We start from the raw sequence: 57,671 nt of genomic DNA on the forward strand, positions 1-57,671 counted from the left end.
GTACTCTTGATGATGAATATATCAAAGAAATAATCGAAGACCAAGGGAAAACTTAAATTTTAGAACTCCGAAAGACCGATTTTATCAATGCGTCGCATTGGTTGGTTGAATGTATCCACTAATAGAAAAAATGCCGCAGTAGGCAGAAGTATAGACCTATGCTTGTACTCTTTTGTAAAAATAGATTTTCTTATAAAATAAAGTTTAATTACATTTTAAGTTGCTAATATATATAAAAATAATAGGTTGAGTTTTTTTGTTATACTATTTTTTATTTTAGCTAAAACATTAAAATTTTATTTTTATGATAAAAAAGTTCTAATCAAAAATATCTAAACGAATTTTATAGTTTATCTCTTGTTTTTTCATCAAATATCCCTAACTTTGCAATATAGCTTTTGAAATGAATCTGAAAAAGATATTTTTGTTATTGTGTAGCATTGTTCTGGTATTTCCCTCTTTGCAGCTGTCGACTTCCACTAAGCAGAATTGCTATGCTATGCTTTCTCATAGAGGAAGTTGCAAGATGATGCAACATTTATATGGAAATATGAAATGTTGTAACTCATCTTCTAAAAAACCTCAAAAAGATCATTGTAAAGATAAAGGCGGCTGTACTTATTGCCAATGTTCCATTGCTAAAATTATTCCTTTTGAACATAAAATAGAATCTTCTACAATCCTGTTTTTCAAACCTAAAGAAAAAAATAGCATAGAAATTGCCACTAGTTTTACAGATATTTTGCTTTCTATTTGGCGACCACCCAAGATAGCTTAATTATTTCCATTTTTACACAAGATTATTGCAATTTACTAGTTTACTTTTTTCCGATGAAAAAAATTGGGAGAGTTTGTGTTACATTATTAAATTAAACAAAATGAAAATATTTAAGCTTGTATTCTGTTTGCTTTGGAGTGTTGTCGCATTTGCACAATCAAGTCCGAGTAAACCCGTTAAAGAATATACATTAACCATAACAAAAGGACAAATAAACAAGGCCGGTGTCCATACGAACGGGATGATGGTAAACGGCTCTGTTCCTGGACCTACTTTAGTCTTCAATGAAGGAGACTCAGCGGTGATACATGTGGAAAATAAAATGTCAGTGCCTACTTCCGTCCATTGGCACGGGTTGCTTTTACCTAACTATGAAGACGGCGTACCTATTCTTACAACGCCACCTATAGCCCCGCACAGTACATACACCTACCACATTCCGCTAAGGCAGTCGGGTACTTATTGGTATCATTCGCATACGATGTTGCAAGAGCAGAAAGGCGTTTACGGCTCTATCGTTATTTTGCCGAAACAAAAAAGTATGGATTACGACAAAGACCTGGTAATCGTGCTTTCCGATTGGACTAATGAGCGTCCGGAGGCTATTCTTAAAAACCTAAAACGCGGTAATGAGTGGTATCAAATAAAGAAAGGAACCGCAGTACCATTGAGCCAAGTCATCTCTCGCGGAGCATTGGGGGCGCAGCTGAAGATGTGGCGTGATAGGATGGAAGCCCCCGATATTGCAGATGTCTATTATCCCGCATTCCTTACCAATGGCAAGAAAACAGCAGAGTATCCGGATTTGAAGCCCGGAGAAAAAGTGAGACTTCGGTTCATTAACGCCTCTGCATCTACTTATTTTTGGTTGGATTTTGGTAAAGCCAATCCTTTGCTCATATCTGCCGACGGCATAGATGTGCAACCTGTCCGCAAAAATCGTTTGCTGATGGCAATCGCAGAAACTTATGACTTTATCGTACAAATACCCGACGGAAAGCTCGAAATTTCAGCTACGGCTCAAGACGGCTCGGGGCATACCTTGCTGCATTTGGGTAGCGGTAAGCTGATACCGGCAAGCATTATCGATAAACCAGACAAAATAGAAATGATGAAGGCAATATCTGAAATGGATATGAAAATGGGTGCTCCGGCATTAGCTTGGAATCCTAAGAAAGCAGAGCCTAAAAAGCAGATGGAACACTATGGTATGAAAATGTCTCATGACAATCATAGCAGAATGGATATGCACCACGATATGATGATGCCGACGGATGAACACAAAGAACATAAAGAACACGGGCATTCGCACGATATGCACCAAATGTCTATGCACAGCCATACCAATATGTCGGCTTCGGAAGTTTTCACACCGCAGGAGCGGGAGAAATATTTTAACTATGATTTTCTAAAAGCCCAAGTCCCATCTGTATTTGATAAAAATTTGCCAGTAAACCATATATTACTGAATTTGACAGGAAATATGGAACGCTATGTTTGGAGTATGAACGGTGTCCCCATATCCGAAGCGGATGAAATTACAATAAAAAAAGGCGTTATCACCCGCATCACGCTCAACAACCTTACGATGATGCACCACCCAATGCATTTGCACGGGCATTATTTCCGTGTGATTAGTAAAAACGGAGATTATTCTCCGTGGAAGCATACTGTAAATATACCGCCAATGCATAAATTGACCATAGAATTGGTAGGAGATGAAAGCGGAGACTGGTTTTTCCACTGTCATGTTCTGTATCATATGATGTCGGGAATGACTCGTATTTTCACCTACAATACCCCTCGCGATGTGCGGCTACCTTATGATAAGACTAAAATAAAGACAGAAATGGATCCCTATTTCAGCTGGGGAACATTGGCTACTGGCTCTAACTATTCAAGTATAAACTGGACTTACAGCAGTATTCGCAACGAATGGGATATCTCTGCAGAGGCGGACTATCGGGGTAGGTTTGAGGCAGAACTGAGCTACAACCGCTACCTTAATGATTGGGTACGTACTTATCTGGGAGTGAAGTCAGAGAAATATAATATAGGTAAAGATTACCAAGAGTCTTCACCTGTACTGAAAGCAGGACTAAAATATTTTACGCCGTATCGGTTTTATACGGATATTAGTATTGACAGCCGTTGGCGTCCCTCTTTTAAAGTAGGGCGGGAGCTGTTGCTTTTTCCGCGATTGTTTTTTAATGCCTCTTATGAATACACCGCTGACTTTGGTTGGACAAAATCTTCAGGCAAAAAATATACAGGAGAAACCAAATGGGAGCTTGGTATGGAGTATATGCTCTCACGGGATTTTTCTTTAGCGGCAAGCTATCACAACCTTTATAAATGGGGTGGAGGATTAGTGCTAAGGCTTTAGAGATAGTTTAAGTTAAGTTGTTACAGCCCCAGACTCCGACTTTATAAAGTCGGAGTTTTTTCCTTCTAAAATAAATTTTTAACCTGTATAAACTTTATTTTTGCAATAATAAATATAAAAAATGAAAGCCTTAATAGGAGCTACTGGTGCAACGGGAAAAGAATTATTGTCGTTATTATTGGAAGACAAGAATTTTTAACAAGTGGATATTTTCATCCGCCGAAAAGTAAGCTTAGAACACCCTAAATTGAGAATGCACATTGTAGATTTTGAAAAACCCAAACAATGGAAATCCCTCGTGAAAAACAATATGCTGTTTTCCTATCTGGGAACGATACTAAAAGCGGTAGAGAGCAAAGAGGCACAGTGAAACGCGAACTTACCTATTTGTAGAATATGCTAAGGAAAACAGCGAAGAAAGTTATGTACTAGTGTACTCGGAAGGAGTCTCTCCTAAATCCGTATTTTATTATGCTAAAATAAAAGGGCTATTGGAAGAAACTGTTATAAAACGGGAGTTCGGTAAAACCATTATCCTCAATCTTCCGCCATTGATAAGGGAAAATACCGACAAAAAATTGAAGTGTAGGGTATCATAATGATTAAGTTTTTCAACACACTCAGATTTTACTGAAATCGTTCAAATCTCTGTCCAAACCCGCTTTGAAAAAAAAGATAAAAGTCTTAAAAACATCGGGATGCAGTCTTCATTTCGTTAAAAAATTCAATAAATACAAAAAAAATAAACGTTAATATTATTAGAAAAATATGTTAAAAACATTAAAAATACAGTGCAAGAAGAATTGCGGATGCTCGAAGAAAGCTCGAAAGCATTGCGTATAATTATATTTTATGCTAAATCAATTTCTTATAAAAAAAAATTAATTTTATCTCCCAAAAAACGACAGCAATCTACATTTTAAAATTAACAACAGCTCTTTTTATTATCATTAACAGCTCAACTGGCTTTCTGACAAAACAATAAAACAGATTGAAAAAAAGACGAACTAAAAGGCAAAGTAAAAATAGTAGAAGAATCCGTTTATATCGCCAAAGAGAAATCAGGTAAAACCCCAAAGAGGGATTTGCAGCGAAGAATTGTTTACAAATACAATAAAACAGAACAAGCTGAGTATAATTTGAATTGAAAAAAAAATTGCTAAATACGATGAAAAAGGCAACAAAACAGAAACAGCATTTTATAACGCCGACGATAGTTTGAAATAGAAAGAAATTTATAAGCACGACGAGAAAGGAAACAATACAGAATCAGAATCCTATTACACCAAAGAAACACCATTTAATAAAAGTATTTATAAATACAATGAAAAAGGGCAGCAAGTAGAAAGGGCAATGTACGACAATAGAGGAAATTTTTGAATGGAAAATCGATTATAATAAGTATGACGAAAGGGAAAATCTCGAAGAATTAGCTTGCTATTAATTATGCTAACAATAAGTTAGTTTGGAAACATATTTACGCATACAATAAAGAAGAAAATTAGACAAAGGACGCAAATTATGATACCGATGGTAGATTGAATAGAATGTTTATTTACAAATATGATAAGCATGATGAAAAAATAATTGGGTTCTACAAATAAAATACTCCCAAAGTGACAAAAATACAACTATCCACCCCACCCACATCACCGAACGAAAAATAGAATATTAGTCTTAAAATAATTTACAAAAAAGCTAAGTTCTAATAAGCATATTGAATAGATCTTGTTTAAAAGCAAATCAACCCGTATTTGAGGTAAAAAAATAGTAGAGAACATAGCCATTCTCTGGGTACTATGCTTCATCTTTTTCAAAAATCAGTTCAAATGGTTCTTGAATATACTTTGTTGCCATTCCATTGAAGGATTGCATAAAATTCCTAAACCTCTTGTCTATATTATTCATATTCCGAAATAGTCGTTATATCATTGATTATCATATCTTTTTTTCAAAATATACAATACTTAACTATAGTAATTACTCTGCTTATTATCTGTGAAATTAGTAATTTCTCCTTTAATGGGAGGTTATCAATAAGTGATTAAACGTATTTCTTTACACAAGTTGTACATATTGTCCGAATACTTTGGAAAAATGTAAAATGTTTTATATATTTAGGAAATTTTATTTTACATTTGCAATGCAATAATTTTTAAATACACTTATGGAAACAAAATTTTTATTACCACACCGCATAAAATACTTTGGTTGGGTATTAATGGCTTTAGCAACAATTTTTTGGATTTGATCAGGATTCTTACCAGACAATCAATTTCCTTATTAGTGGAATTGTTTTTTCTATTATCGGAGATTATAATTCATTCGGTGAGAACGTTTATTTTAAGTTTATCTACACCAATCTCACCTACACCGTAGCAGCCTTTGCATTTATTATAGGTCGCTTATTGATAGCATTCTCTCGGGAAGTAGTAGAAGACGAGTTTATTGCCAATCTGTGCTTACAATCGTTCCAGTCGGCATTTTTAATTAATTATGTGGTGCTTTTCTTACTGTTCGTTTTTGTTTACAGAATATCCTTTTTATGAATGATGGCTTATCAGATGTTTTTAATACTTATTTTGTTTATTATACTGTTTCATTATTTACTATCAAAAAATAAAAATTAGCATGAAAAATACGATAAAAGTACAGCGTGCCATCAAAAACATTACACAGAAGGAATTGGCTAAAATCATCTCCGTAAGCCGTCAGACTATTAATGCAATAGAAAAAAACAAGTGTATGTACCTTCTACGATTTTGGCATTGAAAATAGTCCATTATTTCGAAAAATCCATAGAGGAAATTTTTATACTAGAAGAGGAAGATTAGTTTTTCTCTAAATTCTAAAATATTAAAAGTAAAAAAACAAGGAAACATACAAAGCAAAAAAATAATATATATAGGCTAAACGGATAAAAAAATGTTTAGAAGAGAAGTATAAGCCTTCTGTTAAAAATTAAAATCTAAGAATTTTATAATATAATATTTTATTATAAAAGCTTATTTTTTCAGTTATTTACACTATAAATATTCGTAACTTTATAGAAATCTACAAATTAAGTTACTATGAAAATTATCCAACCAACATTACTGACAATCAGTGGCAATTTATAAAAAATACTTTGGATTTCAACAATAGAAAGTGAAAATATCATTTGAAAATCGTCTAAAATGCCATTGTGTACATAGTGAAAACGGGCTACTAATGACGGAAGCGTCCTAATGATTTTCCAAAGTGGGAACTGGTTAATTACTACTACAGCAAATGGGCAAAAACGGATTTCTGTCAGTAATAAAAAAAAACAAATTCGACTATTTAATCAATGTAGCGATACAAAGTTCAGAAAAGAAAAACAGATTTTCAGACTGTTTTCAAAAGACTGATTATAGAACGCATCTTTTCATGGTTTGACAAAGACAAAAGACTAAAACTATGCAGAAATTAAGAACTTCTGACAGAAAAACTCAGAAAATAGAGATTAATTATCCGACATAAAACTTCTACTCAATAAAATTTAACTATAATCTTAACAAATATAGAGAAAAAATAAGAGTTAAAATTCCTCTAAAACTCTATTATAATTTTCCTAAATTTGTAGAGAATTAAATTTTATTAAAAATGATAAAAATAGCTATCGCCTGCGACCATGCAGGATTTGAATACAAAGAATACCTTAAAAAACAACTTTCTGAGAAATACGAAATACAAGACTTCGGAACACATTCCTCCGATTCTGTGGATTATCCCGATTTTGTGCATCCTGCCGCTAATTCTGTAGAAAGCGGAGAAAACACTTTTGGGATTCTCATTTGCGGAAGCGGACAAGGAGTGCAGCTCTCGGCGAACAAACATAAAAATATCCGCTGTGCTCTATGCTGGATGCCCGAGCTTGCTGCACTCTCACGCCAGCACAATAACGCCAATATGCTCGCAATGCCGGCACGATTTATCGCAAAAGAATTGGCTTTAGAAATAGCAGAAACATTCATCAATACCAATTTCGAAGGAGGAAGGCACGAACGCAGAGTAGAAAAAATTTCGGCGTGCTAAAACACTTAATACATAAAAATACACCTACACAAAATGGCTAAAAAAAGAAAATTTATCTCTAAAAAAAATGATAAAAAACTTAGAGAGATAGGACGCTTGATCCTTAATTTTATGAATAAAAATTCCGCTAAAATCTACAATTACAAACAGATTTCAGACGGAATAGATTACAAAAATCCCCGCCAGAGAGAACAAGTAATACAAGCCCTGCACAAGCTCATCGCAGACGAAAAAATAAAAGAGGCGGAAAAAGGCAAGTATATCATTAACCTAAAAATAAAAGGCACTCTTACGGGCATCATAGATTTTAACCTATCCGGAAATGCCTATGTGAGAGTAGAGGGCTTAGACGATGATATTTTCATACATTCCAGAAATGTAAAAGATGCTCTACAAGGGGACAAAGTCCTTATCGTAACTTATCACTTCAAAGAAAAAAAGCTCGAAGGCTCTGTCTTAGAAGTTTTGGAGAGAAATAGAGAGGAGTTCGTGGGAATATTTGAGTTTATCAAACATAAAGATTTTGGCTTCGTCGTCTGCGACAAAAAACAAATCAACACAGACATCTTCATTCCTAAAGGAAAAATAAACAATGCAAAAAATGGAGATAAGGTTTTAGTGAAGATGACCGATTGGAAACCTGACTCTAAAAATCCGGAAGGCGAAATCATAAAAATTCTCGGCATACCTGGCGAACACGAAACGGAAATCCACTCCATACTATCGGAATACGGACTACCGTACAGCTTTCCCGAAAATGTGGAAACAGAGGCTCGGAACATAAACCGCAACATTTCCCCCGAAGAGCTGAAAAAACGCCGTGATATGAGAGACATCTGCACCTTTACCATAGACCCAAAAGATGCCAAAGATTTTGATGATGCATTATCCATAAAGAAACTGAAAAACGGGCATTGGGAGATTGGTGTCCACATTGCAGATGTTTCCCACTATGTTACCCCGGGAAGCTGTATAGACGAGGAAGCGTACCAAAGGGCGACCTCTGTTTATCTGGTAGATAGAGTAGTGCCTATGCTTCCGGAAGTACTGTGTAACGACGTTTGCTCTCTTCGTCCAAATGAGGACAAATATGTTTTTTCTGCAGTTTTTGAAATCAATGATAAAGCCGAAATCGTAAAAGAGTGGTTCGGGAGAGCAGTCATACATTCAGACAGACGGTTTACCTACGAAGAAGCCCAAGAGCGTATAGAAACAGGCATTGGCGATTTTTCAGAAGAAATACTACAGCTGGATAGACTTGCTAAAATTCTTAGAGAAAAACGAATAAAGAACGGTGCCATCACTTTCGACAGAAGCGAAGTCAAATTTAATCTCAATGAGCAAAATGAACCTATTGGGGTTTATTTCAAAATCTCTAAAGATGCCAACCATCTGATAGAAGAGTTTATGCTTTTAGCCAATAGAAAAGTATCCGAATTCATATCCCAAAGCAGCAAAGGCGTTCCTACGGGAAAAACATTTATATACAGAGTCCACGATGATCCGGATCCTACCAAATTGGAAGCACTTCGGGATTTTGTAACAACATTCGGATACAAAATGGACTTGGCCAACAGCAAGAAAATTGCCAATAGTATGAACAACCTTCTCAGCGCCGTAAAAGGAAAAGGCGAAGAGAATATGATAGAAACCCTCGCAATGCGATCTATGAGCAAAGCATTCTACTCTACCGAGCCTATCGGGCATTACGGGCTTGGTTTCAGTTTTTATACCCATTTTACTTCACCTATCAGGCGGTATCCGGACCTTATTGCCCACAGATTGTTGCAGCATTATTTAGACAAAGGCAAATCACCTGATAAAGCCAGCTACGAAGAGAAATGCAAACATTGCAGTCAAATGGAGCGATTGGCGGCAGATGCAGAGAGAGATTCCATCAAATTTATGCAAGTTAAGTTTATGGACAAGCATATAGGAGAGGAGTTTACGGGCGTGATATCCGGCGTTGCAGAGTTCGGATTTTGGGTACAGATTCCCGAGAATGGAGCAGAGGGACTCATCAAGCTAAGAGATTTAATGGACGATTCTTATCAATACGATGCCAAATCTCACGCTGTGTACGGCATAAGAACCCAAAACCAATACCGTCTGGGAGATGAAGTGAAAATAAAAGTAATGAAGGCAAACCTGATACAAAAACAATTAGATTTCAAAATTGTGAAGTGATAAAATAAGTTTTTCTTACTTTTGTATATGTTTTTGGGCAAAATTTTGTCTTGATTTAATGAAATAGAAAATGTTTGAATTGATTATTTCCGCCGTTGGACTTGGGCTGATGCTGAGTTTGGTTTTTATAGGACCAATTTTCTTTCTACTAATAGAAACAAGTTTCTCGCGAGGTCCGAAACACGCATTCTCACTGGATATGGGTGTAATATCGGCGGACATAATGTGTATTTTGGTAGCGTATTTTGCAAGTGATGATTTAGTGGAAATCATAGACAAGCACCCTGGTTTTTACAGAATTACAGCATTTATCATCTTTATCTACGGCATCTATATGATTGTTTCTAAAACCAAAATGCACATAGAAGGAGAAACCAAAATCATTAATCAAAATTATTTCAAAACCTTTATTAATGGTTTTCTTCTCAATATTTTGAATATTGGCGTAGTGCTGTTTTGGCTGGTAACCGTTATTTCCGTAAGAAACCAATATCCTAATCCTCTTAAATTCATGCTCTATGTAGGGATTATGATTGCCACCTATGTAGGGATAGACATTATCAAAATTGCTTTGGCGAAAAGGCTTCACTACAAACTCACCCAAAATGTCGCCAATAGAATTCGAGATATTGTAGGCGGCATTCTCATTGTTTTCAGTGTATTTATCTTCCTTCAAAGTTTTAAGAAATTTAACCGTTTCGACAGAGAATTAGAAAGAAGCGGCTATATGAAAGATTCTACAAAACATAAAAATGAAATACCCCATCAGTCCAAAGAAATTAACGAAAGGAGATAAAATCGCCGTAATCTCACCGGCAGGAGCTACGGAACTCTCTCAGATAGAAAATACCCTTCGGCTCATAAAAAATAGGGGATACGAGCCTGTTTTATCGGAACATTGTTTAGGTCTATTTGATGAGCAAGGCTATGCCTATTCCGGCACCGAAGCCGAAAGGCTGTCCGACCTTCAGTGGGCAATGAACAGTCCTGAATTTTCCGCCATTTGGGCAACCCGCGGGGGATATGGCTGCCAGCATCTCATAAAGCATCTGGATTTGTCTCAATTTAAAAATAATCCTAAATGGTATATAGGCTATTCGGATAATACCGCTATGCAAAGTTTTTTACTTAAAAGTGGCTATCAAAGTATTAGTGGACAGACGCTTAAAACTTCATCTTTCGGAGTTTGTGATAAGGCATATCCTATGATATTTGACATCCTCGAAGGCTTTAAACCTAAGTTTTTAGTTGAAGAAAATCAATACAATGAAATTGGGCATACAAAGGGACAAATAGTCGGGGGAAACTTAGCACTTATTTACGCTCTATTGGGAACACCTTTTTCATTTGATTTCAAAGACAAAATCCTTTTTATAGAGGAGATTGGAGAACACTTTTATGCTTTGGATAGAATGCTTATGGCGCTTGATTTAGCCGGTGTTTTTGAAAGTATAAAAGGTATCATTGTCGGAGGAATGACCAATATGGGGGAGGAGAGCAATAACGATTCTTATTCCTCTTCTTTCGATGAAAAAGCCTATCAAATCATTGCGCACCGCCTTAAAAATTATCGAATACCTAAACTTTTCGGATTTCTTAACGGGCATATCTACGAAAATCAACCTATCATCATCGGTGCAGAGGTAGAATTGACAATAGATAAGATATCATCGGTGATTTTCTAATGCGATTCACTAACTTTGCAATCAATCTTTAATTTACTAAATCCCTTTAGATGAAACAATATACCTCTAAGCGCAGTGTTCAGATTTTAGCCCATTTACTTACGCAGTACGGCATTAGCAATATCGTGATTTCGCCGGGCTCTCGGAATGCCCCTTTGGCAATACATTTCACAGAGTTTGATGAGTTTAATTGTTACAGCATTGTAGATGAAAGAAGTGCCGGATTTGTGGCTTTGGGGATGGCGAAAAGTCAGAAAAAGCCGGTAGCCGTATCGTGTACCAGCGGCTCTGCGGCAGTTAATTATTATCCTGCGGTGGTAGAAGCTTTTTATCAAAATATCCCTTTATTAATCCTTACGGCAGACCGCCCTTCGGATTACACCGATATTTTTGATGGTCAGACAATTAGGCAAGAGGAATTGTTTCACCAACACTCTTATGGGGATTTTCAGTTGTTGGAAGATAGTAAAGAAAATGCTGATGAAATCAACTTCAACAGCATCAAAAGAGCGATAGAACTTTGCATAGAAAAGCAAGGTCCGGTACACATCAATATTCCTCTGGAAGAGCCTCTGTACGAACTGGTGCCGGAACTTCCGGTGATGCCTTCCGTAGAAAAAACAATCCCTAAAAAGAAGTATGAAATACCCGGACGGCTGGTCGCCACTTGGAATACAGCCAAAAAAATAATGATTCTGGTAGGGACGATGGATAAAAACCCCAAACTGGAAATATGCCTTTTTCAGTTAGCAAAAAACAATAATGCCGTAATTCTTACAGAATCTAATTCTAATCTATATAATGAAAAATTTTTCAATCATATAGACCGGTATATCTTCAATTTTTCCGAGAAAGAATTTCAGAACTATGCCCCGGATTTACTCATTACCATCGGGCAAAATGTTGTGTCAAAAAAGATTAAACAACTATTGAGGAAAACCTTAATCCCTAATCATTGGCACATAGACCCCTATTGGCATCCGGATACATATTTCGCTTTATCAGAAAAAATCCCTGCCAAGGCAGACGAATTTCTACCCCAGTTTATTCAAAAAATTAAAATTAAGCCACAACCTTATTTTACACTTTGGGAAAGCCTAAAAGACAAGATAGACCGCAAACACCGTGATTATTGCATACAAGCGCCTTTCTCGGATTTTAAGGCTTTTGAGATTATTTCAAACTATATCCCGGAACAATATGACATTCATTTTTCTAATAGCTCTTCCATAAGGTACGCACAACTTTTCAACTTTTCCGAAAAGAATAAAGTCTATTGCAATAGAGGAACCAGCGGGATAGACGGCTGCACTTCCACAGCGATGGGATATGCAATAGCAAACGAAAATCCAACCCTATTGATTACCGGCGACATTAGTTTTTTCTATGATATAAACGGGCTTTGGAACCAGTATATTCCGCCATACACGAGAATTATTTTGCTAAATAACGGCGAAGGTAATATATTCCGTATCATTCCCGGACCGAATACGACCAATGCCGTAGATGAATTCATTGCTACAGAACACGCTAAGAATGCGGAAACTTTGGCTAAACATTTTGGTTTTAATTATTTCCGTGCAGAGGACTTACCGAGCCTCGAACGAAGTATAGAGAATTTCTTTAAGCCGGAACATAAGCCAAAAATATTGGAAGTCTATACCAAAAATTGCCCAAATGCCGATACCCTGAAAAATTACTTCCAAGCGATGAAACTCAATTCGGAAAATTAATAATTTTATCGATAGGGTAGGGGACTGCCTCTTCTAAATCGTTCATCGCATTGATGAGTTTGAAGTGGGAAAAATCAAGAATATGCCTGAGGCTGATGTCGGCCTCCGTAATTTTATTTTGAGCAATTAAACGCTGTCTTTGCACCCCATTAAGCAAATATGTTTTTGGGGTAAACCATTGGCTTCCATCAAAAAAGATAATATTAGAATAAGACGAATCCGTAATCTTGTTTCCTTTCAATATTATGATTTCCTGTGCTTTAGACGCCTGTTTCATTTCGCTGAATATTGTTCTATTTTCGTATTTGAGGTGATAGTCTATTCCCGAATTTTCCATTAGCTCAAAATTCTCTGCAATAGCCGGCTGATAAGGGATAAGCTCTACCTTAATACTACTACGAAGGTCATATACAACTCTCATTTTATATTTTCCAAAATCCGGTATTTCTATATTAGATAAAATATTTTCTAAAGAGAAAGAGCGTTTTCCTGTCTTTTCAAAAAATGTTCTATCAATACGCTCTTGATGCAAATCCAATAAATAAATCTGACGGTCTTGTGCCTTAATGCTTTCAATAAATCGGGACATAGATTTTGTTTTTCATCTCTTCGTATTCACTATCCAAATCGCTCATATGCGTAATGCCGCCGCCGCTTTTGAAATACAGCTTTCCGTCGTGGTTTTCTATAAACCTTATCATCACACAGGTGTCTAAATCTTTCCCATCAAAATAGCCACAAATTCCCGTATAGTAGCCCCTTTCATAATCTTCTGCCTCTAATATAATTTCTAAAGTTTTGGGCTTCGGCGCCCCAAGTATGGAGCCTGCCGGCAAAAGTTTTTCTAAGAGAGAACCAATATTTTTCCGATATTTAGGCTTAATAATACCTTCAATATCAGAGCTCATCGCATAGAGATTTTTATTCGTTGTTTTCAGATAATCTATCCTCTGGAAATGCTTTAGCCGTACTTCATCTGCCACCATACTAAGGTCATTCCTCAATAAATCCACTACTGTATAGTGTTCTGCTTTTTCTTTAGTATCGTTCTTTAGTTTTTGTTCTGCATCAGGGATATCTGCATCTATGGTTCCTTTCATCGGACAAGTAGAAATGACATTGTCCTTAATCTCCACAAAGGTTTCCGGTGAGAAAAACACGAACTTATTCGGATACAGCATTTTATACTTCGCCTCCGCCTTATCAAAAATATTTTTAAGCGAAAGATTGGTTTCCACAAGGGTCTTAGCCGTATAGTTTACGAGATAGGAATCTCCTCTTCTTAGGTGTTTTTGAACCATATTAAAGCCTTTTTCATAAGCCTCTTTAGTACACGGATAGGCTTTCCATTCTATATTCTCTATGCCGCTCTCTGCTGGATTTTTATTGGTTTTATAGTTTGGGAAATCTACTTCTATACCGCTATTTGTTAATTCTTTTTCCGAAAAAACCTCTGCCTCATCAGCTAAAAAATTGATGATGAAAAAGAAAGGCATAGCACTCTCCGAGTATTGATCCATTATTCTAAAAATGGAAGAAGACGAATGTTTCATTATACAAAAATATAAAAATAAAGAGAAGCGAGAAACCGAGCTGTATCCTTTGTGGGGTATCACTGTTTGTAATTCGTTGGGTATTTCTTTATTTGAATATTTATTCTTTATTTTTGCATAAATATTTTATCTATGGAACCTTTGAAAAATTATCGTAAAGAGAGTATGGAAGCTGTAATAGGAAATGCCTTTAGATATTGGTACAAAACTATTTTTTTTCAGCTGATATTCTCTCTTATTTATTCCATAATGCTTTTTATTTTTATTTCTACAGCTATAAAAATGTTAGGCTTAGAAGAGACTTTTCATAAATTCACTTTAGCCGTTACAAAAAACAGTAATCCTGAAGCTATTGCAAAAAAATTAGAGCGTCTTTTAGAAAGCCAAGAGGTACAGTATCTGATGTTTTTCATCATTTTCATCAAAGCCTTGCTGTATCCTCTGAATATCGGATTTTTCCGAATATATAACAATATGGATTTGGGTATCCGCCCAAGAGTTTCGGACTTGTTTGAGGGATTTAGGGGTAATAATTTCCCTATTTTCTTTGGGTACTATCTATTTTGGATAGTTGTATCCAGCCTAATTTCTTATGTTAATTTAGGCTTTGTTTGGGTGTTCTTTACTTTCTTAATTTCACCTATTCTATTCTTCCAGAAATGCGGAATTATTAAGGCTTTTAAGGTCAATATTCAATTTCTCAAAATCGATTTTCCAATGGTATTAGTAGGGGTCTTGATATCCCTTCTGTTCAGCTATTGCGGACTTTTATTCTTTGGAATTGGGCTTTTACTGACATTCCCTTTTTGGAATGCGATGATTTATGCCGTCTATAAAAATATGAACTAACTTTTAATTTTATTATAAACAAACTTATGTCAAGAATACTTACAGGAATTCAGTCCACAGGTACGCCTCATCTCGGCAATCTTTTAGGTGCGATTATTCCCGCCATCGAATTAGCAAAAAAACCGGAAAATGAGTCGTTTCTATTCATTGCAAATATGCACTCTCTTACGCAAATAAAAGATGCGGAAATGCTCAAAAAAAATACTTACGAGATAGCAGCGGCGTGGCTGGCGTGTGGCTTGGATACGGATAAAACTTATTTCTACCGCCAGAGCGATATTCCTGAAGTTTGTGAGCTATCTTGGTATCTGTCTTGTTTTTTCCCTTACCAGAGACTTACATTAGCTCATTCCTTTAAGGATAAAGCAGATCGCCTCGCAGATATCAATGCAGGGTTGTTTACCTATCCTGTCCTTATGGCAGCGGATATTTTGCTCTACGATGCAGAGATTGTCCCTGTAGGCAAAGACCAACTCCAACACTTGGAAATGGCAAGGGATATGGGTGCGAGATTTAACCATCAGATGGGAGAAGTATTCGTATTACCACAAGAAGATTTGCAAGAGAATACTAAGTATGTGCCGGGTACCGATGGCAACAAAATGTCTAAATCCAGAGGAAATATCATCAATATATTCCTGCCTGAGAAGCAACTAAAAAAACAAATTATGTCCATAGAAACGGACTCTAAAACCTTAGAAGAGCCTAAGGATCCTGATACCGATAAGGTTTTTGCTATTTATCAGCTTATCGCCAGTGATGATGAAACTGCAAGTCTTAGAGAAAAATACTTAGCTGGAAACTTTGGCTATGGACACGCTAAAACAGAACTCTTAAATCTTATCTTAACCAAATTTGAGAAAGAGCGAGGATTGTACGACTATTATATGACTAACCTCGACGAGCTGGAAGAAAAATTACAAGAGGGTGCCAAAAAAGTTCGCCCGATAGCTTTAGAAACTTTATCTCGGGTGAGGAAGAGCTTGGGCATCATTTAAAATCTAAAAAACGAAAAGTGAGCAAAAATATAATTGCTCACTTTTTTATTTTCTGTAAAAATTTCTTTCAGAAACAAAAACCGGCTTTCATAAACAAGCCAAAAATCCAAAAACTATCTTTTTTCGACTATATATATCAAACTTGAAAATTCACCCGATTTTAATGCCTTAAAATTAGAAATCGCTCCGAAAACGAATCCTTTCAACCAAAACAACATCGATTTTTTGTATTTTTCACTTAACATAGAAATATAAAACGAGTCGAGTAGAAGAGGCTTTATATCTATCACTTTCCAAAAAGAATTGTTCATTAGATTTTGCATCCCTTTTCTTGAGAAATGAAAAATATGCCTTGGTACATCATAAGCAGCCCAAAATTCTTTATACCTTCGTCCATCGTAAGAGGTATAATTGGGAACCGCTATAATAAGTTTTCCTTTCGGTTTCAGTTTAGAATAAAACAATTCCAATATGTCTTTTTGCTCCTCTATATGCTCAAAGACATGCCAAAGTGTAATCACATCTAAAGAGTCTCGTACTATTTCTCCCACACTATCCAAAAACTCGGCTCTCTGGAATTTACTTTTTGCAATAGCTCTCGCCTTTTCGTTGGGTTCGTAGCCATAAGTTTTGTATTCTTTTTCTATAAACTTCACAAATTCTCCGGCACCACATCCGTAATCTAAAACCACAGAATCGGAATTCAGCCCCACGGAATCCAATATATTCTTTTTGTATTTTAGGTTGTAATGCTGAAAAAACTTATAAACCCGCTCTTTTATTCCCTTCCCATCTTGATTATGCGAAATGTATTTTTTGCTATTATAATAGTTTGCTATATTGTGGGGAATAGGATTTGTTTTCATCACACCTTCCACATCCGTTTCTATTATTTCAAAAACTTCCTGCGATAGAAAATGATCTTTTACTTTCATTTTTTTGTCAATCTATATTCTAATGTTCCACGTGAAACATTTCTTTTTATCTTCCTAAAAATATCAATAAAACATTAATATCTGCCGGTGAAACTCCACTGATTCTACCAGCCTGAGCTATTGTCTTTGGCTTCACTTTATTCAGCTTTTGTTTTGCTTCTGCGGATAAACTACTAATCTTTCCAAAGTCAAAATCATCAGGAATTTTGATATTTTCCAGCCTTTGTAGTTTCGCTACATTTTCCTTTTCTTTTTCTATATATCCTCTGTATTTTATATTGATTTCTGCCTGCTCCCGAACCTCATCCGAATAGACAGAAGATTTTTCTTTAATTTTGTCAAGTTTTTCTAATTTTTCCAAAGACATATTGGGTCTCGTGAGGATTTGTGATGCTCTGTAAGCTTGATCCACAGGGGAAGAGTTGATAGTCTCTAATAACGGATTGATTTCTTTGGGTTTTAGAGAAGTTTCTTTTAGAAAGTCTTCCAGTTCCTGGCTTTGCTTTATTTTTTCTTCCACTTTTCTCATTCTATCCTCCTTAGCTAAACCCATTTTATAGGACATTTCCGTAAGCCTAATATCGGCATTATCTTGTCTTAAAAGTAATCTGTATTCGGCACGAGAAGTAAACATTCTATAAGGTTCTTCCGTTCCTTTTGTGATAAGGTCATCTATAAGCACACCTATATAAGCCTCGTCTCTGCTAAGGATAAATTCATCTTTCCCTCTAACTTTATTATGGGCATTAATCCCCGCAATGAGTCCTTGTCCTGCCGCTTCTTCATATCCGGTAGTTCCGTTAATTTGACCTGCGAAATAGAGATTTTCTATTAATTTTGTTTCTAGGGTATGTTTCAGTTGGGTAGGAGGGAAGTAGTCGTATTCTATGGCATAACCTGGGCGGAAGACTTTTACATTTTCAAAGCCTGGAATGTGCCTCATTGCTTGTATCTGAATCTCTTCTGGTAGGGAAGAACTAAAGCCATTAACATAAATTTCTATGGTTTTCCAACCTTCGGGTTCTATAAAAAGTTGATGTCTGTTGCGTTCAGCAAAACGATTGATTTTATCTTCTATACTTGGGCAATATCTAGGTCCTATACTTTGAATTGTACCATTAAACATTGGGCTTCTATCAAATCCAGATCTTAAAATATCGTGTACAGTTTCATTGGTGTAAACAATGTGGCAAGAGCGTTGTTTTTTAAGAATAGGCGTATCTAAATAAGAGAATTTTTTAGGATTAGGATCACCAGGTTGCTCTTCCATTTTAGAATAATCTAAACTTCTGCCGTCTACTCTTGGTGGTGTTCCTGTTTTCATTCTTCCAGCTTCAAAGCCTAAATTTACCAATTGTTCTGTAATACCATAAGCTTTTGGCTCACCCATTCTACCGCCGCCCAATTGCTTATCACCTACATGGATTAACCCATTGAGAAAAGTTCCATTGGTTAAGATAACAGATTTTCCTTTTATTTCTATCCCTAAAGAAGTGATGACACCAGTGACTTTATTTCCTTCGATAATTAATTGCTTTACCATATCTTGAAAGAAATCCAAATTCGGTGTGTTTTCTAGGGCTAAGCGCCATTCTTCTGCAAATAGCATTCTGTCATTTTGTGTTCTTGGCGACCACATGGCAGGACCTTTGGAAAGATTAAGCATTTTAAATTGTATTGCAGATTTATCCGCAATGATCCCGCTATATCCACCCATGGCATCTATTTCTCTCACGATTTGTCCTTTGGCAATTCCACCCATGGCAGGGTTGCAACTCATTTTTCCGATAGTTTCCATATTCATAGTGATGAGTAGGGTAGAAGAGCCTAAATTAGCTGCTGCTGCTGCTGCCTCACAACCTGCATGACCAGCACCTACAACGATGACATCGTATATTTGATTAATCATATTTTAAGTATCGTATTGATTGTATTTAGTAAAAATTTAATTAATGTTTCACGTGAAACATTGGAAGTTTTTATATGAAGAATATTATGAGTTATTCAATGTGTTCCATAAATTCAAATATTCATCTTCTTTATTTCGCATTTCTGACGCTTCTTGTTCAGTTTTGTCTTTATATCCACAAAGATGTAATATACCATGCACTAAAACTCTGCGAAATTCCTCATCGTAAGATTTGGATAGAGTAGAGGCGTTGTCCGAAATGCGCGACAAAGATACAAAAATATCACCGTTTATCGTAGACCCCTTTACATAGTCGAAAGTAATGATGTCCGTATAATAATCGTGCTGAAGATAGTCTTGGTTTATTTTCAATAAGTAGTCATCATCACAAAGTATATAGTTGATATCACCTACTTTTTTGTGTTCGTTTACTATGACTTGCTTTAGCCAATGTTCTATGGCTTGGTCTATGGGTGTGGGTTCGATAGATTCAAAGAAAAATTGTATCATTTTTTTATTATAAAATTCTAAAACCAGTGTCCTAAGACTACATTGAACATTCCTTTATTAGGGTTTAATGCCTTACTATAATTGAGTCTAATCTGTCCAAATGGTGACTTATAACCCACAGTAATCCCTAAGGAACTATGGTTGATTTGAAGTATTTGGTTCATATTAATTTCTTCAAAAATGTTGGCTAAATCAGCATTAGCAATGATAAAATAGTTTTTATCAAATTTAAATTGTAAATTTTGTCTAGCGATTAGTACATTAGAACTACTTAAACTTCCGAAGTAATATCCATTTAGTCCTATAAAATTATTAACTTTTTGTTCGAATATTCCACCAGGTCTGTAAAGGTAATAGGCAGGCAATTGCTGGTCATTAAGGGTAAAGCCCCCAAATAGATTCAGTTGGTAGGTTAAGAATTTAGCAATTGGGAAATTAAACCTTAAGTCCCCTTTTACTTGGATTGGTTTTTTATCAATATCTTCGTTGAATAAGTCTATTATTTTACCTTCGGCGTCCATATAGATACCTCGTGTAGGGAAATTTTTATCGTCTTGAGTATCACTTTTTATAAAGACATAAGAGTTAAAGTATTTTTTTGTTGGTACTCCATTATTCTGTATTTTGTATAAATCTAAACTTAAACCACCACCAATGGCATAGCGGTCTTTCCATACAGATTGTACGAAAATATCGCTTCGGAACCAGTTCCATTTCTCGAATATATCTCCCTTCGAATCTTTGAGAGAAAGCTGCATTCCTGAAGCCGAAATACCTCCACCCGGAATATATCCATTATCTATTACATAATTAAAGTAATAACGAGGGTTGTCTCCCAATACCACATCAAAGGAAGTGATGGAGTTTCTGAATAAAAATCTTTTCGCAGTAGCATTTACCAAAAATCCACTCTTAAAAACCTCATCATAGTGAAGTCCTAATTTTATGAAAAATCTGCTCTTGTCCTCTGTTACTGTTAATTTAAGTATATTATGATTATCACTTTGGATTATATCGTAATTGATTAAATTGTAATTATTAGTAGCATAGAGTTTATCAATCATTTTATTTATAGTTCCGTAAGTCTGTATAGAAGGGAGTTTTAGATTCATTTTACCTTGTATATAGGCTTTATTAAATACTTTGCTTTGTAAAACTTCCAAGCTGTCTATTCTATAGACATTCTGAAAAATATCATTAGTTTTTGGTCTAAGATATTTTACTTTTCTTTTAGGTAACTTGTTGAGTATATCCACATATTTCAGCGTTTCTGCATAGCCGGAATCTAATATTCTCTTTTTGTCTCCATAGCTCGTTGCATCGAGCCCGTCTAAATTAGGGTGGATGTTAATGTCTGTATATAAATATTGGTTTTTAGTTTCCTCCTGTATTCCAAAATCTATGACCTGATTAAGAATACTCACCGCACTCTGCAAATCTTCCCTTTTTGCAAGCTCTTGACTGAGATCTACCCCAACTACGATATCCATTCCTTTTTTCTTTTTAAGTGGTTCCGAGGGATAATTCATAGTCATCGCACCGTCTATATAGAGACTGTCTCCTATTTTTACAGGATCCATTAGAGAAGGATAGGCGGCACTTGCCATTATCGCATTTACCAGATTTCCTTTTTGAAAAATTTTCTTCTCCCCGGTTTCCAAGTTTGTGGCGACACACATAAAGGGAATAGGCATTTTGGAAAAATCCTCAACATTAGAAGTGTTCTTTAGCAGTTCATTCAGCATATAGACATTTTTCTGCCCTGTAGATATAGCCTTAGGCAAAAATATAACCTTGCCGTCTTTGATAGGAAAGGTAAACATATACCTATCATTGGTTTTATTGAAAAAAGGAGTCTCCTTACGGTTTTTTTCATTGGCAATAATTTTGTAAAAATCGGTGTTCAAAATTATTTTCTCTATTTCTTTCCCCGTGTACCCCGATGCGTATAACCCACCAACGATAGCTCCCATACTCGTTCCAGAGATATAATCTATCTTTACTCCGAGAGAGTCCAAAACTTTAAGAGCCCCTACATGAGCAAAACCCTTTGCACCGCCACCTGCCAAGGAAAGCCCTACTTTGGCATCGGGTGTTATAGCAATCTGGTTTCTCACCTGTGCACCGAGAAACCCTGTAATTATCAAAAGAATAAAGGAAAATATTTTCATCATACCGAAATAACATTATATAGGCTAAATCTCTGCAAATGATTAGGCAAAGATAAAGTATAAAAATGAATTACACCTGACTATGGGAATTTTTGTTTCGCTAAATATATAGAAAAAGAATGAATTAAAAACTAATTAGATAGCTTTTTGAAAGAAATTCAAGGGTATTAATGTATTAGAAAAATACTCTTTTATTATTAAAATTTTTATATTATTTTTGCGATAAATCAAATTTGTTTAATTATGAAGTATTATTTAGAGTGTTTAAGAAACTATGCTACCTTTAGTGGTAGAGCGAGAAGAAGTGAATATTGGTACTTCTACTTGTTTAATTTCATTTTTGCGTTAGTAGCAATGGGTATAGATAACTTGTTGGGACTAACTATAGAAAATCTACCATACGGGGTTGTTTATACTCTTTATGGTTTGATAACTCTTATTCCGGGATTAGCTGTTACAGTACGAAGACTTCATGATGTTGGTAAAAGTGGTTGGTTTATTCTTATAGGTTTAATTCCTATAATTGGAAGTATTTGGCTAATTGTTCTAATGTTTACCGACGGAAATAAAGGACCAAATATGTATGGAGAAGATCCTAAAAATTAGGTTAACTGAAAATAAAATTTTAACTAAAGCTGAGAATAAATATTTCAGCTTTTTTTAGCTCCATATCCTATATCTGTATTTTCTTATCTCAATATTACTCCATCAAAAAATTAAAAATCATTATCTTTGCCGATTACTGAATATCTTATATGAAAAATATTAGAAATTTTTGCATTATAGCGCATATAGACCATGGTAAATCAACTCTGGCAGACCGTCTTTTGGAGTACACCAATACCGTTACGCAGAGAGAATTACAAGCACAAACTTTGGACGATATGGAGCTGGAAAAAGAGCGTGGTATTACCATAAAATCCCACGCCATACAAATGGACTACGAGTATAAAGGTGAAAAGTATATTTTCAATCTCATTGATACACCTGGGCATGTGGACTTCTCTTACGAGGTATCCCGTTCCATAGCCGCTTGCGAAGGAGCATTGTTGATAGTGGATGCTGCACAGAGCATACAGGCTCAGACGATTAGCAATCTTTATCTGGCATTAGAAAATGATTTGGAAATTATTCCGGTACTCAATAAAATAGACCTTCCTTCTGCAAATCCTGAAGAAGTAACCGATGAAATAATGAATCTCATCGGCTGCAAATACGAAGATGTCCTAAGAGTTTCAGGAAAAACAGGAGAAGGCGTACACGAGCTTCTGGAGCAAATAGTAGAAAGAATACCTGCGCCAAAGGGTAACCCCGATGCACCGCTACAAGCTCTAATATTTGACTCTGTATATAACCCATTCCGTGGAATAGAAGCCTATTTCAAGGTGGTAAACGGAAAAATAAAAAAGGGAGAGAAGGTGAAGTTTATAGCAACAAACAAAACCTATGAAGCCGATGAAGTAGGAACCCTCAAACTAAAACAACAGCCGAAAAAAGAAATAAAATGCGGCGATGTGGGCTACATTATTTCCGGAATAAAAGATGCCCGAGAGGTAAAAGTAGGTGATACCATTACAAGCGTGGAAAACCCTGCCGATAGCCCAATAGAAGGTTTCGAAGAAGTAAAGCCAATGGTATTTGCCGGTATTTACCCTGTAGAAAGTGAAGATTTCGAAGAACTAAGGTCTTCATTAGAAAAACTTCGTTTGAATGATGCTTCTCTTGTATTCGAGCCAGAGAGTTCTGCCGCATTAGGCTTTGGGTTTAGATGTGGTTTTTTGGGAATGCTTCATATGGAAATAGTGCAAGAAAGACTGGACAGGGAATTTAATATGAATGTCATCACTACCGTGCCCAATGTTTCTTACCACGGCTATACCAAAAAAGAACCCGAAAAAACAATCCTTATCAACAATCCTTCGGAAATGATGGATCCAAGCGTGATGGATAGGGTAGAAGAACCTTATATCAAAGCTTCCATCATTACCAAATCTGATTTTGTAGGAGCGGTAATGACACTGTGTATAGAAAAGAGAGGGGAAATAGTGAACCAAAGCTACCTCACGGCGGACAGAGTGGAATTGGTATTTAATATGCCTCTCGCCGAAGTCGTTTTTGATTTCTACGACAGACTTAAATCCATATCCAAAGGCTATGCTTCTTTTGATTATCATCCAATTGGATTTAGAGCTTCCAAGCTTGTGAAAATGGATATCCTCATCAATGGCGATATGGTAGATGCTTTATCATCACTAATACACCAAGACAATGCCTATGGCATTGGTAAAAAGATGTGTGAAAAACTACGAGAGCTTATCCCAAGACAACAGTTTGATATTGCAGTACAAGCCGCTTTGGGAACTAAAGTAATCGCAAGGGAAACTATAAAAGCTTTGAGAAAAGATGTTACAGCCAAGTGCTATGGTGGTGATATTTCCAGAAAACGAAAACTTCTCGAAAAACAAAAAGAAGGTAAGAAGAAAATGAAACAAATAGGTCGAGTAGAAGTTCCTCAGTCTGCCTTTATGGCGGTACTTAAGCTTAATGATTAGGCTTAAAAATTTTTGATAAAGAAAAAGATTAAATCATCAAGAGAAATTATCCTTGATGATTTTTTTGTATAGGGCTAAAATTTTTGGTTCTTCGTTTTCCCAACAGAAAACTTTGGAGGCTCTGTCAAGCTCAGGAAGATAATGTTCTCTCCCGTTATCAAGTACTTTATCTATATGCTCTGCAATTATTTTTGGGGAATGATTATCAATCATTTCACCGATCTTAAAATCCTTATGAATTCTCTGCATTTCGGGGAAGTTAATCATCACGATAGGAACTCTGGCTTGTATATAATCACAGACTTTGTTCGGTAATGAATAAAGGTAGCTTACACCTCCGTTTTCTTCAAGGCTCAAACCCACATTAGCCGTTTGAGTCAATTTCCTAAGTTCCTGCGGAAGAAGCCGCCCTGCAAAATGAACACAATGCTCTAAACCTAAATCCTTAGCAAGTTTTTCATATTCGGATTTCTTAGGACCATCTCCCGCAATCTTGAGAATGGCATTTTGATTTCGAAGATGCTTCATTGCCATAATAGCTTTGTCCAAACCTCTTGAGGGATTGATAGCCCCTTGGTAGAGAATTATTTTTTTATCCGTTTTGGAAAATTCGGGAATGGTATCAATCCTGAAAGGAATATTCCTTACCACAATAGAATGTACACCGTATTTTTCTTTGAACCAATTTGCATAGCTTTGGCTTTCGGTCATCATATATTGTAAATTTGGCAGTGTTCTTTTTTCCAAAAACCGCCATACCTTCTGTGTCCATCTCCCTTGTATGGCAGGCATTTCGGTAAATATCTCGTGGCTATCAAAGAGCAGAGGTATTTTATTTTTCTTTGACAATAAATAGTTTGGCAGCAGAGCATCTAAATCATTGGCATGAAGCACCGTATCACAGGATATTCGTGCACTAAGTTTAGAATAAAGTTTATAATTAAACTCTACATAAGCCCCTCTCAGAGTCTTGGATTTCAAATGTATTCTTTCTACCGGATAAGGACGCTCCAGCGGCGTACAATCTCCCCAGTCATTACCTATGAGGGTGAGTTTATACCCTGTATTGTGTAGTGTTCTACAAACTTTTTCTATTCTTTGGTCTGTGGAAAGATTGCTAAATGCCGAGACAAGAATTTCCATCTACCCGTTTTTTGAAAGCTTTATCAAATAATAGACTTGTATAAAAGAAAGAAGAGCATTTGGGATAATGATAGGCCATAGCACCGTATCGTTCATCGCACCATAGATGACGAAACAAATACACCCGATAAGGTTCACGATACGAATATGTTTAATATTTTTAAGTACAAAACTAAGTACTATAAAAACCGATGCAGCATAGCCTATATATTGAATAATAGTAGGACTCATTTAATAAGATTTATGCAAAAATAAGAAAATAAGCGTTATATCCTCAAAAAATAAAAAATATATAATTCTGCCATAAAGGCACTATTTCACTTTGGTAAATTATTTGTAGATTTGAATGGTATTACCAAAATTATTTTTAAAGCTGATAATTTTTTGATTATGATGAATAATTTTTCAGAAGAACTCGCAGAAGTTCTCAAAACCGCTAAAGACGAAGCCATAAGGCTGAATAATGAATTTATAAACACCGAACATATCTTATTAGGCATTATTAAAAATAACTGTATAGCAAAGAAATTATTGATAAACCTTGATCTTGATCTTGTCCAGATAAGAAGAAAAATAGAATCTCTTAACTCTAATGAAAAGATTCTCAACAGAGATTTCAACACAGATAAAATGGCTTTCACCAAAATGACCGACAAAGCTCTGAGAATAGCCGATTTGGAATGTAGCGATATGAAAGCCAAAGAAATCAATACCATCCATATGCTGCTCGGGATCACTTTCCGAGAGGAAGACCCTGTCGCTATTATGCTGGAAACCTACTCTATCAATTACAAAATATTGAAAAACGAGTATCTGAACATCACTAACGAAAATACTCCTAATCCAAAAATGGAAAACGATAATGATGAGGATAATGAAAACAGAGAATCTACCCAAAGATATAAATCTAATATTTCCACCGCTAAAAGTAAAACACCTACGCTGGACAATTTTGGGAGAGACCTCACAGCATTAGCAAAAGAGAATAAGTTAGATCCCGTTATAGGAAGAGAAAAAGAAATAGAACGCGTGTCTCAAATCTTATCCCGAAGAAAAAAGAACAATCCGCTCCTCATAGGAGAGCCCGGTGTGGGAAAATCTGCCATAGCAGAGGGATTAGCATTAAGGATACAACAGAAAAAAGTTTCCCGAATACTCTATAACAAAAGGGTTATCACCTTAGACCTCGGCAGCTTGGTAGCCGGTACCAAGTATCGTGGGCAGTTCGAAGAGAGAATGAAAGCCATTATGACAGAATTAGAAAAAAATAAAGATATCATACTCTTCATAGACGAGCTGCATACCATAGTAGGTGCAGGAGGCTCTACAGGAAGTTTAGATGCTTCTAATATGTTCAAACCCGCACTGGCAAGAGGTGAAATACAATGCATAGGGGCAACTACCTTAGATGAATACAGGCAGCATATAGAAAAAGATGGTGCACTGGAAAGGCGTTTCCAAAAAGTAATGGTAGAACCTACTTCCATAGAAGAAACCATACTGATACTTAACCAAATAAAAAATAAATACGAAGAACACCATAATGTCATCTATACCGATGATGCCATCAATGCCTGTGTAAATTTAACGGCAAGATACCTCACAGACCGTTTTCTACCTGATAAAGCCATAGATGCTATGGATGAAGCCGGCTCGAGGGTTTATATTAAAAATATGAAAGTCCCGTCCGAGATTATCGAATGCGAAGACTTATTGGAAAAAACCAAGGAGGCCAAACAAAAAGCCGTTAAACAACAAGATTATTTAAAAGCCGGACAGCTGAAAGAAGAAGAAGAACGCCTGCAAATGGAACTAAACGCCATACAAGAAAAATGGGAAGAAGACATAAAATCAAAAAAAGAAACCGTTACCGAAGAAAATGTAGCAGAAGTAGTTTCTATGATGAGCGGCATCCCTGTAACCAAAGTAGGAAAAAATGAATTGGAAAAACTTTCCAAAATGAATGAAAATCTTAACGGCAAAGTAATAGGGCAAGAAGAAGCCGTAAAGAAAGTCGTAAAAGCCATACAAAGAAACCGTGCAGGACTGAAAGACCCAAACAGACCCATAGGTACCTTTATATTCCTCGGTACCACAGGTGTGGGAAAAACCGAACTTGCCAAAGTAATGGCGAGAGAACTCTTTGACTCCGATGATGCACTTATCCGTATAGATATGAGCGAATATATGGAGAAATATGCCGTTTCCAGACTTGTAGGAGCGCCACCGGGATATGTAGGCTACGAAGAAGGCGGGCAGCTTACCGAAGCCGTAAGGAGAAAACCCTATGCCGTAGTTCTCTTGGACGAAATAGAAAAAGCACATCCGGATGTCTTCAATATTCTATTACAAATCCTTGATGAAGGGCATATAACGGACAGCTTGGGAAGAAAGGTAGATTTCAAAAATACAATTATTATCCTTACTTCTAATATTGGTACAAGAGACTTAAAAGACTTTGGAGACGGCGTAGGTTTTGGTACCTCTGCAAAAAAATCAAGTAGCGATGCCAGAGCTAAAAGTATGATAGAGAATGCTCTCAAAAAAGCCTTCTCACCTGAGTTTCTCAATAGAATAGACGATATCATCATTTTCAATGCCTTAGAAAAAGAAGATATTAAAAAGATAATAGACTTAGAACTTCAGAAGCTGTACGGAAGAATTGGAAAATTAGGCTACCAATTTACACTCACAGATGAAGCTAAAGATTTTATCATAGAGAAAGGATGGGATAAAAACTTCGGTGCAAGACCGCTGAAAAGAGCTATCCAAAAGTATATAGAAGATCTTTTAGCAGAAATGCTCGTTAATAAAAAACTTAACGAAAACGAAAATATTATCCTTGACATCAATGAGGATAAAACAGAGCTCGTAAGCAAGTAATATTCTTTCATAATAGCCATAGAACCCGCTAAATTAGGCGGGTTTTATAATTTACTTTAGTTTTATATGAACTAAATGTGAAATTAATGTTAAGTAATGTGGAAAACTATGAATAAATTTTTCTTTCATATTTAGATTTTTTTTCAATGTAATTTTAGAATTAAAAAACCAAACAGAAAATCTTCTTTTTCCCGAAGACTTTTACCGAGACTTATGCATACTACTCTTATTCATATTCAGAAAAATACTTCTTATCCACATTTGTGAATAAAGTCTATAAAACTATGATAAACAATATTTTAATATGTTAATTACTTATGAATATATTGATATCTGTGCGTAGATAAAAATCTGAAATTAGTTATCCACAAAAATAACAATACTTAACACTATACATTCATAACTTCTCTTTTTATAAAATTAAATAATAAAAATGATGATGAAATTGTTGTTGCAGGTTGTGGATTTTTTTTCAAAATAAAATTCCGATAAAAGTTTTAGAAACCTTAAATTTGTAACACGATAAAATGAAACGATTTAATTAAAAATAAAAATGAAAACAATCAACGATTTTAATTTTTCCGGCAAGAAAGCTTTAGTAAGAGTAGATTTCAATGTTCCTCAGAATGAACAGTTGGAGGTTACTGACAATACGAGAATAGTAGCAGCGAAGCCTACCATTGATAAGATTATTAACGATGGTGGCTCTGTTGTTCTGCTTACCCACCTCGGGCGTCCTAAGGGGCAAGCGGTAGATAAATTTTCTCTAAAACATATTTTAGCGGAGGTAGCCAAAGTATTGGGAAGAGAAGTTAAATTTTGTCCCGTTACCATAGGAGATGAGGCTCAAAAGATGGCTTCCGAACTTCAGCCGGGCGAGATTTTATTATTAGAGAATTTGAGGTTTAATGTGGGAGAAGAAAAAGGCGATAAAGAGTTTGCAGAGAGTATTGCAAAATTGGGAGATGTGTATGTAAATGATGCTTTTGGTACAGCGCACAGAGCCCACGCTTGTACTTCTACCATCGCAGAATTTTTCCCTGAAACTAAGTTTTTCGGTTTATTAATGGAAAAAGAGCTGAAAGCGATTGACAAAGTTTTAAATTCAGGTGAAAGACCTGTTACAGCCATCTTAGGAGGTTCTAAGGTTTCTACTAAGATTACAATCATTGAGAATATTCTTCCGGTTGTGGATAATTTGATTATCGGAGGAGGTATGGCATTTACTTTCATTAAAGCCCAAGGAGGACATATAGGTAATTCTTTGGTAGAGGAAGATAAAATGGATTTGGCTACCGAAATTTTGGCAAAAGCAAAGGCTCAAAATGTGAAAATCTATCTTCCTGTAGATGTCATTGCGGCTGATAATTTCAGTAATGATGCCAATATAAAAGAAGTAAAATCCGATGAGATACCTGAAGGCTGGATGGGACTGGATGTAGGCGAAAAAACAAGAAAAATAAATAACGATGTAATAATGAATTCCAAAACTATTCTCTGGAACGGTCCATTAGGTGTTTTCGAGATGTCTAAATTCGCAGAGGGAACGAAAGCCTTAGGGGATAGCATAGATGAAGCTACAAAATTGGGTGCTTTCTCTCTTGTAGGCGGCGGCGATAGTGTGGCATTTGTAAAACAATTCGGCTATGCGGATAAAGTTTCTTATGTTTCCACAGGCGGCGGTGCTATGCTGGAAAGTCTCGAAGGAAAAGAACTACCCGGGGTAGCTGCTATTAACAAATAAACTATTGATTTCAAATCAATTATAAGGAAGGTTAATGTTTAGCCTTCCTTTGTTTTTCACAGAGCAGAATAAGTTTGTAGATATCCAAAAATCCAAGGTGGGCTTCGGTATAGAGTAAGCGTTTTTCTATCTTCTTTTTCCAAGGTTTTGCCAAATATAGGAGCACTTGGTTCAAATGATATTTTTTTAGAAACAGATAAGCTTTGGCAAGTTTTATTTCTTTGACATTATATTGATTATCAATTAAAAAACTTAGATTATCCATCGCTTGATTTACTTTTTTCAGATAGCTTTCGTTAGTTTCCAAATCATCATTTAAAATAGGATTATCAATCTGGTCTATGCTGATGTTGTTTTTTTTCAAGTCTAATGCAAAAAGAGCGTCTTCGTATCCGTATCCACTGAGATTTTCATTGAATTTTATTTTAGAAAAAAGTAATTTATAGATACAAAAATTATTTGTTTGAAAAGAAGCATAAGGATTATTAAGTCTTGATTTAAAAGGTATATTTTCCCTATTTTTAGAAAAATACCAATGAAGAAAATATTTTGTATCCGGTTTTACTCCTTGGTCTTTTTTACCTCCTCCGAAGATGATTTTTGTGGTCTTATTATGGTTAATGAAATCAATATAATTTTTAATGAAATTTTTCTGAATAATCCGTCCATCGCAGTCTAAAAATAGCAAGTAGTCTCTGTCTGCATACTGCAAGAATAAATTTCTGATTTTAGAGCGTCCTATATTCTCTTTCAGGTAGATGAATTTAGAAACTTTATTTTCTAACTCTTTATTTAAGGCTAAGAATTTACCCTTCGAAGCATCATCTATCAATATAATTTCTGCGGATAGTTTAGAATCGGTTATTTCTCTATCCAAGTCGTAAACCAAATTTCGGACATCAAAATTATATACAGGAATACAAATCGAAATCATAGCTTATCAATGATTTTCTGGATATCAATATAATCTCTGCAAGACCAATCTCCTCTGTAGCATTCTTTGTTTCCAAACACAGAGCAGGGTCTGCAGGTGAAATCGTTTATTTGTATGGTATCATTTTCGTTTTGTCCGTATCCTAAAAATCCGGCATAGGGGTGTGTCTGCATCCATATAGAAAGACATCTGGTTCCTACGATGCTGGCTAAGTGCATGTTTGCAGAATCCATAGATATCATTGCTTTCAGGGTGGCTATTTTTTCCAATTCTTCGTTTAAACTTAGCGTTCCTGCGAGGCATTGGGTATTGGGCAGCTGTTCTTCCCATTTTTTTAGAATAGAAGTTTCCTCTTTTCCACCGCCGAAGAAGTATATCTTATATTTTTTGGATAAAATTCGGGCGAGTTCGTAGGATTTTTCTAATGGCAACATTTTCCCTTTATGTTGGGCAAAAGGCGCAAATCCTATACCTTTTTTCTCTTGAACATTAGATTTCAGCCGATGCGATAGTGTTACCTTAAATCCTAAATTCCTAAACACATCGGCATATCTTTCAGTATTTTTTTTTAGTGCTTTTTTATTGAGATTTTTGGTATCTGTAAGAATTTTTTTCTCGGCTCTTTCTTTATTAATCCTAGAAACCTTTATGCCTGAAGCCTTAAAAAAAAAGTTGAGTATTTTGGTTCTAATGATATCGTGAAGATCCGCTACGAAATCTATTTTGTATTGGCTAATAATTTCTTTATGAAGTTTTCTCAGCCCGGTAAGTCCTTTGTATTCATTGAAATCCACACCGAGGAATATAAGCCGTGGAATATCATTGAACAAATCTTTGAACATTTTTCGGGAAGCCATAACGATTTCTACTTCTGGATTTTGTTCCAAAAATTCTTTGATAACGGGAACTGTCATAGCCACATCACCAAAAGCGGAAAATCGGTATGCTAATATCAGTGTCATTTTACTTCATCTGAAAGGCTAAAGCGTAGAATTTAATCTGTTTAGTCATCTCCATAAGTCCATTGGCTCTAGTAGGAGATAGAAACTCCTGCAATCCTATTTCTTTGATGAATTCAAAATCAGAATCTATAATCTCTTTGGGTGTATGTCCACTGTAAATACCCACCAATAGAGCGATAATGCCTTTGGGCAAAATACCATCGGAATCTGCATAGAAAAATACTTTACCCTCTCTGTACTCGACATCTATCCATACTTTGGATTGGCAACCTTTGATGAGGTTTTCTTCCGTTTTTTTTGTTTCTTCTAATGGTTTCAGTTCTTTGCCTAAATCTATGATATACTCGTATTTTTGTTCCCAATCGTCTAAGAATGCGAATTCTTCTACAAGCTCTTGTTGTTTTTCTTTTATCGTCATTATTGAAATTTTTCTTAAAAAGCTATCTTGTGAGAGATAGCTTTTTATTTTTAAGAATACATTTGTTCTCTTAGGCTTTTCACTTTTTTGTCTTGCAGATACTCGTCGTAAGTCATTTGTTGGTCTATAATGCCTTTAGGAGTAAGTTCTATTATGCGGTTACAGACTGTTTCCAGCATCTCGTGGTCGTGGGAAGCGATGAGCACTGTTCCTTTGAAAGCCACTAAGGAATTGTTAAGCGTAGTGATACTCTCCAAGTCGAGGTGGTTGGTAGGTTCGTCTAATAAAAGGATATTGGCACGCTGCAACATCATTCTACTAAACATACATCTCATTTTTTCTCCTCCGGAAAGTACTTTGCAAGATTTCAGTGCTTCATCTCCCGAGAATAGCATTTTTCCTAAAAATCCTCTGATATACTCCTCGTGTCGTTCTTCATCATTTTTAGTAAATTGTCTCAGCCAATCCACGAGGTTGATATCTTCTTGGAAAAAATCAGTATTATCAAGAGGCATATAAGATTGTGTAGTTGTAATGCCCCATTGATAAGAGCCTTTATCCGCTTCTGCATTACCGGAAATAATTTGAAAAAACTCGGTAATGGCTAATGAATTACGAGAAAGTACAGCTACTTTGTCGCCTTTCTTTAGGTTGAGGTCTATATTTGAAAACAGAAGTTCTCCGTCTTTGTTTTTTTCAAGATTTTTAATGTCAAGGATTTGGTCTCCGGCTTCTCTCTCTTGTTCGAAGATGATGGCAGGATACCTTCTGGAAGACGGCTTAATGTCCTCTATATTGAGCTTATCAAGCATTTTCTTTCTTGCGGTAGCTTGTTTGGCTTTAGCTACATTAGAAGAAAACCTTGCGATGAATTCTTGCAATTCTTTTTTCTTTTCTTCGGCTTTCTTATTGGCTTGCTGTCTTTGTCTGGTTGCCAACTGAGAAGCTTGATACCAGAAAGAATAGTTCCCTGTGTAGAGGTTCAGTTTAGAATAATCCAAATCTCCGATATGCGTACAAACAGCATCCAAGAAGTGACGGTCGTGAGATACCACGATAACGGTATTTTCATAATCTGCCAAGAAATCTTCCAGCCAAGAAATGGTGTCAATGTCCAAATCGTTGGTAGGTTCATCTAAGATTAAAACATCGGGATTTCCGAAAAGAGCTTGTGCTAATAAAACTCTTACTTTGTCCTTGTTTTCCAGCTCGGACATCATTTGGTAGTGCATACTTTCCTTTACGCCTACATTAGAAAGCATAGTTTGAGCATCGGCTTCGGCATTCCAGCCTCCCATTTCATCATAGATGATACCGAGCTCTCCGGCTTTTATACCGTCTTCGTCCGAGAAATCAGGTTTTGCATAGAGGGCATCCATTTCCTCTTTTATTGTGAATAATTTTTTATTCCCTCTGAGAACGGTTTCCAGCACGGTATATTGGTCGTAGGCAAAGTGGTCTTGCTCTAATACCGACATTCTTTTTCCGCTTTCTAAGGAAACATTACCTGTAGTAGGCTCTTGTTTTCCGCTAAGGATTTTAAGGAATGTAGATTTCCCTGCCCCATTGGCACCAATGATACCATAGCAATTTCCTTTTGTAAATTTTATATTAACCTCGTCGAAAAGAACTCTTTTTCCGAATTGTAGTGATAAATTGGATACTGTTAACATATACTTTTGTAAATTTGCGCAAAAATACAAAGAAAAAATGAAATAATATCTGTGGCATATGCTTTGATATTAAGTTTCAAATGTTTGTTGGAATTGTATAATGTTGTAAGTTTGTTATAAGGCAATGGTATGAAAATTCAAAAATCGATAAATATACTAAATAAAAGAGCAAGATTTGAGTATGAGATACTGGATCAGTTGGAAGCAGGAATAGTTCTTACCGGTACGGAAATCAAAGCTTTGCGTTCTTCTAAAGCTTCTATATCAGAAAGTTTTTGCCAAATGATAGAAGGTGAAATGTTTATCATCAATATGACAATAGATGAGTATAAACTGGGGACTTTCTATAATCATAAGATAAAGAGAGAAAGAAAACTTCTTTTGCATAAAAGGGAGCTGGATAAATTTGAGAGAAAACTAAAAGACGCAGGGAATACAATAGTCCCTCTCAAGCTGTATATCAACGATAGAGGCAAAGCTAAGGTATTAATTGCATTAGCCAGAGGTAAAAAACTATACGATAAGAGACAGAGCATTAAGGATAGGGATAACAAGAGAAATCTGGATAGAATTCTTAAAAGTTAAAAAAAATCTTAAAAACTTTGGCAGTAAAGAAAAATTATATTTATTTTGCACTATTAATTATTTAATCATTTAATTCTATGAAAAATTTAAAATTAGGAATTTCAGCATTGGTGTTAGGTCTTGCATCTACTGCTTTCGCTCAGACTACTACTAACCCTTGGTTAATAGGGGTAGGTACTCATGGTGTGAACCATGTAGCTGTTGGTTCAAATTTTGGTGCTGGAGAAGTTGTTAAGACAGCATTTACAGGAAAAGACTTGTATAATATTAATAACTATGAGATTACTCCACCACTATCTAAATTAACTGTAGCAAGAAACTTAGGTCGTGCATTAGTAGTTGACTGGCAAACTACTGTAGGTAACCTTGGCAACAAGAAATTAGGAATGGAAAAAGAATTCTTCCTAATGACTGGTCTTGGTCTTCAGTTGAAAGTTGCAGGATTGTTTAACAACGAAGATTTCTGGTTCGACCCTTATGTAAGGGTAGGTGCTAACTATCTTAGACACGACTATTCGGGAATGAATATCGTAAATGGGGATGGTAAGATGATAGGTAAAGACCATTTTGCTTTGGCTACAGGTCTTGGTACTAATATTTGGTTGACTAAAAACTTTGGTGTAGGAATTCAAGGAGACTATGTATCTACACCTACTGATAAATCTAATGCGGCTAATTTCTGGCAAGCTTCAGCTACTTTGAACTTCAGATTCGGTAATACAGACAGAGATAAAGATGGTGTTCTTGATAAAGACGATCTTTGCCCTGAAACTCCTGGATTGGCTGAGTTCCAAGGTTGTCCTGATACAGATGGAGACGGAGTTCCAGATAAAGACGATCAATGTATTGATGTAGCCGGACCAAAAGAAAACAACGGATGTCCTTGGCCAGATACAGACGGAGATGGTGTATTTGATAAAGATGACCAGTGTCCTAATGAAGCCGGACCGGTAGAAAACAACGGATGTCCTTGGCCAGATAGAGATAATGATGGTGTTCTTGATAAAGATGACCAATGTCCAGATGTTCCGGGATTAGTAGAAAATAATGGATGTCCTAAAACTCAAGAACAGTATGCTACAGAAGCTACAGGAAAACTTCAAAATATCTTGTTTAACTTTAACAAAGCTACTCTAAGACCAGAATCTGACGCTAAAATCGCAGATGCTGCTGAAGTTATCAAATCTTCTAATGGTGGTACTTTCTTAGTTATCGGACATACTGATGCTAAAGGTAATTCTAACTACAACTTGAAACTTTCAAGAGAGAGAGCAGCTTCTGTAGTTAAAGCTCTTGAAGCTCACGGAGTATCTTCTGATCAATTGAAATCTAAAGGAGTAGGTTCTGCAAATGCGACTGTACCGGCTACTGCTTCTAACGAAGAAAGAATGGCTGATAGAAAAGTAGTGGTAGAAGCTGTGAACGGTGCTGCTTGGGATGCACTACAAAAATCAGATCTTTCTGTAGTAGTGAAAAAAGTAGTGAAAGTTTCTCACTCTAAAAAATCTTACAAAAGAGCAAAAAGAAGAAAATAATTAAATCTTCTAAGTTATAGAAGAAGCCGTCTCATACGAGACGGCTTATTTATTTTAATGATAGTTTAGTCGTTAAATAGATCGTGTATCGTCTTGAGTATCTTCCCAGATATTTTGAGCTTTCATTACTTGTTCTATTATATCTCTCACGGCACCTTTGCCGCCGTGTATAGGCGAAATATAGTCGGATACGGATTTTACCTCCGGAATAGCATTGATAGGACAAGTAGCTAATCCGGATGCTTTGAGTAAAGGTAAATCGGGGACATCATCGCCCATCATCAGAATGTCTTTGTCTTCTAAGTTGTATTTTGATTTAAACTTTTCGTAGTTTTCTCTCTTATCTGCAGACTGAGGATAGTAGTCTATAATGCCTAAATATGACAGCCTATGCTTGACCATAGGATCGTTTCCACCGGTAATAATTCCCATAGGAAATCCTTTTTTTATGGCTTTTGCTACGGCATATCCGTCCAGAACATTCATTGCACGGCACATACTACCATCGGGCATTAGATAGACTGTGCCATCTGTGAATACCCCATCTACATCAAAGACAAAGGCTTTGATATCTTTAAGTTTATTTTTATAGCTCATACATTTTTTGTATTGATTGATTCATTATTTTATAAATAGCCAATGCCATTTCATCTTGGATAAGATTTTCCTGGCGGACGAGAATATTCTTGTCATTCCTTACGGCAGGACCTGTTTGTGCTTGTTTCGGAGTTACTTCTTTTATTTTTTCTACAGTTTCTTCTATCAGAGGGAGAAAATACTCGAATGGAATATCCTCGCGATCCGCAATCTCCTTACCCTTAGCAAAAAGGTGATTTACAAAATTACAGACAAAAACCGCTGTAATGTGTATGTACTGCCGCTGGGTGGAATCAGCGTACATTATTTTTGGAGAAATATTTTTGATAAAGTTCTTTAATATAACTCTGTCTTCTGGAAATTGAGTTTCTATAAAAAATGGTATTTTTTTGTAATCAAGGGGCTTACTTTTGGAAAAAGTTTGGAGTGGATATAGCACGCCCTTGTGATAATTTCCTTCTAAGGCGTCTAAGGGAATAGAACCCGAAGTATGAACGACAAGAGAATAAGGATTACTAATCTTACGAGAAACCTCACCAATGGTACTATCCCGGACGGAGATAATATACAAATCTGCATCGGATAGTGTTTCTGTGGAAAATGGAACGCCTGTTTCGTAGGAGATAGAACGGAGCTGTTCTGTATTTCGTCCAAAAATTTGTACCAATGGTACTCCAGAGCCTAACAATGCTTTAGCAAGATGATAAGCTACATTTCCCGAGCCAATAATCACCGTTTTCATAAAGCAAATATAAGGAATACTATGTTACCTTATTGTGTATTTTACACAAAGTTTCTACAAAAGCATCAAGGCTTTAGTAATGAAAAACAATATTATGATTTGACTTTAATCTGTTTAATTATACTTCAATGTTGAGGGATAGAGAGTTTTCATCTTATTTCTTTATTAGCCACATCTTTACTGAACTGATACTCTATTTGAAAACAGAGAGCCAGTATCTAAACTATTTATAAACAATTTTTTTCATTTGTTTAAAGTTATTTATTACTTATCTCTTTTTTGGGAGTATTGTTTACAATAATATTCTAATCTATAGTAAAGAAAAAATATTATTATCAATATTCTTTGATTTTATATTATTTGGATAGATAAACGGTTATCACTTCGGGCTGAAATTTATTATGAGTTTTTATTTGATTATTTTTTTAGGATTTGTAATAATATAATTAATCTTACTGAAAGATAAAGAGTTATTATTGTTTTCAAACTCTATAGTGATATTATGATTTTATCTTTATCATCAAGTGTTTTCGATGATATAAAATAGAATATTTTATATATGGTACCATTATCATCTATACTCACACATCTACTTATCTTTTTTTTATTTATTTTTAAACTTTATTTTTGTATATTAGAAATATCATAAAAATACTATTAGTTGTTGCCTTTTTGAGTAATATATTCTTTGAAATTAGATAAGTTATAAATATATATATAAACTCTTATAGTATCTATAAGGACTATTTTTATTGTAATTCTTGTTTCTTTTTTGAAATTTTAATTTTTAGTAATCTATTTCTGGATTTGATAGAACCTTTAAAGAGTAATTCTCTATTATTTTTTAAAATACAAATCTTCTACGATTCTGTTGAAATTATTATTTAAAGGATTTATTTGGAGATCTTGTTTATAATTTTTTCAATTTTTTTACTTTATTTTTATAAATTAAAACTATATAAAACTTTTTCTATATTTTGCGAAAATATAGAAAAAGGAATACAAATCAAAATAATAATTAAATACGCTTTTTTCATTAGTGTTAAGATATTAATAATATGTTTTTTTATAATCCGCAAAACGAAATGTGCAAAAATATAAAACGAAATGTGCAAAAAAAACGTTACAATTACATAAAAAAGGAGAAGTTTTATCCTCCTTTTTTATATTAGCAAATAGCCTGATTTATAATGTAGAATCTTACTCTATAGATTTTAGATATAAAGCTACGGTTCTATTAGCTTTACTCTTTTCTCCTTCTAAAACATTATGATTGTTTGATATTTTTAAATTAGGATTCTTTTGTAAATCATTATATAATTGTAGTGCAAAAAATTCATCATTATATAATAACATTCGCCCTACCACTAACGGAATTATATCTTCTCCTAGATTTTTTAATTTCTGATATGAGGGAGTTAATCTTCTGTCTGCAGGATTAGAGCTTAATCCATATTTACCTGTAAACCACTCTGATTTCCAATCAAAATAAAGATTATTAAATCTATCTATATCCTCATCAGACATAGGTAGAAGGCGTCTTAACAGAGCATCATATTGGGTATGAGTAGGCGAAAACTTAGGAGTTTGCTGTCCTTTCACAAGCTCCTTAATATTTACATCAGATGATTTTTTATAATAGGCTCTCACTTTACCATAGGTGTCACTTTCTAAATCATCGGCTTTATGAGTTAAACGCTGTAATGCTCCTAATTTAGATTCCCAAACAGTTCTATCCGGAGTATACCTCACAGAAGCGTGGGTCATATAGAGAGGGTCTACGCCATTGTCTATCCCCCAAGCTTCTACATCAGCATCCTTTATATCTGTAGTTTTGGTATATCCTAATTTTTTATAAAACTCATCAAAATATTCTAGCTTGGTAGATTTCTCAGAGGGTAATAGAAATCCTCCATCTGGCCACAGCCACTCATTGGTAATTCCGAGTGTCCACGAAACACAGTTATAGCATTGCGTACTGATACTGGTTATTCTAGAAATGCTGGTATCTAATTTTGGAAAAAATGAAGTGTAAAAGAAAATTTCATTTTTGTCCAAAGGACGAGAAAAGGTAGGGATATTATCACAATGAGGATAAGGGTCTGGATCTGTCTGACTATTTGTTTTCCCTAATAAAGGCTTATTTCTACCTTCATAAAAACTTCTCAGTTGCTTTTCTTGTTGGTTGATTGTTACATTTTCTCTAGAGTTACAGCAATTAAACAGAAATAAAACTGTAAGTAACATCATTACTAAATGGTTTCTTTTCATAATATTTACTTTTTATTTCTCCAAAAATAATAAATTTTGTTTTATTATAAAACTTTTAATTAAAAGAATTGAAGGAGGATAAAATATCTCCCTTTTTCATCAACATTGAAAAACTATAATAGAATCGACTTCTCTATCAACAAACTAATATCAATAAAATATTGTTATTTCATTCTGTCTGCTTCGGTAAATAATATTTTAATAAAGATAACCAAGCCTCGGCTTACTCACACTAAACGATTAAGCATTATTTTCTCTTTATCAAAAGAGAATCATATACTTTGGAATACAAGTGAGATTTTAATATAATATTCAGAAGCTGTCTAAATTTAGAGGAATTAATTTGTTTCTATTTTCTAAGTTTTCCATCAGAAGCTCATATTCTTACATAGTCTTCTACCGTTATCAAACCGCGAAAAGGTATGCTCTATAATTCAGATTTTGGGAATAATACCATATTATATTACTGAACAAGAATTTTAACTTAATTTTGTTATTAAAAAATAAAACAGTATCTTCGCTGCCGAAAATGAGATGTAAATTATGTTAATTATCCCAGTGAAAGATGGAGAGTCCATCGACAGAGCTCTGAAAAAATACAAAAGAAAGTTTGACAAAACTGGTGTTGTACGTGCTCTAAGAGCAAAACAGCAGTATGTGAAGCCTTCTGTTGTTAGAAGACAGCAAGTATTGAAAGCAGCTCACAAACAAAAAAATCTTAGCAAAGAAGAAATGGCATAAGCCAAAACTTATCCTTTGCTATTATGAAAATCGTTCCTTAAAAAATTTAAGGAACGATTTTTGTTTTATCTTTACCATTATGATAGACAAATTTTTGGAATACATTAGCGTAGAAAAAAGATATTCGCAGCACACCATCATCGGCTACAAAAAAGATTTGGAAGATTTTTTGGATTATATAAGGGAAACAGAATCCTCCGAGGATTTGAAAAAAATGAACAAACGGGTCATTAGAAATTTTATGATAGCCCTTTCTGAACAAAACTTAACAAAAAGAACCATCAATAGAAAGCTATCCGCCCTGAGAAGTTTCTATCTCTATCTCTTGAAAATACAAGAAATAGACGCCTCTCCTATGGAGAGCATTCAGTCTCTCAAATTTTATGCAGACAAGCAAATCCCGTTCTCTAAGGAAGAGATGCAACATCTGAAAGGCATTCTGGGCACCCCTGAAAATACGCTGCCGAGACTCATTATAGAAATGCTGTACCAGACGGGAATGCGTAGGGCAGAACTATGTAATTTACTTTCAAAAAATGTAAACCTAAACAATAGGGAACTCAAAATCATTGGGAAAGGAAGTAAGGCGAGATTTGTTCCCATATCCGAAAACTTAGTCTCTGATTTACAAAACTATGACAACCAGAAAAATACGGTGCAAAAAGAAAGTCTGTATTTCTTTTCCAAAGAAGACGGAAAAAAAATATCCGAAAAATTTGTGTATTCTACCGTAAATACCTACCTCAGTCTTGTCACTTCTAAGAAGAAAAAAAGCCCACATATACTGAGGCATAGTTTTGCCACTCATGTATTGGAGAATGGGGCAGAAATTTCTAAAGTGAAAAAAATTTTGGGCCACGCTAGTTTAGCCTCTACGCAAGTCTATACTGATGCCAATATTGAAAAACTAAAATCCGTGATAAAAAACGCTCACCCGAGAAATAAAAAGTAAGTATTAACCAGTATAAAAATAAAGTTATGAAGATTACAATTCAGGCGATGGGGCTTACCCCTCACGAACCTTTGGAAGAGTACCTTAATAAAAAACTAAACAAATTAGAAACTTTCTACGACAAGATACAGGAATGTAAAGTTTTCCTGAAAGTAGAGAACGCATCGGATAAAGAAAACAAAACTGCGGAAGTGCTTCTATCTGTGCCGGGAGACGACATCGTAGTCAAGAAAACTTGTGCCAGCTTTGAGGAAGCTCTTGATAAATGTACAGATGCTGCCAAAAAGTTACTAATCAAGAAAAAAGAAAAGCAATAAAAAATTTATTGAAAAAAAAACTTAAAAATTTTTAGGTTTCAAAAAAACTTTATATATTTGCACTCGCAAAACAGAATAGCAGTTCTTTTGAAATCTAATGCCTCCATAGCTCAGTTGGCCAGAGCACGTGATTTGTAATCTCGGGGTCGTGGGTTCGAATCCCTCTGGAGGCTCATAAAAATTGTCGGGGAGATACCAGAGTGGCCAAATGGGACGGACTGTAACTCCGTTGTCGTGAGACTTCGCAGGTTCGAATCCTGCTCTCCCCACATTTTTTTAGTGAAAATTTGCAAGGTTTTAGAATTTGTCTTAAATTTGCAGAACAATACCAACAAAAATAATGCGGAAGTAGCTCAGTTGGTAGAGCGTCAGCCTTCCAAGCTGAATGTCGCGGGTTCGACCCCCGTCTTCCGCTCAAAGAAAATCACAATCCGAGTTTGGGCTGTGATTTTTTTATAAGCCGTTATAGCTCAGGGGTAGAGCGCTTCCTTGGTAAGGAAGAGGTCTCGGGTTCAAATCCCGATAATGGCTCTGAAAAATAAAAAAGTAAGATGCTGACATACAGTATCTTACTTTTTTATTAGGATATGCTAAAATTAATCCCTGCTTTTTTGTAACGAATTTATAAGTCTTCTTATATGAAGAAACGAAAAAGAAAGGAAAATTAACACACTTATAAAACTACAAACAATTCTCCATATTTCAGCATTTGAAAAGCAAAGCTTGAAAAAGATATAGAGAGGAATAGTAGGAACAATACAAATCCTAAAAAACCAGTAAAAAGCATTAGACTCTCTCATAATATGATGTTTTTGATTGTCCAAATGTAAAAAAAAAATCATTCCACGAAGAAAAAAAAGTAAAAAATCAAACCAACCTTATCTCTTTTCTTCTTTTTTTGTATTTTTGTGATATATTTTATTGCAATGTACAAGTCTTTCATTCGTCCTATTCTTTTTAATTTTGACCCCGAAAAAGTTCATCATTTTACATTTAGATTTCTTAAAATTTTATTCAGGATTCCATTCGTGAAAGGTATAAGCCAATCTTTCTATGAAATAAAAGATAAACGGCTGGAAAGAAATATATTTGGATTAACATTCAAAAATCCTGTGGGATTGGCTGCCGGCTTCGACAAAGATGCCAAACTGTACCGAGAACTCTCCGCAATGGGGTTTGGCTTTATAGAAATAGGGACACTAACGCCCAAAGGACAGCCCGGCAATGACAAAAAGAGACTTTTCAGACTGATAGAAGACTCTGCCATCATCAATAGAATGGGCTTTAATAACAAAGGTGTGGAAAACGCCGTGAAAAGACTTAAGAAAAATAAAAATGTATTAGTCGGCGGCAATATAGGGAAAAATAAATTAACCCCCAATGAAAAAGCCGAAGAGGATTATTTAATATGCTTTCGTTCGCTGTACGATTATGTAGATTATTTTGTGGTAAACGTAAGCTCCCCAAACACGCCAAATCTTAGGGCGTTACAAGATAAAGAACCTCTGACAAAGCTTTTGAACACGCTGCAAGCAGAGAACCATTCTCACGAAAAACCGAAGCCCATCTTGCTAAAAATAGCACCGGACTTAACCGACGAACAGCTTTTAGACATTATAGATATTGTAAAAGAGACTAAAATATCGGGTGTCATAGCGACCAATACAACAATATCAAGAAAAGGTCTACACTCCGCCAACCAAACGGAAAGCGGAGGACTATCCGGAAAACCTTTGACAAAACGCTCTACGGAAGTCATTAAATTTTTATCAGAAAAAAGTCAAAATGCATTCCCTATTATCGGAGTAGGGGGTATCCATACTGCTGAAGATGCTTTAGAGAAATTGCGTGCAGGTGCCAGTTTGATACAACTTTATACGGGTTTTATTTATGAGGGACCCTCTCTTGTAAAAAAAATAAATAAACAAATTTTAGAACAATATTAACTAAAATATCTATATTTGCAGAGTGCTATATAGTGTATAATTTTCGGTCCTGAATTTATATTTAGGATATTTGGAGTATTATTTTTTGAGAAAAAATTTTTGCTATCTAAAAAATTATTATATTTGCACTCCGAAAAATGTTATTAATTAATAAAATTAAATATTAAAATTATGGCAAAGGAAACGTTTAATCGTAACAAACCACACTTAAACATTGGTACTATTGGTCACGTAGACCACGGTAAAACTACTTTAACAGCAGCAATTTCTAAAGTGTTGTCTGACAAAGGTCTTGCAGAAGCTAAGGATTTCTCTTCTATCGACTCTGCACCTGAAGAAAAAGAAAGAGGTATCACTATTAATACAGCTCACATCGAGTATGAAACCGCTAACAGACACTACGCTCACGTAGACTGTCCTGGTCACGCTGACTATGTAAAAAACATGGTAACTGGTGCTGCTCAGATGGACGGTGCTATCTTGGTGGTAGCTGCTACTGATGGACCTATGCCTCAGACTAGAGAGCACATCTTACTTTGTCGTCAGGTAAACGTACCTAGAATTGTTGTATTTATGAACAAAGTAGATATGGTAGATGATGCTGAGCTTCTTGAGCTTGTAGAGCTTGAAGTAAGAGATCTTCTTTCTACTTATGAATACGATGGAGACAATTCTCCTGTAATCCAAGGGTCTGCACTTGGTGCTCTTAACGGTGAAGCTAAATGGGTAGCTACTGTAGAAGAACTTATGGATGCAGTAGATACTTGGATCGAACAACCTGTAAGAGATCAAGATAAACCATTCTTGATGCCTATCGAGGATGTATTCTCTATTACTGGTCGTGGTACTGTAGCAACCGGTAGAATCGAGTCTGGTGTTATCAACACTGGTGACCCTGTAGATATCGTAGGTATGGGAGAAGAAAAATTAACTTCTACTATTACAGGTGTAGAGATGTTTAGAAAAATCCTTGACAGAGGTGAAGCTGGTGATAACGTAGGATTACTTCTTAGAGGTATCGAAAAAACTGATATCAAGAGAGGTATGGTAATCGCTAAGCAAGGTTCTGTAACTCCACACAAAAAATTCAAAGCAGAGGTATATATCCTTTCTAAAGAAGAAGGTGGACGTCACACTCCATTCCACAACAAGTATCGTCCTCAGTTCTATGTAAGAACAACTGACGTTACAGGTGAAATCTTCTTACCAGAAGGTGTAGAAATGGTAATGCCTGGTGATAACTTGACTATTACAGTAGAATTGCTTCAACCAATTGCTCTTAACGTAGGTCTTAGATTTGCGATTAGAGAAGGTGGTAGAACAGTAGGTGCTGGTCAGGTAACTGAAATTTTAGACTAATTTCTAAATTATCATAACTTTAATTAAAGCCTCCGTAGGGAGCATTCTTTGCGGAGCTTTATATCTACGGGCATCGTCCAATGGTAGGATACCGGTCTCCAAAACCGTTGATCTGGGTTCGAATCCTAGTGCCCGTGCAAATTAAATATAATGAGTTCATTAATAAGTTTTTTAAAAGGTTCTTATACAGAGTTTAAAGAGAAAGTAGAATGGCCTAAATGGGTAGACCTACAATCTTCTACTGCCGTAGTATCTATTGCTACTGTTATTTTAGCTTTGTTTACCTTTGGGGTAGATAATATGTTTAGTAAAGCTTTACAAAATATGCTTTCTATATTGATTAACTTATTTAATTAATTTCTATAACTATTTTTTCCGATGAGTGAGCTTAAATGGTATGTACTGAAGGCTATAAGCGGCCAAGAAAATAAAGTGAAAAGCTATATTGAGAATGAGATCCAAAGACTTAAGATGGATCAATATGTTACTCAGATAGTTATACCTATGGAAAAAACCATTCAGCTCAGAAACGGGAAAAAAGTTTTCAAAGAAAAACCTTACTATCCAGGGTATCTTATGATAGAGGCAAACCTTATAGGTGAGGTTCCCCATGTTATTAAAAATATTCCTGGTGTAATCTCTTTTTTAAGTCTTACCAAAGGTGGAGATCCTATCCCTATGAGAAGTGCTGAAGTGAGCAGAATGCTTGGTAAAATGGATGAACTTTCGGAGTTTGCAGTAGACTCTTCTATCCCTTATATGGTAGGAGAAAGCATCAAAGTAATCGATGGTCCGTTCAATGGTTTTGTAGGAACTATTGAGAAAATCAATGAAGACAAAAAAACTCTGGAAGTGATGGTTTCTATCTTCGGTAGAAAATCTCCTATTGAGCTTAAGTATATGCAGGTAAGCAAAGTGGTGTAATCTCCTTCTTTCGTTATCCTTTATTTCTTTTTTTATTCTTTTTCTGTATTTTTTGGGAAGAGTATATTGGGCTTGTTAGTGATGAATGTTGTATATTTGTTTGTTATACTTAATTATCATCATTTATGCGTTTCAAAATACAGCTTTTGTCTGCCTTATTAGGGCTATTTATATCTGTAAATGCTCAGTATATCCCTCAAAATATATCCAAAAAAATAATAAAAGAGGCTGAATTGTATGCTGAAAATACATACAATAAAATGTCCCAAGAGGAAAGAATAGGACAATTATTTATCGTCTCACTATATACCAACAAAGGGGAAGATTTTATCCAAAATGTCCGAAACCAAGTTGTGCAGGAGCATATAGGTGGACTTATTCTAATGCAAGAAGATGCCCATAGACAAGCTATGCTCATCAATGAATTTCAAGACAAAGCCGAGGTCCCTCTTATGATAGGAATAGACGCCGAGTGGGGATTGTATCAGAGATTTTCTATCGCATACAAATACCCTTGGGCAATAACACTGGGGGCGATACAAGACAATCACCTCATCTACGAAATGAGCTCTAAAATCGCAGAAGACTGTAAAAGAATGGGGATCAATTGGAACTTCGCTCCGGTAGTAGATGTCAATACCAACCCTGCAAATCCTATCATTGGGAATAGGTCTTTCGGCTCAGAAATTCAGAATGTTATTGCAAAGGGCTATGCATATGCAAAGGGACTTCAGGAGCACGGCGTAATGGCAAGTCTGAAACATTTCCCGGGACACGGAGATACAGACAAAGACTCGCATTTGGATTTACCCGTAGTGACATACGACACCATAAGGCTGAACCGTATAGAACTGGCGCCTTTCCGAGCACTAACCAAAGATAGCATCGGTGGAATAATGGTAGCACATCTCTATGTTCCGGCTTTGGAAAAAGAAAAAAACATACCGGCTTCTTTGTCGAAAAATATTGTTACCGATTTACTCAAAAACAAATACCACTACAAAGGGCTTGTGATTACAGATGCTCTAAATATGAACGCCGTTGCGAAAAAGTTTAGTGCCGGAGAAATAGATTTAAGAGCATTCCGAGCGGGAAATGACCTGATGCTGTTCTCTCAGGATGTGAAAACTAGTAAAAAATTAATCGCTCAAGCCCTACAAAATGGCACTATCCCAGAAAGCCGATTAAAAGAGAGTGTGATAAAAATCCTTAAAACAAAATATTTGCTCGGGCTTACCCACTTCAAACCTATTGACTTGAATAATATCCCCAATGCACTCAATAATCATACACACAAAGAACTTGTGGAGAAACTCTATGCACATGCAATTACTTTAATCAAAAACCAAAATAACCTTATCCCCCTAGATAAGGCACAAATTTATTATTATCTGCCTTTGGAGGAAGCTCCTTATCAAGTTTTTTATCAAGAGCTAAAGGCTAGAGCTAATGTGAAACTTATTTCGCCCAAAGACATTGATAATATTCCTAAAAACGCAGTTGTATTGATAGGACTGCATAAGGATAATTCTACGGCTTATAAGCCTTATAAAATATCTGAAAAGAGCAAAGCCATCATCCGTAAAATATCTTCCAATCACGCTACTGTATTAGACTTATTCGGAAGTCCATATGCACTGAAGGATTTGGATATTTCCAATGTTTCTGGCGTAGTTGTTTCCTATGAGAACAACACTCCATCTATGAGGGCATCTGCAAGAGCCCTTGCAGGAGAAACAACTATAGAGGGGAGACTCTCCGTACTTGTCAATTCCCAGCTACCCGCTGGCAGTGGCATTACCCTTAATCCAAAAAATAAATGAAAATGAAAATAGGTATTCTCTGTTATCCTACCTATGGAGGAAGTGGCATCGTTGCTACGGAACTTGGAACTAATCTCGCCCTAAAAGGCTATGAAGTCCATTTCATCAGTTCTAATCTTCCTGCCAGGCTGGATATGACCAATCCCAATATATTCTTCCACAAAGTAAATGTAGAGGCCTATCCGCTGTTTAAATATCAGCCGTATGATATTGCTTTATCCTCTGCTATTTTTCAGGTGGTAAAACTTTATAAGCTGGATTTGATACACGCTCATTATGCTATTCCTTATGCTTATGCCGCCTTTGTTGCCAAGCAAATGCTGAAGGAGGAAAATATAGATGTTCCTGTGGTAACTACTTTGCACGGCACAGACATTACCCTTGTAGGGCAGCACCCGAGCTATAAGGCTGCCGTAGAATTTTCCATTAATCACTCGGATACCGTAACCTCTGTATCTGAAAGTCTTAAAAAAGACAGTCTGAACGCCTTTAATGTAAAAAAAGAAATAGAAGTAATTCCCAATTTTATTGATAATGCTCTATTTGATACGACACATGGCTGCTGTAGAAAACAGTTTGCCAATGAAGACGAAAAAATCCTAATCCATGTTTCTAATTTAAGGAAAGTAAAACGCGTAAACGATGTTTTTGAGGTCTTTAAGAGGGTTCAAAAAGAAATCAATGCCAAGCTCATCATCATAGGAGAAGGACCGGAGATGGAACTTATTAACGACTATCTTTTCCAAAATCCGCACCTCATAGATAAAGTCCGTCTATTAGGGAAAACCAATGAACTTTATCCTATCTTGAAATGTGCCGATGTATTTCTGCTTCCTTCAGAACAAGAGAGTTTCGGGCTTGCTGCATTAGAGGCTATGGCAGCAGAAACAGCGGTAGTAAGCAGCAATGCCGGAGGCATACCGGAGGTAAATATACAGGGAGAAACCGGCTATCTCGCCTCTATAGGAGATGTGGAAACAATGGCAAAATATACCATAAAACTACTAAGTGACGAACCGCTGCTACAACGCATTAAACAAAATGCCAAACGCATAGCCTTGTCCTTTGACATTTCGAATATTCTACCAAAATATGAAGAAATGTACCAAAGAACCCTGAATAAAAATAAGGAATAAAAAGTTTTTGTTTTATGGACGATCTATATTTTTATCAGACTCTTGCCAGCCTTGAGAAGTTTTTGCTTGTTTCTTTTGCTTAGTAACGCAGCTTCCGTAGTTGTACGGCTTATCCATATACTAAAACAATTAGTATAATAAATATAAAAATTACCTATAAGCAATCTCTATTTACCAAAAACTCTTTATTTTTGTTTATCTTCTCTATCCAACATTATTAAATTGGTTTAAGAGCAAATATATAAAAAATAAGGTTTAGCTCATTCTTAAAAAATTCCAATATTTATATTTTTCGTAAATTATTCTGAAGCAAAATATAGTGAAGTTTTTAAAGCTTTTTGTATTAATATTGAAGCAAAAAAAGTAAGTGAGATTTCTGATATTTCACACCCAATAATCAATAAAAATTTTGATAAAATCAAAGTATGTATTCTAAGAAGAAGACTATAGAAATTTATTACTGTAAAAATTTGAAATTAAGTGATTTGACTAATTTGCCCAATTTTATGATTTTGGACACAAGAAGCATTATTGTATTAAAATAGTGATAATGAGTTTACTTTACAGAGGAATCATATCAATGGAATAGAAAGCTTTTTGGAGTTGTGTAAAATACGATTATCTTATTCATAAGCATAAGTTCTATTTCCATATAAAAGAATGTGAATTTAGATATAACAATAGAAGAGATAAAATTTGTACTTTGTCTGTGTAAATAGATACTAAACAACCCTTTTAAATTATTTTGAACTCTATTTTTTGTATAGTTCAATATCTATGATATAGAGAGTGTGGAGGGTAACCTTATTTTTATCTTAATTTTGAGAGGAATAAATAGACAGATTCTTCCATTTTTACCATTTATTTAATACAAAAAACTTATAAGTGAATTCTTAGAATAGCTTTTAAACAGGTCTAAATTTCGTCTATTTCGCTATCTATTGCCAATAGAAATTGTGCTAAAGAATCGTCCAAACGAATAATATCCCCTGTCTGAAAATTCATCTTTCCACCCGCTTTTATATTGAATGCTTTTGTTGTAAAATATAATGGTGCTTGATATTTTTCTTTGGATTGCAATCTTATCCTTGAACCTAAAAAACCTCCTGTGCTTATATCTGTAATATCTTTTGTAAGGTTTATTTTAAGGTAATGGTTCGCGGGAATTTCTATACGCTTACCATTAAGTTTAATTTTAGTATCTTTATTGAGTCCTATTATATAAACTTTATGGTTTTCTTCTTGGTTTTCACCGAATGCAAATTTGTAATAATAAAGAAGTACCGTATAATTATATATGTTTTTGCGAGGCGTTCCGTCTATGTTCTCTGGGAACTCCATCCGAAATGCATTAGCTCCGGTAATTTTAGCTTTATTATATATTGCCTTAAAATTTTCCTGTTGTTCCGGAACAGCATCTGATACCACTACTTTTCCCAAGAACTGAGCTTCGGGGATTTTGTTTTCCGGCAATTGCAAGAATCGCTTGTCATTATTTTTAATAATGTCTTTTGCCTCTACCAAATCGTAATGCTGAGAATAGACCAATGAACTTAGCCCTAAGCAAAAGCTTAATATAACATTCTTTACTTTCATCAGATCAATTTAGATTATAATCTAATAACAAAGCTACATAATTATTTTGAACTTTCGAAAGAATATTTTAACGAGCGTACCCAAGTGGCAAATGTAGTAAAAGCAACCACACTTAAGGAGCTTACCGGCATAAGGATCGCTGCAACCAACGGAGACATATGACCTGTAACGGCAAAAGCTAATCCTATCACATTATACAAAAGACTGATGACAAAGGTTATTTTGACAATCTTCATCGCATCTTTACTTAGAGCCAAATAATCCGGAAGGCATTTCATCACCTTGCCGTCCATTATAACATCCGAAGAAGGAGTAAACGAATTAGAATCTTCAGCAATGGCTATCCCCACATTACTTTGCTTGAGGGCTCCTGCGTCATTTAGCCCGTCTCCGAACATCGCTACCATTTGATGGACAAACTGTAGTTGTTTTACATACTCTAATTTATTTTCCGGTGTTTGATTAAATTTCATTTCTTTCACATTCGGAATGATTTCTTTCAATTTTTGTTCCTCCGAAGAATTATCACCACTCAATATATATATAGTATATTCTCCTAATTTTTGATAAACACCGGACAAGCCTTCTCTGTATTCGTTCTTGAACACAAATTTACCTAAAAACGCATCGTTTTTGGAAATATAAACGGCTGTCTCCATATCCCGAATCTGCTGTCCCACATAGCCTGCCGAGCCAATTTTATAACGATAACCTCTAACATCTGCCTCGTACCCCTTTCCTGTAAGCTCTTGGAAATTTTCTATTGGGAAATAATCATCTTCTATATCTATAAAGTCATAAAGGTTTTTAGACAAAGGATGACTGGAGTTTTTCAGTAAAGACTTAATATTTCTTCGGTCAAAATCATTTAACGGCTCTCCGCAATAAGTAATATTGGATTTTTTATTATGCGTAATGGTTCCTGTTTTATCAAATACCAAAGCATCCACTTTGGACAGTCTCTCCACGGTCAAAGCATCTTTCACATAAAACTTGTTCCTCCCCATAATTCTCATAATATGCCCCAAAGTAAAAGGCGCAGACAAAGATAAAGCACAAGGACAAGCTACAATAAGAATCGCAGTAACCACTTGGAACATTTTTTCTATATCTTTTTGTATCCAATATATACCTGCCGCAATAGTAATCCCTAAAATAATGAATGTAAAATATTTGCTAATCTTATTGGTAAAGGTATTTAATCCGTTATCTTCTTTTTGAAAAGCCTCTTTGTTCCACAGCTGTGTAAGGTAACTTTGGTTAACAGTTTTTATAACCTCCACCTCTATCATTGCCCCCATTTGTTTGCCTCCTGCAAATATCTTATCCCCAGGTACTTTGGAAACCACCGCAGACTCTCCCGTGATAAAGCTATTGTCTATATTCCCTTCTCCGTTAATGAGTATTGAATCTACAGGTACAATCTCTTGATTTCTCACCAGAATACGGTCGCCCACTTTGATATCCGAAAGAAGAATGTTTTTTTGCCCTCCTCCAAGCTCTACTTTGGTTACGGCAATAGGATAAAAGGACTTGTAGTCTCGGTCATAAGACAATGCACTATATGTTCTTTTCTGGAAAAACCTGCCAATGAGCATAAAAAAAATCAAACCGCAAAGCGTATCAAAATATCCCGGGCCATAATCCGTAAAGATTTCGTAAATACTCCTGACAAAAAGCACAAATATCCCCAATACAATAGGCACATCTATATTAACAATCTTATTTCTAAGCCCATACCAAGCCGATTTGTAATAATCTGAAGCAGAATAAAAAAACACAGGCACGGAAAGCATCAAAGTCAAATATCTGAAAAACGGCGCCATCTGTTTCAGCCAAAAATCCGTATGACGATAATTCCACGCAAAATACTCCGGCAGGGCAAACATCATTGCATTACCGAAAGCAAAACCTGCAATGGCTAATTTTATAATCAAGTCTTTATCCGTATGTTCTTCCTTTTTATCTATAGTCTCAAGGTTTATGATAGGCTTGTATCCCAGCTTAGAAAGAAACTTTGCCAGCTCGCTGAGTTTCATCTTGCTACTCCTATAAGTAATCTGAAGCGTTTTCTTGGTAAAATTAGCTTGAGAAAACTGAATATCAGGATTTATATCTTTCAAACTTTCGAGCAGCCATATACAAGACGAACAATGAATAGACGGTATCTTGAAACTCACTACCGTAGTATCTCCCTCGGAAAAATCTACGACCCGCTCAAAAACCTCCGGCGTATCCAAATAATCAAACTGAGACGCGCCCTCTTCATTCGGGCGGATACCTGCATTTTTGTTCAGTTCATAAAAAATCCCCAATTTATTGATATTAAGAATCTCGTATACCGACTTACAGCCATTACAACAAAAGCTCTTATCATCAAAAGAAATTCTTTCTTTATCAATATTTTGACCGCAGTGAAAACATTTTTCTGCCATTGCAAAAAAGTTAAGTGCACAAAATTATAATAAAAAACTTTGTCTTTACTACTAAAAAACTTTATTTTTGCTGATAAATATCAGTAAAATGTCTAATCAGAAGAAATGCAATATAGAGAAACGCTTTCAGGAAATCTTTAATGAGAATTCTTTTAAGAAGTATCTTGCTAAAGATGATTTTAAGAAATATTCTTCTGCAAAACAAAACCTTAAATACACTAAAGGAGACATCATCTTCGAAGACGGAGAGATAGCCAAAGGTGTTTATTTTATAGAAAAAGGCACGGTTAAACTATCAAAATCTGGTGTTTACGGAAAAGATCAAATATTAAGATTTATAAAAGAAGGTGATGTCGTGGGATATCGTTCTTTATTATGTGATGAAAATTTTCAAGCAAAAGCCGAAGCAATGACAGAGGTAGAAGCCACTTTTGTACCTACTAATATTTTCCTTCAGCTACTAGAGGCAGATTCCCGCCTGTCATTTGCTATGATGCAAAAAATCGCTTTTGAACTTGGTGAATCGTCTAACACTATCACTTTCCTTGCTCAAAAGACCGTGAGAGAACGCCTTGCAGAGATATTAATTCTATTAGAGCAAAAATTAGGTACCGACCCGGAAGGTTTTATAAAAATCTCCCTTACCAGAGAAGAAATTGCCAACCTCATCGGGACCGCTACAGAGAGTGCCATCCGTCTTATCTCTGAATTTAAACATGATGGGCTTATAGAGGTAGAAGGAAGATGCATCAAGATAAAAGATGCCGGAAAATTAATGAAAGTAGGGCATGTAATCCCTTAAAAAAAATAAAATGTCTGTACACTCGGAAATAAAAAAAATCACCACCGAAACACTAAAAAAAATGAAAGGCAATGGCACGAAAATCTCTATGCTTACTGCCTACGATTTCACTTCTGCAAAGATGATAGATGCCGGTGGTGTAGATGCGATTCTGGTAGGTGACTCTGCAGCTAATGTGATGGCAGGCTTTGAGACGACATTACCCATTACCCTTGACCATATGATTTACCACGCGCAGTCCGTTGTCCGTGGAACACAGAGGGCTTTGATCGTAGTGGATATGCCTTTCGGAAGCTATCAAAGCGACCCGAAAAGAGCACTAAAATCTGCTGTGAAAATAATGAAAGAAACCCAAGCAAGTGCTCTAAAATTAGAAGGCGGAAAAGAGATAGCCAAGTGCATCAAAAAAATTATAGATGCGGGAATCCCTGTAATGGGACATTTGGGATTAACCCCCCAAAGCATCAATCAGTTTGGTTCTTATAAAATCAGAGCTAAAGCGGAAGAGGAAGCCAATAAACTTATCGAAGATGCTTTACTTTTAGAAAAATTAGGTTGTTTCGCAATTGTTTTAGAAAAAATACCTGCCGCCTTAGCAAAAAAAGTAACAGAGCGCCTAAGTATCCCTACAATCGGTATAGGTGCCGGCGTAGAGTGCGACGGGCAAGTGCTCGTCTATCAAGATATGGTGGGAATGAATAAAGGCTTTGCCCCTAAGTTTCTCAGACAATATTTAGACCTACACACCGAGATTACCAATGCTGTATCTCAATATGTGCAAGATGTAAAAACCAAAAACTTTCCTAACGAAAACGAAAGCTACTAACCGCCCCCTACTCTTCTAAATATCCGTTCTATAATAAATCCTGATGTCTAAACAAATTTTTGATAAATCGCAAATCGTCTATGAAGACAACCATTTATTCATTGTTAATAAAAAGGCAGGGCAGTTGGTTCAGGGGGATAAAACAGGCGACGAGTCACTGATAGACCTTATTAAAAACTTCATCAAAGAACGGGACCACAAACCGGGGAATGTATTCTTGGGATTGGTGCATAGGATAGACCGCCCCACTTCCGGACTGGTGATATACGCTAAAACCTCTAAGGCCTTATCCCGACTCACTCAGATGGTAAAGAACCGAGAAATCAAAAAGACCTATTGGGCTATCGTTCCAAAAGAAATTATTCCCAAGGAACAAAAGCTGGTGCATTATCTAAAAAAGAATGAAAAAAACAATAAAGCGATTGTCTATCCGAAACCAACGGACGGCGCAAAGCAAGCCATATTATCTTATCGCATTATTAAAATATTAGACCACTACCAGCTGTTGGAAGTTCTTTTAGAAACAGGGAGACACCATCAGATTAGAGCTCAGCTCGCCAAAATAGGTATCCCTATAAAAGGCGACCTAAAATACAATGCCCCTCGCTCAAACCTCGATGGAGGCATCTCTCTTCACGCAAGAGCATTAGAATTCATCCACCCTGTAACCAAAGAACCATTAACCATCACCGCCGCTGTACCAAAAAATGATGCGATATGGGCAGCTTGTGAAAACGCCGTAGATTGAATTTGGACTGAATTTTGATTGTTATTCCAAAATGCAACCCATTTTAATTTTGGAATCGCAAGTTTTTTTTATAAAATCTTATCATTAATTTTGACCCAAAATAAAACAAATTAAAAGGGAATTATAATTATGTCCGATGTCATTAAACTCTTACCCGACCGCGTAGCCAACCAAATAGCTGCCGGAGAAGTGGTGCAAAGACCGGCCTCTGTAGTAAAAGAGTTGCTGGAAAACGCCATAGATGCCGGTGCTACAAAGATTGAACTCATTGTAAGAGAGGCAGGGAAAAACCTCATCCAAGTAGTGGACAACGGCTCAGGAATGACTGAAACCGATGCCCGAATGGCATTTGAAAGACATGCTACTTCCAAAATCCACGATACCGAAGATATTTTTGCGATTTCCACCAAAGGTTTTAGAGGAGAGGCTTTGGCTTCTATTGCTGCTGTCGCCCAAGTAGAACTTAAAACAAAAAAAAACGACGAGCAAATAGGTACCAATATTTATATAGAAGGAGGAAACTTGCAGTTTCAGGAACCGGCACAAACAACTGAAGGCTCTAATTTTTCTGTGAAAAACTTATTCTACAATGTTCCTGCAAGGAGAAAATTTCTAAAATCTAACAATGTAGAGTTTCGGCATATCATAGACGAGTTTCATCGTGTGGTGCTTGCCCATCAACAAATAGAATTTTCACTTCATCATAACGACGAAATTATTTTTAGACTAAGAAAAGGACCGCTTATCCAACGGATTACAGAGATATTCGGCAGAAAGATGGAGCCGCTTCTCGTTCCGGTAAAAGAGGATTTAGAATGGGTGAGGCTCTCGGGATATGTTGCCAAACCTGAGGGGGCAAAAAAATCCCGCGGAGAGCAATTTTTCTTTGTCAATGGACGCTTTTTTCGAAGCCCTTATCTCAGCAAAGCGGTGCAAGAAGCATTCGAAGGGCTTCTTATGTCCGGCTATATTCCTACATTTTTTCTTTATTTGGAATTAGCCCCGTCTAAGATAGATGTAAACATTCATCCTCAAAAAACCGAAGTAAAGTTTGAAGATGAAAACCTTATTTTTGCACTCTTACGCTCTACCATAAAAAAGGCTTTAGGGATATACAATGTAGCTCCAAGCCTTGATTTTGACCGAGACGAAAACAGAGATAAATTACTCGGCATACAGCACCAAGCCTATAAAAAATCTTTTGAAAATACCTCAATAACAGTAAACAGAGATTTTAATCCGTTCAGAGAACAGACTAAGCCTTCGCCTCAAGAAACAATAGCTATCAATCAATTTTACCAAAGCAGCATAACCGATGCCGAGCCTTCTAAAATCAACCTTTTTGAAGATGAAGATTTTGACGAGGACTTAATGAGACTTCCCAACGGCTATTGGCTCTTTAATAAAGGTGATGCTACGCTGATGCTGGATCTGGGGAGGATGCACCGCGTGGTATTGGCTGAGGCACAAAAGGAAAACAAAGCTTCTCATACCGGTAAAAAACTACTCTTCTCGATGGAGTACCGCCTATCCGAAATAGAAAAACTGAAATATAAATCCGTAAAAAAACACCTTCCTAAATTGGGTTTTGAGCTGGAACTCGGAGAAGAAAATGAACTTATCATCAATGCCATTCCCTTCGGATTAGATGAAAAACAAGTCCACGATTTCTTTGAAAAACTTTTTGAAATAATGGACTACAAAACAGAGGAAGAGTTTATGTCCTACTACGAAAGCCAATGGGTGAGAATACAATCTAAGTCTCGTTTTGATTTTCTGTACAAAACGGAAGTGGAACAATTGATAAAAGATTTCACAGAACTTGGGTTTCCATCCTATACTCCCGATGGCAAAAAATGCTTCATAGAACTTCCTCTGGAGGAGCTTAAAAACAATATAAAAAATTAAATATGCTAAAAAATATTCCACCGATTACACGAGGACTCATTATTATAAATTTCGTCGTTTTCATTCTTTCTACATATGTACTCCCTCCTAACATATCAAACTATTTAGGGGCATATTTTCCATTATCGCCAAACTTCCGTTCGTGGCAAATCATCACTCATATGTTTATGCACGGTGGGTGGATGCACATTATTTTCAATATGGTCGCACTATGGAGCTTTGGACCGCCATTGGAGAGAATATTGGATGAGAAAAAATTTGTTATCCTCTACTTCATCAGCGGCATAGGAGCTTTTATTTTGTTTAATGCTTGGAATTATTATCAGTATTACGAACTCATTAATATGCTAAAAGCTCAAGGGGTAGATT

The 57,671-nt window shown here is 35.7% G+C and carries 49 protein-coding genes and 5 tRNA genes (1 of these 54 running past the window's edge); 37 read left to right on the forward strand and 17 right to left on the reverse strand.

The window, feature by feature from the left end; all coding sequences use genetic code 11:
- Positions 1–499 precede the first annotated feature (499 nt).
- The 10 genes from BLS89_RS06770 to menD all read left to right on the forward strand — a co-directional run bounded on the left by BLS89_RS06770 (position 500) and on the right by menD (position 12,825).
- Positions 500–778: a hypothetical protein gene (locus tag BLS89_RS06770; protein ID WP_143017742.1), complete on the forward strand. Its 279-nt coding sequence runs from the start codon at positions 500–502 to the stop codon at positions 776–778.
- A gap of 100 nt (positions 779–878) precedes the next feature.
- Positions 879–3,164 (forward strand): multicopper oxidase domain-containing protein, encoded by a 2,286-nt coding sequence (locus BLS89_RS06775; protein WP_092736863.1) that lies wholly within the window; start codon positions 879–881, stop codon positions 3,162–3,164.
- Between the two features lie 202 nt (positions 3,165–3,366).
- Positions 3,367–3,534, forward strand: coding sequence for a Rossmann-fold NAD(P)-binding domain-containing protein (locus tag BLS89_RS10645; protein ID WP_176763265.1), 168 nt, complete (start codon positions 3,367–3,369; stop codon positions 3,532–3,534).
- A 61-nt stretch (positions 3,535–3,595) separates the two neighbouring features.
- A complete protein-coding gene (locus BLS89_RS10650) occupies positions 3,596–3,763 on the forward strand; it encodes a hypothetical protein (protein WP_176763266.1) in 168 nt (55 codons plus the stop codon).
- Positions 3,764–5,795: 2,032 nt separating this feature from the next.
- Positions 5,796–5,936, forward strand: coding sequence for a helix-turn-helix transcriptional regulator (locus BLS89_RS06780; RefSeq protein ID WP_394330515.1), 141 nt, complete (start codon positions 5,796–5,798; stop codon positions 5,934–5,936).
- Positions 5,937–6,788: 852 nt separating this feature from the next.
- On the forward strand, positions 6,789–7,220 hold the full coding sequence (gene rpiB, locus BLS89_RS06785) for a ribose 5-phosphate isomerase B (protein WP_092736865.1): 432 nt from the start codon (positions 6,789–6,791) through the stop codon (positions 7,218–7,220).
- A gap of 33 nt (positions 7,221–7,253) precedes the next feature.
- Positions 7,254–9,407, forward strand: coding sequence for a ribonuclease R (gene rnr / locus BLS89_RS06790; protein ID WP_092736867.1), 2,154 nt, complete (start codon positions 7,254–7,256; stop codon positions 9,405–9,407).
- A gap of 70 nt (positions 9,408–9,477) precedes the next feature.
- Positions 9,478–10,203, forward strand: a complete 726-nt coding sequence (locus tag BLS89_RS06795) for a LysE family translocator (protein WP_092736869.1) — start codon at positions 9,478–9,480, stop codon at positions 10,201–10,203.
- Positions 10,160–11,092 (forward strand): S66 peptidase family protein, encoded by a 933-nt coding sequence (locus BLS89_RS06800; protein WP_092736871.1) that lies wholly within the window; start codon positions 10,160–10,162, stop codon positions 11,090–11,092. The genes BLS89_RS06795 and BLS89_RS06800 overlap by 44 nt, the downstream gene beginning before the upstream one ends.
- A gap of 50 nt (positions 11,093–11,142) precedes the next feature.
- A complete protein-coding gene (gene menD / locus BLS89_RS06805; protein WP_092736873.1) occupies positions 11,143–12,825 on the forward strand; it encodes a 2-succinyl-5-enolpyruvyl-6-hydroxy-3-cyclohexene-1-carboxylic-acid synthase in 1,683 nt (560 codons plus the stop codon).
- On the opposite strand, the gene BLS89_RS06810 is transcribed toward menD, so the two are convergent.
- Together BLS89_RS06810 and BLS89_RS06815 are read right to left on the reverse strand one after the other, a co-directional pair.
- Positions 12,809–13,414 (reverse strand): aminotransferase class IV, encoded by a 606-nt coding sequence (locus BLS89_RS06810; RefSeq protein WP_092736875.1) that lies wholly within the window; start codon positions 13,412–13,414, stop codon positions 12,809–12,811. The two genes, menD and BLS89_RS06810, sit on opposite strands and share 17 nt — an antisense overlap.
- Complete coding sequence (locus BLS89_RS06815) at positions 13,398–14,378, reverse strand: aminodeoxychorismate synthase component I (RefSeq protein ID WP_092736877.1); 981 nt, start codon at positions 14,376–14,378, stop codon at positions 13,398–13,400. The genes BLS89_RS06810 and BLS89_RS06815 overlap by 17 nt, the downstream gene beginning before the upstream one ends.
- Before the next feature lie 132 nt (positions 14,379–14,510).
- On the opposite strand from BLS89_RS06815, the gene BLS89_RS06820 reads away from it, so the two are divergent.
- Both BLS89_RS06820 and trpS read left to right on the forward strand, forming a co-directional pair.
- The gene (locus tag BLS89_RS06820) at positions 14,511–15,227 is read left to right on the forward strand and encodes a hypothetical protein (RefSeq protein ID WP_092736878.1); all 717 of its coding nucleotides are present in this window, start codon (positions 14,511–14,513) and stop codon (positions 15,225–15,227) included.
- Positions 15,228–15,253: 26 nt separating this feature from the next.
- The gene (gene trpS, locus BLS89_RS06825) at positions 15,254–16,225 is read left to right on the forward strand and encodes a tryptophan--tRNA ligase (protein ID WP_092736880.1); all 972 of its coding nucleotides are present in this window, start codon (positions 15,254–15,256) and stop codon (positions 16,223–16,225) included.
- Between the two features lie 113 nt (positions 16,226–16,338).
- Here the strand turns inward: trpS and BLS89_RS06830 are convergent, their stop codons facing one another.
- From BLS89_RS06830 to BLS89_RS06845, 4 genes are all read right to left on the reverse strand, one after another.
- Entirely contained in the window at positions 16,339–17,160 is an 822-nt protein-coding gene (locus BLS89_RS06830; RefSeq protein ID WP_092736882.1) for a class I SAM-dependent methyltransferase, read from the reverse strand.
- Between the two features lie 46 nt (positions 17,161–17,206).
- Positions 17,207–19,069, reverse strand: coding sequence for a tRNA uridine-5-carboxymethylaminomethyl(34) synthesis enzyme MnmG (gene mnmG / locus BLS89_RS06835; protein ID WP_092736884.1), 1,863 nt, complete (start codon positions 19,067–19,069; stop codon positions 17,207–17,209).
- An 84-nt stretch (positions 19,070–19,153) separates the two neighbouring features.
- A complete protein-coding gene (ybeY, locus tag BLS89_RS06840; RefSeq protein ID WP_092736886.1) occupies positions 19,154–19,579 on the reverse strand; it encodes an rRNA maturation RNase YbeY in 426 nt (141 codons plus the stop codon).
- A gap of 17 nt (positions 19,580–19,596) precedes the next feature.
- A complete protein-coding gene (locus BLS89_RS06845; RefSeq protein WP_092736888.1) occupies positions 19,597–21,753 on the reverse strand; it encodes a patatin-like phospholipase family protein in 2,157 nt (718 codons plus the stop codon).
- Positions 21,754–21,993: 240 nt separating this feature from the next.
- On the opposite strand from BLS89_RS06845, the gene BLS89_RS06850 reads away from it, so the two are divergent.
- Positions 21,994–22,356, forward strand: coding sequence for a DUF805 domain-containing protein (locus tag BLS89_RS06850; RefSeq protein WP_092736889.1), 363 nt, complete (start codon positions 21,994–21,996; stop codon positions 22,354–22,356).
- A gap of 149 nt (positions 22,357–22,505) precedes the next feature.
- Positions 22,506–24,302: a translation elongation factor 4 gene (gene lepA, locus BLS89_RS06855; RefSeq protein WP_092736891.1), complete on the forward strand. Its 1,797-nt coding sequence runs from the start codon at positions 22,506–22,508 to the stop codon at positions 24,300–24,302.
- 36 nt (positions 24,303–24,338) lie between these two features.
- On the opposite strand, the gene BLS89_RS06860 is transcribed toward lepA, so the two are convergent.
- Together BLS89_RS06860 and BLS89_RS06865 are read right to left on the reverse strand one after the other, a co-directional pair.
- Positions 24,339–25,445: a glycosyltransferase gene (locus BLS89_RS06860; protein ID WP_092736893.1), complete on the reverse strand. Its 1,107-nt coding sequence runs from the start codon at positions 25,443–25,445 to the stop codon at positions 24,339–24,341.
- On the reverse strand, positions 25,446–25,676 hold the full coding sequence (locus BLS89_RS06865) for a uroporphyrinogen decarboxylase (RefSeq protein WP_092736895.1): 231 nt from the start codon (positions 25,674–25,676) through the stop codon (positions 25,446–25,448).
- Positions 25,677–25,832: 156 nt separating this feature from the next.
- Here BLS89_RS06865 and BLS89_RS06870 point away from each other — a divergent pair, with 156 nt between their 5' ends.
- Both BLS89_RS06870 and BLS89_RS06875 read left to right on the forward strand, forming a co-directional pair.
- Positions 25,833–28,328, forward strand: coding sequence for an ATP-dependent Clp protease ATP-binding subunit (locus tag BLS89_RS06870; RefSeq protein WP_221403657.1), 2,496 nt, complete (start codon positions 25,833–25,835; stop codon positions 28,326–28,328).
- A gap of 553 nt (positions 28,329–28,881) precedes the next feature.
- Positions 28,882–30,072: a phosphoglycerate kinase gene (locus BLS89_RS06875; RefSeq protein ID WP_092736897.1), complete on the forward strand. Its 1,191-nt coding sequence runs from the start codon at positions 28,882–28,884 to the stop codon at positions 30,070–30,072.
- A 31-nt stretch (positions 30,073–30,103) separates the two neighbouring features.
- On the opposite strand, the gene BLS89_RS06880 is transcribed toward BLS89_RS06875, so the two are convergent.
- From BLS89_RS06880 to BLS89_RS06895, 4 genes are read right to left on the reverse strand one after another with little or no spacing between them, the layout of a single operon-like run.
- Positions 30,104–31,006 (reverse strand): glycosyltransferase family 2 protein, encoded by a 903-nt coding sequence (locus tag BLS89_RS06880; RefSeq protein WP_092736898.1) that lies wholly within the window; start codon positions 31,004–31,006, stop codon positions 30,104–30,106.
- On the reverse strand, positions 31,003–31,968 hold the full coding sequence (locus tag BLS89_RS06885; protein ID WP_092736900.1) for a glycosyltransferase family 9 protein: 966 nt from the start codon (positions 31,966–31,968) through the stop codon (positions 31,003–31,005). The genes BLS89_RS06880 and BLS89_RS06885 overlap by 4 nt, the downstream gene beginning before the upstream one ends.
- Position 31,969: 1 nt before the next feature.
- Positions 31,970–32,386, reverse strand: a complete 417-nt coding sequence (locus BLS89_RS06890; protein ID WP_092736902.1) for a SufE family protein — start codon at positions 32,384–32,386, stop codon at positions 31,970–31,972.
- A gap of 50 nt (positions 32,387–32,436) precedes the next feature.
- Complete coding sequence (locus tag BLS89_RS06895) at positions 32,437–34,059, reverse strand: ABC-F family ATP-binding cassette domain-containing protein (protein WP_092736904.1); 1,623 nt, start codon at positions 34,057–34,059, stop codon at positions 32,437–32,439.
- Positions 34,060–34,188: 129 nt separating this feature from the next.
- Between BLS89_RS06895 and smpB the strand changes: the two genes are divergently transcribed.
- Together smpB and BLS89_RS06905 are read left to right on the forward strand one after the other, a co-directional pair.
- Complete coding sequence (gene smpB / locus BLS89_RS06900; protein ID WP_092736905.1) at positions 34,189–34,644, forward strand: SsrA-binding protein SmpB; 456 nt, start codon at positions 34,189–34,191, stop codon at positions 34,642–34,644.
- A 77-nt stretch (positions 34,645–34,721) separates the two neighbouring features.
- Complete coding sequence (locus tag BLS89_RS06905; protein WP_092736907.1) at positions 34,722–36,179, forward strand: OmpA family protein; 1,458 nt, start codon at positions 34,722–34,724, stop codon at positions 36,177–36,179.
- A gap of 72 nt (positions 36,180–36,251) precedes the next feature.
- On the opposite strand, the gene BLS89_RS06910 is transcribed toward BLS89_RS06905, so the two are convergent.
- The 3 genes from BLS89_RS06910 to BLS89_RS06920 form a co-directional block, all read right to left on the reverse strand.
- Positions 36,252–36,776 carry a KdsC family phosphatase gene (locus BLS89_RS06910; protein ID WP_092736909.1) on the reverse strand — a complete coding sequence of 175 codons (525 nt, stop codon included), beginning with the start codon at positions 36,774–36,776 and terminating at the stop codon, positions 36,252–36,254.
- On the reverse strand, positions 36,766–37,518 hold the full coding sequence (locus BLS89_RS06915; protein ID WP_092736911.1) for a Rossmann-like and DUF2520 domain-containing protein: 753 nt from the start codon (positions 37,516–37,518) through the stop codon (positions 36,766–36,768). Before BLS89_RS06915 ends, BLS89_RS06910 begins: the two co-directional genes overlap by 11 nt.
- 1,200 nt (positions 37,519–38,718) lie before the next feature.
- Complete coding sequence (locus BLS89_RS06920; protein ID WP_092736913.1) at positions 38,719–39,789, reverse strand: DUF7689 domain-containing protein; 1,071 nt, start codon at positions 39,787–39,789, stop codon at positions 38,719–38,721.
- 543 nt (positions 39,790–40,332) lie between these two features.
- On the opposite strand from BLS89_RS06920, the gene rpsU reads away from it, so the two are divergent.
- From rpsU to bshA, 14 genes are all read left to right on the forward strand, one after another.
- Complete coding sequence (gene rpsU, locus BLS89_RS06925) at positions 40,333–40,530, forward strand: 30S ribosomal protein S21 (RefSeq protein ID WP_092736915.1); 198 nt, start codon at positions 40,333–40,335, stop codon at positions 40,528–40,530.
- Between the two features lie 79 nt (positions 40,531–40,609).
- Positions 40,610–41,482, forward strand: a complete 873-nt coding sequence (locus tag BLS89_RS06930) for a tyrosine-type recombinase/integrase (RefSeq protein WP_092736917.1) — start codon at positions 40,610–40,612, stop codon at positions 41,480–41,482.
- Positions 41,483–41,508: 26 nt separating this feature from the next.
- Positions 41,509–41,799, forward strand: a complete 291-nt coding sequence (hpf, locus tag BLS89_RS06935) for a ribosome hibernation-promoting factor, HPF/YfiA family (protein WP_092736919.1) — start codon at positions 41,509–41,511, stop codon at positions 41,797–41,799.
- Between the two features lie 99 nt (positions 41,800–41,898).
- A tRNA-Thr gene (locus tag BLS89_RS06940) sits at positions 41,899–41,972 on the forward strand.
- Between the two features lie 13 nt (positions 41,973–41,985).
- Positions 41,986–42,068, forward strand: a tRNA-Tyr gene (locus BLS89_RS06945).
- 73 nt (positions 42,069–42,141) lie between these two features.
- A tRNA-Gly gene (locus BLS89_RS06950) sits at positions 42,142–42,214 on the forward strand.
- A gap of 44 nt (positions 42,215–42,258) precedes the next feature.
- Positions 42,259–42,330, forward strand: a tRNA-Thr gene (locus BLS89_RS06955).
- A gap of 395 nt (positions 42,331–42,725) precedes the next feature.
- Entirely contained in the window at positions 42,726–43,745 is a 1,020-nt protein-coding gene (locus BLS89_RS06960; RefSeq protein ID WP_092736921.1) for a quinone-dependent dihydroorotate dehydrogenase, read from the forward strand.
- A gap of 171 nt (positions 43,746–43,916) precedes the next feature.
- A complete protein-coding gene (gene tuf, locus BLS89_RS06965) occupies positions 43,917–45,104 on the forward strand; it encodes an elongation factor Tu (protein WP_092736923.1) in 1,188 nt (395 codons plus the stop codon).
- 66 nt (positions 45,105–45,170) lie between these two features.
- Positions 45,171–45,241, forward strand: a tRNA-Trp gene (locus tag BLS89_RS06970).
- 13 nt (positions 45,242–45,254) lie between these two features.
- Positions 45,255–45,461 (forward strand): preprotein translocase subunit SecE, encoded by a 207-nt coding sequence (gene secE, locus BLS89_RS06975; RefSeq protein WP_092736925.1) that lies wholly within the window; start codon positions 45,255–45,257, stop codon positions 45,459–45,461.
- Positions 45,462–45,482: 21 nt separating this feature from the next.
- Positions 45,483–46,028: a transcription termination/antitermination protein NusG gene (gene nusG / locus BLS89_RS06980; protein WP_092736927.1), complete on the forward strand. Its 546-nt coding sequence runs from the start codon at positions 45,483–45,485 to the stop codon at positions 46,026–46,028.
- A 125-nt stretch (positions 46,029–46,153) separates the two neighbouring features.
- Positions 46,154–47,851 carry a glycoside hydrolase family 3 protein gene (locus tag BLS89_RS06985; protein ID WP_092736929.1) on the forward strand — a complete coding sequence of 566 codons (1,698 nt, stop codon included), beginning with the start codon at positions 46,154–46,156 and terminating at the stop codon, positions 47,849–47,851.
- 2 nt (positions 47,852–47,853) lie between these two features.
- Positions 47,854–48,987 carry an N-acetyl-alpha-D-glucosaminyl L-malate synthase BshA gene (gene bshA, locus BLS89_RS06990; RefSeq protein WP_092736975.1) on the forward strand — a complete coding sequence of 378 codons (1,134 nt, stop codon included), beginning with the start codon at positions 47,854–47,856 and terminating at the stop codon, positions 48,985–48,987.
- A gap of 915 nt (positions 48,988–49,902) precedes the next feature.
- Here the strand turns inward: bshA and BLS89_RS06995 are convergent.
- On the reverse strand, positions 49,903–50,583 hold the full coding sequence (locus tag BLS89_RS06995) for a hypothetical protein (RefSeq protein WP_092736931.1): 681 nt from the start codon (positions 50,581–50,583) through the stop codon (positions 49,903–49,905).
- 41 nt (positions 50,584–50,624) lie between these two features.
- Positions 50,625–53,018, reverse strand: coding sequence for a heavy metal translocating P-type ATPase (locus BLS89_RS07000; protein ID WP_092736933.1), 2,394 nt, complete (start codon positions 53,016–53,018; stop codon positions 50,625–50,627).
- Positions 53,019–53,106: 88 nt separating this feature from the next.
- Between BLS89_RS07000 and BLS89_RS07005 the strand changes: the two genes are divergently transcribed.
- The 5 genes from BLS89_RS07005 to BLS89_RS07025 all read left to right on the forward strand — a co-directional run.
- Entirely contained in the window at positions 53,107–53,820 is a 714-nt protein-coding gene (locus BLS89_RS07005; RefSeq protein WP_092736935.1) for a Crp/Fnr family transcriptional regulator, read from the forward strand.
- Positions 53,821–53,830: 10 nt separating this feature from the next.
- A complete protein-coding gene (gene panB, locus BLS89_RS07010; protein WP_092736937.1) occupies positions 53,831–54,646 on the forward strand; it encodes a 3-methyl-2-oxobutanoate hydroxymethyltransferase in 816 nt (271 codons plus the stop codon).
- Between the two features lie 43 nt (positions 54,647–54,689).
- Positions 54,690–55,394, forward strand: coding sequence for an RluA family pseudouridine synthase (locus BLS89_RS07015; RefSeq protein WP_092736939.1), 705 nt, complete (start codon positions 54,690–54,692; stop codon positions 55,392–55,394).
- A 129-nt stretch (positions 55,395–55,523) separates the two neighbouring features.
- Positions 55,524–57,302, forward strand: coding sequence for a DNA mismatch repair endonuclease MutL (gene mutL / locus BLS89_RS07020; RefSeq protein ID WP_092736941.1), 1,779 nt, complete (start codon positions 55,524–55,526; stop codon positions 57,300–57,302).
- A 2-nt stretch (positions 57,303–57,304) separates the two neighbouring features.
- A protein-coding gene (locus BLS89_RS07025; protein ID WP_092736943.1) for a rhomboid family intramembrane serine protease crosses the window boundary here: on the forward strand, positions 57,305–57,671 show its 5' portion. 359 nt of this gene lie beyond the right edge of the window; only the first 367 of its 726 coding nucleotides appear in the window; it begins with the start codon at positions 57,305–57,307; its stop codon lies off the right edge, out of view.

Source organism: Riemerella columbipharyngis, assembly GCF_900101995.1.
Lineage (GTDB): Bacteria > Bacteroidota > Bacteroidia > Flavobacteriales > Weeksellaceae > Riemerella > Riemerella columbipharyngis.

Coding starts and splice junctions, on each gene's coding strand:
- BLS89_RS06770 (WP_143017742.1), top strand. CDS start 500: ATGCTTTCTCATAGAGGAAGTTGCAAGATGATGCAACATTTATATGGA.
- BLS89_RS06775 (WP_092736863.1), top strand. CDS start 879: ATGAAAATATTTAAGCTTGTATTCTGTTTGCTTTGGAGTGTTGTCGCA.
- BLS89_RS06780 (WP_394330515.1), top strand. CDS start 5,796: ATGAAAAATACGATAAAAGTACAGCGTGCCATCAAAAACATTACACAG.
- rpiB (WP_092736865.1), top strand. CDS start 6,789: ATGATAAAAATAGCTATCGCCTGCGACCATGCAGGATTTGAATACAAA.
- rnr (WP_092736867.1), top strand. CDS start 7,254: ATGGCTAAAAAAAGAAAATTTATCTCTAAAAAAAATGATAAAAAACTT.
- BLS89_RS06795 (WP_092736869.1), top strand. CDS start 9,478: ATGTTTGAATTGATTATTTCCGCCGTTGGACTTGGGCTGATGCTGAGT.
- BLS89_RS06800 (WP_092736871.1), top strand. CDS start 10,160: ATGAAATACCCCATCAGTCCAAAGAAATTAACGAAAGGAGATAAAATC.
- menD (WP_092736873.1), top strand. CDS start 11,143: ATGAAACAATATACCTCTAAGCGCAGTGTTCAGATTTTAGCCCATTTA.
- BLS89_RS06810 (WP_092736875.1), bottom strand. CDS start 13,414: ATGTCCCGATTTATTGAAAGCATTAAGGCACAAGACCGTCAGATTTAT.
- BLS89_RS06815 (WP_092736877.1), bottom strand. CDS start 14,378: ATGAAACATTCGTCTTCTTCCATTTTTAGAATAATGGATCAATACTCG.
- BLS89_RS06820 (WP_092736878.1), top strand. CDS start 14,511: ATGGAACCTTTGAAAAATTATCGTAAAGAGAGTATGGAAGCTGTAATA.
- trpS (WP_092736880.1), top strand. CDS start 15,254: ATGTCAAGAATACTTACAGGAATTCAGTCCACAGGTACGCCTCATCTC.
- BLS89_RS06830 (WP_092736882.1), bottom strand. CDS start 17,160: ATGAAAGTAAAAGATCATTTTCTATCGCAGGAAGTTTTTGAAATAATA.
- mnmG (WP_092736884.1), bottom strand. CDS start 19,069: ATGATTAATCAAATATACGATGTCATCGTTGTAGGTGCTGGTCATGCA.
- ybeY (WP_092736886.1), bottom strand. CDS start 19,579: ATGATACAATTTTTCTTTGAATCTATCGAACCCACACCCATAGACCAA.
- BLS89_RS06845 (WP_092736888.1), bottom strand. CDS start 21,753: ATGATGAAAATATTTTCCTTTATTCTTTTGATAATTACAGGGTTTCTC.
- BLS89_RS06850 (WP_092736889.1), top strand. CDS start 21,994: ATGAAGTATTATTTAGAGTGTTTAAGAAACTATGCTACCTTTAGTGGT.
- lepA (WP_092736891.1), top strand. CDS start 22,506: ATGAAAAATATTAGAAATTTTTGCATTATAGCGCATATAGACCATGGT.
- BLS89_RS06860 (WP_092736893.1), bottom strand. CDS start 25,445: ATGGAAATTCTTGTCTCGGCATTTAGCAATCTTTCCACAGACCAAAGA.
- BLS89_RS06865 (WP_092736895.1), bottom strand. CDS start 25,676: ATGAGTCCTACTATTATTCAATATATAGGCTATGCTGCATCGGTTTTT.
- BLS89_RS06875 (WP_092736897.1), top strand. CDS start 28,882: ATGAAAACAATCAACGATTTTAATTTTTCCGGCAAGAAAGCTTTAGTA.
- BLS89_RS06880 (WP_092736898.1), bottom strand. CDS start 31,006: ATGATTTCGATTTGTATTCCTGTATATAATTTTGATGTCCGAAATTTG.
- BLS89_RS06885 (WP_092736900.1), bottom strand. CDS start 31,968: ATGACACTGATATTAGCATACCGATTTTCCGCTTTTGGTGATGTGGCT.
- BLS89_RS06890 (WP_092736902.1), bottom strand. CDS start 32,386: ATGACGATAAAAGAAAAACAACAAGAGCTTGTAGAAGAATTCGCATTC.
- BLS89_RS06895 (WP_092736904.1), bottom strand. CDS start 34,059: ATGTTAACAGTATCCAATTTATCACTACAATTCGGAAAAAGAGTTCTT.
- smpB (WP_092736905.1), top strand. CDS start 34,189: ATGAAAATTCAAAAATCGATAAATATACTAAATAAAAGAGCAAGATTT.
- BLS89_RS06905 (WP_092736907.1), top strand. CDS start 34,722: ATGAAAAATTTAAAATTAGGAATTTCAGCATTGGTGTTAGGTCTTGCA.
- BLS89_RS06910 (WP_092736909.1), bottom strand. CDS start 36,776: ATGAGCTATAAAAATAAACTTAAAGATATCAAAGCCTTTGTCTTTGAT.
- BLS89_RS06915 (WP_092736911.1), bottom strand. CDS start 37,518: ATGAAAACGGTGATTATTGGCTCGGGAAATGTAGCTTATCATCTTGCT.
- BLS89_RS06920 (WP_092736913.1), bottom strand. CDS start 39,789: ATGAAAAGAAACCATTTAGTAATGATGTTACTTACAGTTTTATTTCTG.
- rpsU (WP_092736915.1), top strand. CDS start 40,333: ATGTTAATTATCCCAGTGAAAGATGGAGAGTCCATCGACAGAGCTCTG.
- BLS89_RS06930 (WP_092736917.1), top strand. CDS start 40,610: ATGATAGACAAATTTTTGGAATACATTAGCGTAGAAAAAAGATATTCG.
- hpf (WP_092736919.1), top strand. CDS start 41,509: ATGAAGATTACAATTCAGGCGATGGGGCTTACCCCTCACGAACCTTTG.
- BLS89_RS06960 (WP_092736921.1), top strand. CDS start 42,726: ATGTACAAGTCTTTCATTCGTCCTATTCTTTTTAATTTTGACCCCGAA.
- tuf (WP_092736923.1), top strand. CDS start 43,917: ATGGCAAAGGAAACGTTTAATCGTAACAAACCACACTTAAACATTGGT.
- secE (WP_092736925.1), top strand. CDS start 45,255: ATGAGTTCATTAATAAGTTTTTTAAAAGGTTCTTATACAGAGTTTAAA.
- nusG (WP_092736927.1), top strand. CDS start 45,483: ATGAGTGAGCTTAAATGGTATGTACTGAAGGCTATAAGCGGCCAAGAA.
- BLS89_RS06985 (WP_092736929.1), top strand. CDS start 46,154: ATGCGTTTCAAAATACAGCTTTTGTCTGCCTTATTAGGGCTATTTATA.
- bshA (WP_092736975.1), top strand. CDS start 47,854: ATGAAAATAGGTATTCTCTGTTATCCTACCTATGGAGGAAGTGGCATC.
- BLS89_RS06995 (WP_092736931.1), bottom strand. CDS start 50,583: ATGAAAGTAAAGAATGTTATATTAAGCTTTTGCTTAGGGCTAAGTTCA.
- BLS89_RS07000 (WP_092736933.1), bottom strand. CDS start 53,018: ATGGCAGAAAAATGTTTTCACTGCGGTCAAAATATTGATAAAGAAAGA.
- BLS89_RS07005 (WP_092736935.1), top strand. CDS start 53,107: ATGTCTAATCAGAAGAAATGCAATATAGAGAAACGCTTTCAGGAAATC.
- panB (WP_092736937.1), top strand. CDS start 53,831: ATGTCTGTACACTCGGAAATAAAAAAAATCACCACCGAAACACTAAAA.
- BLS89_RS07015 (WP_092736939.1), top strand. CDS start 54,690: ATGTCTAAACAAATTTTTGATAAATCGCAAATCGTCTATGAAGACAAC.
- mutL (WP_092736941.1), top strand. CDS start 55,524: ATGTCCGATGTCATTAAACTCTTACCCGACCGCGTAGCCAACCAAATA.